Origin of the sequence: Pseudomonas sp. NFPP25 (assembly GCF_900116505.1) — a bacterium.
GTDB classification, from domain to species: Bacteria; Pseudomonadota; Gammaproteobacteria; order Pseudomonadales; family Pseudomonadaceae; genus Aquipseudomonas; species Aquipseudomonas protegens.
The window spans coordinates 307,120-364,790 of the sequence record NZ_FPBG01000005.1 but is presented as its reverse complement, the minus strand read 5'-3'; the positions used below and the strand labels follow the sequence as shown (position 1 = coordinate 364,790).

Sequence of the window (57,671 nt, the reverse complement as noted above, 5' to 3'; positions counted from 1 at the left end):
AAGCAGGCATTGTGCCCTGCATTGACGATGGGCCTCGCCTGGTCTTCTGACGCAGCCCGATAGCTCTGCGCCACACCTTGGCGGTCTGGCGCGACGCCGAGAATAGCGCATTTCGCTCGACGCATTAACGGGGTGGCAGCTGCTGCAGGCGCTCCAGTATGTCCAGCACCACCATTCGTGGCGGCCGCTCATCGGTTTCCACCACCAGATCGGCGATTTCCCGATAAAGCGGGTCGCGGATTTCCAGCAGGTCGCGCAGGGTCTTGGCCGGATCGGCGGTGCGCAGCAGGGGACGATTGCGGTCCCGGGCGGTGCGCCCCACCTGTTGCTCGACCGAGGCGTGCAGATAGACCACTCGTCCGCCAGCGTGCAGCGCCCGACGATTGGCCTCGCGCATCACTGCACCACCGCCAGTGGCCAGGACCACGCCGTCAGTGCCACAGAGCTCGGCGATCATCGCCTGTTCGCGATCACGAAAGCCCGGTTCGCCTTCCTTATCGAAGATCCACGGGATATTCGCGCCTGTACGCAGTTCAATTTCCTTATCGGAATCTTTGAATGGCAGGCGCAGCTCTTTGGCCAGTAAGCGACCAATGGTGCTTTTTCCAGCCCCCATCGGCCCAACAAGAATCAAATTTCGCACAGAATCAACGACTCACAGCAATCGCCTGGTTGTTCATGATACGCGGAGTGAGAAATACCAGCAGCTCGGATTTTTTCTCCGACACCACGTCACGCCGGAAAAGGCGGCCAAGATACGGCACATCGCCAAGAAATGGCACTTTATCTACAACCTTGCTCTGGGTATTCGAGAAAACCCCGCCGATGACGATGGTCGCCCCGTCGTTGACCAGGACCTTGGCATTGACCTCGTTCTTCTTGATCGGCGGTACATCCTGGACCTTGTTAAGGTAGTCCGGCTCATCCTTGGTGACCTTGACCTCCATGATGATGCGGTTGTCCGGGGTGATCTGCGGCGTCACTTCAAGCGACAGCGACGCCTCCTTGAAGGACACCGAGGTAGCGCCGCTGGAGCTGGCTTCCTGGTAGGGGATCTCGGTGCCCTTGAGGATCTTTGCGGTTTCCTTGTCGGAGGTGACCACCTTGGGCTGGGAAACGATCTCGCCGTTGCCGGTCTTCTCCATGGCGGTCAACTCCAGGTCCAGCAGCACGTTGTCGGTGATGTAGGCGATACCGATGCCCGAGGTATGGGCGCTAGCCCCCAGATCGACAAAGGGTGAGTTGCTGCCGCCGCTGCCCGGAGCGCCGATGCTGCTGGAACCGCTGGCAGCGTTCTGCACCCCGCTGGCGCTCCAGTTGCCCTGGTTCTGCACCGAGCCGCCCCAGCGCACGCCCAGGCTCTTGTCGTAGTCAACGTTGGCCTCGACGATGCGCGCTTCGATCATCACCTGGCGCACCGGAACATCCAGCTGGGCGACGATGCGCCGAAGTTCGTCGAGGCGCTCCTGGCTCTGGTAGGCAATGATGCTGTTGGTGCGTTCGTCCACGGTGATCGAGCCACGCTCATCGGCTTTTTCCTCGGCACGGGTCACCGACTGGAACAGCTTGGCGATGTCCGCTGCCTTGGCGTAGTTGACCTGCAGCAGCTCCCGACGCAACGGCGCCAGGTCCTCCAGCTGCTTCTGTGACTCCAGCTCCTGACGCTCCCGGGCGGCAATCTCATCCGCCGGAGCCACCAGCAGCACATTGCCGATCTTGCGTGAATCAAGGCCTTTGGTCCGTAGCACCAGATCCAGGGCCTGATCCCAGGGCACGTTCTGCAGGCGCAGGGTGATGCCGCCCTGCACCGTGTCGCTGGCCACCAGGTTGAGGCCCGTGAAATCGGCGATCAGTTGCAGCACCGAGCGCACCTCGATGTCCTGAAAGTTCAGCGAGAGCTTTTCCCCCTTGTAGGCAGGTCGGGCCGCAGCCGCCCTGCTGCTGGTCTCGGCCAGGGGGCGGACACTGACCGTCAGGCGGTTGTCGGTCTGGAAGGTGGAATAGTCGAAGGCACCCTTGGGCTCCAGGGTGACGGTGGTACGCCCGGCAGCCGTATCCGCAGTGATGTACTGCACCGGGGTGGCGAAATCCTTGACGTCCAGGCGAACCCGCAGCGTCTCGGGCAGTTGGGTACGGGCGAAATCGAGGACGATCCGGCCCTCGCGCCGCTGGACATCGACAGCGATGCGCGGGTCGGACAGGTCGATCAGCACATTGCCTTCGCCCTCCTCGCCGCGCTGAAAATCCACGCCGCGTATCGACCCGGCTACTGCCTGCGGCTTTGCAGGCGCCCGAGCTGCCGTCCCCGGAGCAGCGGGCTTGGGCTCGGCGGCGCCGACCAGCGGTGCCAGCAGCGCTATCCATAGCGCTACACCGAGGGCTGAAACAGTCCTGTTCATTTTCCAGATTCCACTTAAGAGTGTTTTTTCAGCGCCAGTGTTCGCGGCCGCTCCAGCCAGGCTCCCGCTCCATCGGGAACAATTTCCACCACCTCGATCTGCGATTCGCTGATGGTCACAACCCGGCCTTCGTTGCGCCCCAGGTAGTCGCCCACCTGCAAGCGGTGGATGCCACCTGCGCCGCGCAACAGGGCAAAGCTCCCGGAGGCGTTGGACAGGGTCCCGACCATTTGCAACTGCTCGATATCGAACCCCTCCAGGTATTGCCGGGCTCGCTGCGGGTCGGGCCGGACCGCACTGGCCCCTTGCCGACGGGCCGCCAGGTCAAGCCTTTGCGGCGGCTGGAACGGACTACGCAATGCGCTGGCGTCATAGGTGAACGAGGGGTAAGACCGGATTACCGGCATTGGTTCAATCGGCCCGGGCGCTTGCAGGCGCATCTGGTTCATGTAGGCGTCCAGGTCGGCAAAGTCGTCATCGGCGTCACCACACCCCCACAGCCCGGCACAAAGGCAGCCAAGCACCGCCCAGCGCAGGCGCCTCATGAGTGCGGCTCCGGAGCGTCGTACCTGTAGGTGCGCGCCTCGATGCTCATGCGCAACAGCGCCGGATTGCCCACCGCCACAGGCTGAATGCGAAAATCATGCAAGGTGACGATGCGCGGCAGGCCGGCGACGCCACTGACGAAGCTCGCCAGGTCGTGATAGGCCCCGGTGACAGTAATCTGGATCGGCAACTCGACGTAGAACTGCCTGGCCACCTCCGGTTGCAGCCTGATTTCCTCGAAGGCCAGGCCACTGCCCAGTCCCACGCGACTGATGTCCTCCAGCAGGCCGGGGACCTCGGTGTCGCTGGGCAACTGACGCAACAGCAGGTCGAAGCTGTTGCGTATGACGGCCAACTGCTCCTGGTAGCGCGGCAAATTGGCTCCCTGGCGCGCCTTGCCGGCAAACTCCTGCCGGAGACGAGTTTCCTCCTGGCGCTGGCGCTCCAGTTGCTCCAGGTGCGGGCTCAGGTAAAAGCCGTAGCCCACTAGCAGAACCAGCAGCAGAAGCAGGGCCGCCACCAGACTCCTGGCCGGCCCGGGCCACGAGCCCAGGTTGGCCAGCTCCAGCTCCCGCAGATCGATACGCCGCAACTCTGCCAGCCATTGTCGGGGGGTCATTGCCGAAGCTCCCCGGCTGGCCCGGGCGTCTGCCCGACATTCAGCCGGAACAGGTTGTTCAGCCCTTGCTGGGCGTCCACCGCGTTCTTCACCTCGGTCAGGCTGGGGGCAGCAAAACCCTCGGCAGCCTGCAGATTGCGCATCAGGTCGGACACCCTGTTGTTTGACTCGGCGGCACCGCTGATTCCAAGGTTCTGCCCCTGCAGATCCACCTCGGTGAAGTACACGCCATCAGGCAGGCTGCGGGCCAACTGCTGAAAAATCCGCACACTGTTGGAGCGGTTGCCCTGCAGCTCTTCGATGATGCCCATGCGTTCGAGCAACTGCTGTCGTTGCGCCTTGAGCCCCTGGATGCTGGCGATCTGCTCATCCAGGCGTGCCGTCGCCTGGCCCAGATACTGGTTGCGCAAATGCTGGCGCTCGATCACCCGGCTTATATAGGCGTCGGCCAACAGAATGACCCCGGCCCCGAGCACGACCATCATCGCCAGCATCTGCAGGAAACGCCGACGCCTCAGTTCGCGCGAGGCCTCGCGCCAGGGCAACAGGTTGATCCGCGCCATCAGTCGAACCCTCGCAGGGCCAGGCCACAGGCCAGGAGCAGGTTCGGCGCCTGTTCATTCAATACCTGGGGGTCGACTCGAGGCCCCATCGGCATGGCCCGGAAAGGATTGGCCAGCGACGTATCGATGCCTGTCTCGCCCTCCACCCGGCGCTCCAGGCCGGCCAGGCCGCTACCGTCTCCGGCCAGCAGCAGTTGCACCAGGGGCTGTTGCTGAGGCGAGGTGGCGAACTGCTGCAGGGAACGGCTGACCTGTTGCAGCACTTCCTGCTCGAAGGGTTGCAGCAACTCTTCGGCGCAGCCCTGTGGCAAACGGCCCTGGCTCTGCGCCAGCAATGCCTGCTCCAGTGTCAGCCCGTATCGACGCTGGAGCGCTTCCATCAGCAGCCCGCTACCGAAAAGCTGCTCACGGCTATAGATCACTCGCTGGCCGTGCAGGACGCTGAAACGGCTGAGGGCCGGGCCTATATCCAGCAACGCCACGGCGCCAGGAGTCGCCAGCGGCAGGTGCGCCGCCAGCAGCAACAGGCAGCGCTCCAGAGCCAGGGGCTGGGTATCCACCACCCGGGCTGTCAGGCCGGCCAGGCCCAATACCGTTTCCAGAGCTTCTACCCGCTCGTTGCGACAGGCTACCAGCAGCACCTGAACCCGCTGCGGATTACCGGGCACCGGCCCCTGCACTTCAAAATCCAGGGCCACGTCTTCCAGGGGATAGGGAATGTACTGGCCGGCTTCCAGCCGGACCTGCTGCTCCAGTTCGTCGGTGTGCAGGCCCGCCGGCATCTCGATCAGTTTGCTGATCACCGCCTCGCCGACCACCGCTACCGCCGCCCCCTTGAGCCGGCTGCCCGTCTTGAGCCAGGCGCGGGACAGGGCCGCGGCCAGGGCCTCGGGGTCGGCAATGTGCTGGTCAAGCACAGTATTGGGCGCCAGGGGCTCCCTGGCGTAGGCCTCGACCCGGTACCCCTGCCCCTGGCGCCCCAGGGCCAGAAGCGTGACCGATGTCGCATTGATATCGATCCCCATAAGGGAACTCGGCTTTTTGCTGAAGAGTCCAAGCACGACCAATTCCCTATGACTATCCGTGACTTACGGACTGCTTAAGCTGCATTGCGTTCAATGGTCACGTCTTGACAGACGGGCAAATGACGCTCTCGGCGGAAAATGCTTATAATGCCCAGCGTTTTTTTCCGCTTTTACCTGCTGCGTGGGCCGGCCCCTGATGTCCGTGAATGCCCTGACGCCTAATTCATTCCTTTCTCTGGAAATCCAAAAGCCTTGATTCGTCTGCTGAAGTTTTTCGGGTGGTCCATCGTCGCGGTGTTCTGCGGGCTCCTCCTCGCCCTCTCCGGTGCGTTTCTCTATCTTAGTCCCGGCTTGCCGTCGGTTGAGGCCCTGAGAAGCATCCAGTTGCAGATTCCCCTGCGGGTGTACAGCAGCGACGGCAAACTGATCGCTGAATTCGGTGAAATGCGCCGTACTCCCATACGTTTCGCCGACATTCCGCCCAACTTCATCAATGCGTTACTAAGTGCTGAAGACGACAACTTCGCTAACCATTACGGGGTTGACCCCAGCAGCCTGATGCGTGCCGCAACCCAGCTGGTCAAGAGCGGACACATCCAGTCCGGCGGCAGTACCATCACCATGCAAGTGGCGAAGAACTTCTTCCTGACCAGCGAGCGCAGCTTCTCGCGCAAGACCACCGAGATCCTCCTGGCTCTGCAGATCGAACGGCAGCTGACCAAGGACGAGATCCTCGAGCTGTACGTCAACAAGATCTACCTGGGCAACCGTGCCTACGGAATCGAGGCAGCGGCCCAGGTGTATTACGGCAAGTCCATCCGTGACGTGAGCCTGGCGCAGATGGCGATGATCGCCGGCCTGCCCAAGGCGCCTTCGCGCTTCAACCCCCTGGCCAACCCGGCACGCAGCAAGGAACGTCGCGACTGGATCCTGGGGCGCATGTACAAGCTCGGCAAGATCACCGAAGCGGCCTATACCGAGGCAATCAACGAACCGTTGAACGCCAGCTATCACGTACCGACTCCGGAAGTGAACGCCCCGTACATCGCCGAGATGGCCCGGGCCGAAATGGTCGGCCGCTATGGCAGCGATGCCTACACCGAAGGTTTCCGGGTCACCACCACGGTGCCCAGCGATCTGCAGGAAATGGCCAACACCGCGGTCCATGAAGGCCTGATGACCTACGACCAGCGCCACGGCTATCGCGGCCCGGAATCGCGCCTGCCAGGCAAGACCCAGGCGGCCTGGGCCAGCGAACTGACCAAGCAGCGGACCATCAGCGGCCTGGAACCGGCGATCGTCACCCTGGTAGAGAAGAATGGCCTCCAGGTGCTGACCCGCAACGGCGAAGAACATGTGGCCTGGGACAGCATGAAATGGGCCCGGCCGTTCCTCAATACCAACAGCATGGGCCCGGTCCCGCGCCAACCGGCGGACGTGGCCCAGGTCGGCGACCTGATCCGCGTGCAGCGCCAGGCGGACAACTCGTTGAAGTTCAGCCAGATCCCGGTCGCCCAGGGCGCCCTGGTGACGCTGGACCCGCAGAACGGTGCGATCCGCGCCCTGGTGGGCGGCTTCGCCTTCGAGCAGAGCAACTACAACCGTGCGATGCAGGCCAAGCGCCAGCCCGGCTCCAGCTTCAAGCCGTTCATCTATAGCGCCGCCCTGGATAACGGCTACACCCCGGCCAGCCTGGTGAACGACGCACCTATCGTGTTCGTCGACGAATACCTGGACAAGGTCTGGCGCCCGAAGAACGACACCAACACCTTCCTCGGCCCGATCCGCATGCGCGAGGCGCTGTACAAGTCGCGCAACCTGGTGTCGATCCGCCTGCTGCAGAGCATGGGCGTGGACCGCACCATCGACTACATCAGCAAGTTCGGCTTCAACAAGCAGGACCTGCCGCGCAACCTGTCCCTGGCCCTGGGTACCGCAACCCTGACGCCGATGGAAATCGCCACCGGCTGGAGCACCTTTGCCAACGGCGGCTACAAGATCACCCCGTACATCATCGACAAGATCGAAAGCCGCAACGGCGAGCTGCTGTTCAGCGCCAACCCGCCAAGCGCCCCCACCGGCAATACGGCCACCAGCGGCATCGCCGCCCCTGAGCACAACTTCACGATCAACAACGTGGCCGGTGAAACCTCAGCTCCGGCAGCGACGCAAGCCCCGGCGGTTGCCGAGCGGATCATCGATGGCCGTACCACCTACATCCTCAACAGCATGCTCCAGGACGTGATCAAGCTGGGTACCGGACGCCGCGCACTGGCCTTGGGCCGTACCGACCTGGCGGGCAAGACCGGTACCACCAACGAGTCCAAGGATGCCTGGTTCTCCGGCTACAACGCCGACTACGTGACCACCGTATGGACCGGTTTCGACCAGCCGGAAAGCCTGGGGCGCCGCGAATACGGCGGCACCGTGGCACTGCCGATCTGGATGAGCTTCATGGGCGCCGCCCTCAAGGACAAGCCGCCACACACCCAGCCAGAGCCGGAAGGCATTCTCAGCCTGCGGGTAGACCCGGTCAGCGGCCGCGCCGCCACACCCGGCACGCCCAATGCCTACTTCGAACTGTTCAAGAGCGAAGACACTCCGCCCTCGGTCAATGAACTGGGCAATGGCGCCGTACCAGGCAGCCCGCTGCCGGCGGACGAAGCGGCGCCGATCGATCTGTTCTAGCGCCAGGGGAGCCGTGAACGCGGCAACCTTCGCCGGCGTGCCCGCTCCTACAGCGGACAAGCGCCCACAAAAAAGCCCCGGCTCTCGCGAGCCGGGGCTTTTTGCATGACGCTACGAACGCTTAACCGTTGAACACATCATCCACGCTCTTGAGCGGGTAGTTCTTCGGGTACGGCAGGGTAGCCACGCCGGTCTCGATGGCGGCCTTGGCCACGGCATCGGAGATCACGGTGATCAGGCGGGCATCCATTGGCTTGGGAATGATGTACTCACGGCCGAATTCCAGCTTGATGCCACCGTAGGCGTCGCACACTTCCTGAGGAACCGGCAGCTTGGCCAGGTCACGCAGGGCGTTGGCCGCGGCGATCTTCATTTCTTCGTTGATGCGCTTGGCGCGTACGTCCAGGGCACCACGGAAGATGAACGGGAAGCCCAGGACGTTGTTCACCTGGTTCGGGTAGTCCGAACGGCCGGTAGCCATGATCACGTCGTCGCGGGTGGCGTGCGCCAGTTCCGGGGCGATTTCCGGATCAGGGTTGGAGCAGGCGAACACGATCGGGTTCGGCGCCATGGATTTCAGGCCTTCAGCACTCAGCAGGTTCGGGCCGGACAGACCGACGAACACGTCGGCGCCTTGCAGGGCGTCGGCCAGGGTGCGCTTGTCAGTGGCGTGGGCGAACACCGCCTTGTACTGGTTCAGGTCATCGCGGCCGGAGTGGATCACGCCGGTACGGTCGACCATGAAGATGTTTTCGATCTGTGCACCCATGCTCACCAGCAACTTCATGCAGGAGATGGCGGCAGCACCGGCGCCCAGGCAGACGATCTTGGCGTCGGCCAGGGTTTTGCCAGCGATTTCCAGGGCGTTGATCATGCCGGCGGCGGTAACGATCGCGGTGCCGTGCTGGTCATCGTGGAACACCGGAATGTCGCACTGCTCGATCAGAGCGCGCTCGATCTCAAAGCACTCGGGTGCCTTGATGTCTTCCAGGTTGATGCCACCGAAGGTGATGGAAATGCGCTTGACGGTGTCGATGAAAGCCTGCGGGCTTTCGGAGTCGACTTCGATGTCGAATACATCGATGCCGGCGAAACGCTTGAACAGCACGCCCTTGCCTTCCATCACTGGCTTGGAGGCCAGTGGGCCGAGGTTACCCAGGCCGAGAATCGCGGTGCCATCGGAAATGACGGCAACCAGGTTGCCTTTGCCGGTGTACTTGTAGGCCAGTTCCGGATCGCGAGCGATTTCGCGTACCGGCTCGGCTACGCCGGGGCTGTAGGCCAACGCCAGATCACGAGCGGTAGCAGTGGCCTTGGTGAGCTCGACACTCAGCTTTCCTGGACGAGGATTGGCATGGTATTCGAGAGCGGCAGTTTTCAAATCAGACATGTGGGCATTCCGCTTTTTGCTGTTGGACAGACGGACCGCCGAGGATACTCGTGTCGCATAGTCCCCACAAGACTGCCCAGTCACCCCTGTCAAGGCCCCTAGCGTACGACTTTGGGCCAAGAGCCGCGGGGTACAAGGCTTTCAACTGTTCACAATCTATTAAAAAAATGTCTACAATTTTTCTTTATCAGATAAGTCTGAGCATGGAAGGGTCAGTCACGGACAACATCCAGCGTGGATGTGCAGATTGCCGGCCAGGCTGACGCGAGCGATCGACAACCCAGCCGCGAGCCTCGATCCGGCGCCCCGAAAGGCCACTGAGCAGCCGGCGATCGAAGCGCCGCAGGACATTGGGTGCAATGCGCAATACAACCTGCCCCTGCAATGTGATCCAAAGACCACCGCGATTGCGCTGCACCTTGCTCACTCGCCCTTCGAACAGGGCAAAGCCCGCGCGATGGATCTGCTGCGCCTTGAGTACAGGTGAACGTCGCCAAAGCCCCAGCCCGGCTCGGCGCGCATGGTTCTCGGCAGCCTTCTGGCAGCTCGCCAGGGCGACGTTTGGCAGCACGGCAATCCGATAGGCCAAGCCTTCCGCGATCAACCGGGCTTCGAAGTTGATACCAGTGACGCCATAGACATGGGCCAGGACACGACCGTAACGATCCTGCCTTTCACGCCCCGGCAGCAGGCCGACCCGCCCACCACTCTGTGCCACCAGTTGTCGCAGGCGCTGCCGCGCCGCCTCGGCGAAGGGCTCGGCAGGGCGCCCCTTGCCCGCCAGCTCCGGGGCATTGAGGCCGATCATGCGCAACCTGCGGCCATCCTTGAGGTGCAGGGTGTCGCCGTCCACCACCCGGAGCACCGTTGCCGGCAACAGCCCCTTGGGCGCCGGGCAAAACGCCTCGGCCGCTGTCAGCCAAATCGCGCCCACAAAAAAGGCGCCCACTAGGGACGCCTTTTTCATCAGCGAGGAAAGTCGGTATCGGCTTTCCAGAACGATCAGCCTCAGGCCTTCTTCGTTGCGCCGAAAGCACCGAAGCGCGACTTGAACTTGTCGACACGACCGCCAACGTCCAGAGTCTTTTGCTTGCCGGTGTAGAACGGGTGGCACTCGTTGCACACGTCCAGGCTCAGAGGCTTGGCCAGGGTGGAGCGAGTTTCGATGACGTTACCGCAGCTGCAGGTAGCGGTAATGGCTTCGTATACTGGATGGATATCGGCTTTCATGGTGTATTCCTCAGGCTAGCGTGCCGCCACCCAACACTATTGTTGAATACCGCACGAATTAGGGCGCGAATTCTACCAGACCGCGTCAAACGCGCAAGCGATCCTGAGTGCAGCCCATCAGAAAAAGCCGGTGCAACCTTGACAGCCCAGGCTTTGCCACCTCCTGAACTTAAAAACCGGCTCCATGCCCGGGCAGACCCCGCAGGTACAGGGGCCACGCACGCTTATACAGGACACTCCACCGCTGCTCTGTTAGGCTCCGGGGCCTATTTACCCTCTGCTCAACGAGATTGTCCCGCGTGCCCGACGCCATCCTGCGCCTCGCCCTGCCCTCGCCCCTGCGCCGCCTGTTCGACTACCGTGCTCCGGCCGGGGTGCTGCGTGCCCAGTTGCACCCCGGCATGCGCCTGCGGGTGCCATTCGGCCGCCGGGAAATGATCGGCATCCTGGTGGAGGTGGCGGATCACAGCGAGGTCCCGGCGGAAAAACTCAAGCCGGCCCTGGCCCTGCTGGATCCCACGCCTCCGCTACCGCCGGCCCTGTTCAAGCTGTGCCTGTGGACCGCCCAGTACTACCAGCACAGCCTGGGAGACACCCTGAGCTGGGCATTGCCAGTGCTGTTGCGCCAGGGCGAGCTGGCCGAGGCCCGCCAGGAACGCTTCTGGTCGATCGCCCCCGGGGCCCGGCTCGACGACCCGCGCATCGCTCGCGCCCCACGCCAGCGCGAAGCCCTGGCAACCCTGGCCCAGCACCCACACGGCGTGCCCCATACCCTGCTGAGCAAGCTGATGCTGAGCAAGGACAGCCTCGACCTGCTGCTGGCCAAGGACCTGGTGCAGGTGGAGGTGCGCAAGCACGCGCCGGGCGTGCGCCACGAACACTGGCTGGCCCAGCCCGAACTGCCGCTCAACAGCGAGCAGCGCGCCGCCTATGAAGCCATCCGCGCCGGGTTCGACAGCTATCACGCGTTTCTCCTGGCCGGGGTCACCGGCAGCGGCAAGACCGAGGTCTACCTGCAACTGATCCGCGAAACCCTGGAAGCCGGCAAGCAGGCCCTGGTGCTGATTCCGGAGATCAACCTCGGCCCGCAGACCCTGGCGCGCTTCGAGCAACGCTTCAACGCCCGCATCGCCCTGCTGCACTCGGCGGTCAATGACCGCGAACGCCTGGACGCCTGGCTGGCTGCCCGGGACGGCGAGGCCGACATCATCATCGGCACCCGCTCGGCCCTGTTCACGCCGATGAAGAACCCTGGCCTGATCATCATCGACGAGGAGCACGACGGGTCCTATAAACAGCAGGAAGGCCTGCGTTACCACGCCCGCGACCTGGCTCTGGTACGTGCGCGCCAGGAAAACATTCCCATCGTCCTGGGCTCGGCCACGCCGTCCCTGGAAAGCCTGCACAACGCCTACACCGGCCGCTACGGCCTGCTGCGCCTGAACGAGCGGGCCGGCGGCGCCAAGCAGCCGCGTTTCCTGCGCCTGGACGTGAAGAGCCGCCCGCTGGACAGCGGCATTTCCGGCCCCATGCAGCAAGCCATCGGCCAGACCCTGGCCGCCGGCCAGCAGGTCCTGGTGTTCCTCAACCGCCGCGGCTTCGCCCCGACCCTGCTCTGCCACGACTGCGGCTGGATGTCCGAATGCCAGCGCTGCGATGCACGCATGACCGTGCACCAGCGTTCCGGCGAGCTGCGCTGCCACCACTGCGGCCATGTGGAGCGGGTTCCGCGCCATTGCCCGCAATGCGGCAAGGTCGACCTGCGCCCCGTGGGCGCCGGCACCGAGCGGGCGGAAGAGCGCCTGGGCATCCTGTTCCCCGATTACCCGGTGCTGCGGGTGGACCGCGACAGCACCTCGCGCAAGGATGCGATGAACCAGCTGTTCGCCACTATCCAGAAAGGCCAGCCGTGCATCCTCGTGGGCACCCAGATGCTGGCCAAGGGTCATCACTTTCCCCGGGTGACCCTGGTGTCGATCCTCGATGCCGATGGCGGCCTGTTCTCCGGCGACTTCCGCGCCAGCGAGCGCATGGCGCAACTGATCGTCCAGGTCGCCGGGCGGGCTGGCCGGGCCGAAGAGCCGGGCAAGGTGATCATCCAGACCCACCTCGCCGACCACCCGTTGCTGGTGCAGTTGACCGAGCAGGGCTACTTCGCCTTCGCCGAACAGGCCCTGAGCGAGCGCCGCGCCGCCGGCCTGCCACCTTTCGCCCACCTGGCGCTGCTGCGGGCCGAAGCCCACAAACCGGGCCAGGCCGAGGGGTTCCTCGATGAAGCCTGCAGCGAGGCCGAGCGCCTGCTGGCGGAACAGAACCTGGGGGGCATCGAACTATTGGGCCCGGTGCCGGCTCCGATGGAGCGGCGCGCCGGACGTTATCGCGCGCAATTGCTGCTGCAGGCCAATGCCCGAGCGCCCTTGCATCGTTTGCTCAGCAGTTGGCTGCTGGTGCTGGAACAGATGCCCAGCGGGCGGCAGGTCCGCTGGTCGCTGGATGTGGATCCCGTGGATCTGTATTGATCGAGGTCGTGCTTTCGCGGGCAAGCCCGCTCCTACAATGGGCAGCATCAAACCCGCAAGAGCCGGCTTGCCGGCGAAGGCAATCGAATGCCGCCATCGATCCCCAAGCAGTCCTCTATAGTTGGCAAGCCCGTTCCAGCAACGGATAATGCCCAGTTTTTCCACCTGCGCACCGAAGCGCCGCCGCACCAGCGGTCGAAAGAGAAGACCATGAAAGACACCATTCGCCAGCTCATCCAGCAAGCCATCACCCAACTCGTCACCGAAGGTGTGTTGCCAGAAGGCCTGACGCCGGCGATCCAGGTCGAAAACACCCGCGACAAGACCCACGGCGACTTCGCCAGCAACATCGCCATGATGCTGGCCAAGCCGGCCGGCATGAAGCCACGCGACCTGGCGGAGAAAATCATCGCCGCCCTGCCGGCCCATGAAGACCTGAGCAAGGCGGAAATCGCCGGCCCCGGCTTCATCAACTTCTTCCAGAACACCCAGGCCCTGGCCGCGCGCCTGGACGCTGCTCTTGGCGACGACCACCTGGGCGTACGCAAGGCCGGCCCGGCGCAGCGCACCGTGATCGACATGTCGGCGCCCAACCTGGCCAAGGAAATGCACGTTGGCCACCTGCGCTCCACCATCATTGGCGACGGCGTGGCCCGGGTCCTGGAGTTCCTCGGCGACACCGTGATCCGCCAGAACCACGTGGGCGACTGGGGCACCCAGTTCGGCATGCTGATGGCCTACCTGGAAGAAAACCCCATCACCAGTGACGAGCTGTCGGACCTGGAGAACTTCTACCGCGCCGCCAAGCAGCGCTTCGACGAGTCCGAAGCCTTCGCCGACCGCGCCCGCGGCCTGGTGGTCAAGCTGCAGGCCGGCGACCCGGACTGCCTGGAGCTGTGGACCAAGTTCAAGGACATCTCCCTGTCCCACTGCCAGAAGATCTACGAGCTGCTCAACGTCAAGCTGACCATGGCCGACGTGATGGGCGAGAGCGCCTACAACGACGACCTGATCAATGTGGTCAACGACCTCAAGGCCCAGGGCCTGCTGGTGGAGAGCAACGGCGCCCAGTGCGTGTTCCTCGACGAGTTCAAGAACGCCGAAGGCGAGCCGCTGCCGGTGATCATCGTCAAGGCTGACGGCGGCTACCTGTACGCCACCACCGACCTGGCGGCCGTGCGCTACCGCAGCGGCAAGCTCAAGGCCGATCGCGCCCTGTACTTCGTCGACCAGCGCCAGGCCCTGCACTTCCAGCAAGTGTTCGCCGTGGCCCGCAAGGCCGGTTTCGTGACCCATCCGATGGAAATGGAGCACATGGGCTTCGGCACCATGAACGGCGCCGACGGCCGTCCGTTCAAGACCCGCGACGGCGGCACCGTGAAGCTCATCGACCTGCTGACCGAAGCCGAAGAACGTGCCTACGCCCTGGTGAAGGAAAAGAACCCGCAACTGCCGGAAGCCGACCTGCGCAGCATCGCCAAGGTGGTGGGCATCGACTCGGTGAAGTACGCCGACCTGTCCAAGCACCGCACCAGCGACTACAGCTTCAACTTCGACCTGATGCTCAACTTCGAAGGCAACACCGCGCCGTACCTGCTGTACGCCTACACCCGCGCCGCCGGTGTGTTCCGCAAGCTGGGCAAGGACTTCAGCGAAGTCGGCGGGCAGATCGAACTGCACGCGGCCCAGGAACTGGATCTGGCGGCCAAGCTGGCGCAGTTCGGCGAGATTCTCAACAACGTCGCCGAGAAGGGCACGCCACACATCCTCTGCACCTACCTGTACGACGTGGCCGGGCTGTTCTCCAGCTTCTATGAAAACTGCCCGATCCTGGCAGCCGAGACGCCGACCCAGATGCACAGCCGCCTGCGCCTCACCGAGCTGACCCGGCGCACCCTCAAGCAAGGTCTGGAACTGCTGGGCCTCAAAGTCCTGGAGCAAATGTAAGTTGGCTGCCAAGAAAAAACCTGCACCCAAGCGTGGCGCCAGCCGTTACCAGGCCCCGGCCAAGAAGCCGATTCCGGGCTGGTTGTGGCTGGCCATCGGCCTGACCATCGGTGCCTTCATCGTGTTCCTGATGAAGCTCGAGCCCGGCAAGGGCGGCGACAGCGTCAAGCGCGAGAAGATCGAACAGCAGAAAGCCACCAAGATCGCCGAGGCCAACAAGACCCCGCCGAGCCCCCAGCAACCGGTGAAGCCGAAATACGACTTCTACACCCTGTTGCCGGAATCGGAGGTCATCGTGCCGCCGGAAGCGGTGCCGGAAAAAACCCTGCCGACGCCACAGGTGCCACCTGTGCCCACCACCCCGGTAACCCCGGCGGAAGCGGCCAAGATCGACACCGCCCGTGCCCAGGCAGCCCTGGCCGGGATCACCCCGCCACCAGCGCCACCCGTGGCCAAGGCGGCGCCGGTGACCAAGTTCTTCCTCCAGGCCGGTTCGTTCCGCAAGGAAGCCGATGCCGACAAGGTCCGGGCGCAGATCATCCTGCTGGGCCAGTCGGTCTCGGTGGAATCCGGCACGGTGAAGGATGAAACCTGGTACCGGGTATTGGTAGGCCCGTTCAGCAACCGCGAACAGCTGACCGTGGCGCAGAAGCAACTGGCCGGCGCCGGCTTCAGCAACCTGCTGTTACAACAGCGCCAGAGCCGCTAAGCCGACCGCTACGCGATTGATCGCGGGCAAGCCCACTCCTACATGGCCCCCCGTAGGAGCGGGCCTGCCCGCGAAGCGCTTGCAGCATGCAACAATGACCGCCGGTCCCTCGCTGCAGCCTCCGGTTGAAAAACGCCCGACCACCCCCATATGAGTTTCCATCAGGGCACTTTCGCCCCGCTGTGTGGAGACTCCCCCCTTGACCACCATCGTTTCAGTCCGCCGCCACGGCAAAGTCGTCATGGGCGGCGACGGCCAGGTTTCTCTCGGCAACACCGTGATGAAAGGCAACGCGAAAAAAGTCCGCCGCCTCTATCACGGCCAGGTCATCGCCGGCTTTGCCGGGGCCACCGCCGACGCCTTCACCCTGTTCGAGCGCTTTGAAGGCCAACTGGAGAAACACCAGGGCCATCTGGTCCGTGCCGCCGTAGAGCTGGCCAAGGAATGGCGCACCGATCGCTCCCTGAGCCGCCTGGAAGCCATGCTGGCCGTGGCCAACAAGGATGCGTCCTTGATCATCACCGGCAATGGCGACGTGGTTGAACCCGAGGACGGGCTGATCGCCATGGGCTCCGGTGGCGCCTACGCCCAGGCCGCTGCCAGCGCCCTGCTGAAAAAGACCGACCTGTCGGCCCGTGAAATCGTCGAGACCGCACTCGGCATCGCCGGCGACATCTGTGTATTCACCAACCACACTCAAACCATCGAGGAGCAGGATCTCGCGGAATAAGCCTGTTGCGGCGCTTGCGCCACGGCATTCATTCTTGCTTGAGGACCGCCAACTACTATGTCCATGACACCCCGCGAAATCGTCCACGAACTCAACCGCCATATCATCGGCCAGGACGATGCCAAGCGCGCCGTCGCTATCGCCCTGCGCAACCGCTGGCGCCGCATGCAACTGCCGGCCGAGCTGCGCGTTGAAGTGACCCCCAAGAACATCCTGATGATCGGCCCGACCGGTGTCGGCAAGACCGAGATCGCCCGCCGCCTGGCCAAGCTGGCCAATGCGCCCTTCATCAAGGTCGAGGCCACCAAGTTCACCGAAGTCGGCTATGTGGGCCGCGACGTTGAATCCATCATCCGCGACCTGGCCGACGCGGCGATCAAGATGTTCCGCGAACAGGAAATGATCCGGGTTCGCCATCGCGCCGAAGACGCCGCCGAAGAACGCATCCTCGATGCCCTGCTGCCCCAGGCACGCACCGGTTTCAACAGCGACGAAGCGGCTCCGGCCCAGGACTCCAACACCCGCCAGCTGTTCCGCAAGCGCCTGCGCGAAGGCCAGCTGGATGACAAGGAAATCGAGATCGAAGTGGCGGAAGCTGCAGGCGTCGACATTTCCGCGCCACCGGGCATGGAAGAAATGACCAACCAGCTGCAGAGCCTGTTCGCCAACATGGGCAAGGGCAAGCGCAAGAACCGCAAGCTCAAGGTCAAGGAAGCGCTGAAACTGGTACGCGACGAAGAAGCCAGCCGCCTGGTCAACGACGAAGAACTCAAGGCCAAGGCCCTGGAAGCCGTCGAGCAGCACGGCATCGTGTTCATCGACGAGATCGACAAGGTGGCCAAGCGCGGCAACGCCGGCGGTGTGGACGTCTCCCGCGAGGGCGTGCAGCGTGACCTGCTGCCGCTGATCGAAGGCTGCACCGTCAACACCAAGCTGGGCATGGTCAAGACCGACCACATCCTGTTCATTGCCTCCGGTGCCTTCCACCTGAGCAAGCCCAGCGACCTGGTACCGGAGCTGCAAGGCCGTCTGCCGATCCGCGTGGAACTCAAGGCGCTGTCGCCGCAAGACTTCGAGCGCATCCTCAGCGAGCCGCACGCTTCGCTGACCGAGCAATATCGCGAGCTGCTGAAGACCGAAGGTCTGAACATCGAGTTCCTGCCCGAAGGCATCAAGCGCCTGGCGGAAATCGCCTGGCAGGTCAACGAGAAGACCGAGAACATCGGTGCCCGTCGCCTGCACACCCTGCTCGAGCGCCTGCTGGAAGAGGTGTCGTTCAGTGCCGGTGACCTGGCCAGCGCCCACAGCGAAGAGCCGATCCGCATCGACGCCGCCTACGTCAACAGCCACCTGGGCGAATTGGCGCAGAACGAAGACCTTTCCCGTTATATCCTGTAAACCTTCGCCACCCATGCAGGGACTGGCTTGCCAGCGTTAGGGCCTCCCCCGATCGCCGGCAAGCCGGCTCCTGCCGGAAGGACTACAGGTCATGAGCAAACTTCCCACCGGTATCAACCTGCACAAAGCCTCGAAAACCCTGACCCTGACTTACGGGCCGGACGAGGTCTATCACCTGCCTGCAGAACTCCTGCGGGTGCATTCTCCCTCCGCCGAGGTCCAGGGCCACGGCAAACCCATCCTGCAATTCGGCAAGCTCGGCGTCGGCCTGACCAAGGTTGAACCGGCGGGCCAGTACGCACTGAAATTGACCTTCGACGACGGTCATGACAGCGGATTGTTCACCTGGGACTACCTCTACCAACTGGCGCTGCGCCAGGACGAGCTGTGGAACGACTACCTGGCGGAGCTCAAGGCTGCCGGAAAATCCCGCGATCCGAACGAGTCCATCGTCAAGCTGATGCTCTAGCTCAAGGCTCCGATGGTTTAGAGGGCATTTTCTAATTTCATCTGTTTGAATGCTTGGCTGTATGGCCAATGAATGGCCTGCTTGCGGAAAAAATTAAACTCGGGTAACCAATGGAGCTGGCAAGTTCCCTGCAGAGCTTTCGGAACAAAAAAGCAGCGGTGCGCAATCAACGGTCACCCGAGCAGTAGTACCTGGCATCGTGCTGTGTGACTGCACAGCAGGTCCGGTACTCGTCTCAGGACAATGGAGCGTCGTAGATGAGTAACAAGAATAACGATGACCTGAAACGCCAAGCCTCGGAAAACACCCTGGGGCTCAATCCGGTCATTGGCTTGCGTAGAAAGGACCTGCTTACTTCCGCTCGAATGGTGCTTGCCCAGGCCATCAAACAACCCATCCACAGCGTCAAGCACGTCGCCCATTTCGGCATCGAACTTAAGAACGTGATGTTCGGCAAATCCACCCTGCAGCCGGAGAGCGACGACCGTCGCTTCAACGACCCCGCGTGGAGCCAGAACCCGTTGTACAAACGCTACCTGCAAACCTACCTGGCGTGGCGCAAGGAACTCCACGACTGGATCGACGACAGCAGCCTGTCCGAGCAGGACATCAGCCGCGGCCACTTCGTGATCAACCTGATGACCGAAGCCATGGCCCCGACCAACAGCGCGGCCAACCCCGCAGCGGTCAAGCGCTTCTTCGAAACCGGCGGCAAGAGCCTGCTGGACGGCCTGTCCCATCTGGCCAAGGACCTGGTGCACAACGGCGGCATGCCCAGCCAGGTCAACATGGACGCCTTCGAAGTGGGCAAGAACCTGGGCACCAGTGAAGGCGCGGTGGTGTTTCGCAATGACGTGCTGGAGCTGATCCAGTACCGGCCGATCACCGAGCAGGTGCATGAGCGCCCGCTGCTGGTGGTGCCACCGCAGATCAACAAGTTCTATGTCTTCGACCTCAGCCCGGACAAGAGCCTGGCGCGCTTCTGCCTGCGCAACAACGTGCAGACCTTTATCGTCAGCTGGCGCAACCCCACCAAGGCCCAGCGCGAATGGGGCCTGTCCACCTACATCGAAGCCCTGAAAGAAGCGGTCGACGTAGTGACCGCGATCACCGGCAGCAAGGACGTGAACATGCTCGGTGCCTGCTCCGGCGGCATCACCTGCACCGCGCTGCTGGGCCACTACGCGGCGCTGGGGCAGAAGAAGGTCAACGCCCTGACCCTGCTGGTCAGCGTACTGGACACCACCCTGGACACCCAGGTAGCGCTGTTCGTCGACGAGCAGACCCTGGAAGCGGCCAAGCGCCACTCCTATCAGGCCGGAGTCCTGGAAGGCCGCGACATGGCCAAGGTGTTCGCCTGGATGCGCCCCAACGACCTGATCTGGAACTACTGGGTCAACAACTACCTGCTGGGCAACGAGCCGCCGGTGTTCGACATCCTGTTCTGGAACAACGACACCACCCGCCTGCCCGCCGCCTTCCACGGCGACCTGATCGAAATGTTCAAGAACAACCCGCTGGTGCGCGCCAATGCACTGGAAGTGTGCGGCACGCCGATCGACCTCAAGCAGGTGACCGCCGATATCTTCTCCCTGGCCGGCACCAACGACCACATCACCCCGTGGAAGTCCTGCTACAAGTCGGCGCAGCTGTTTGGCGGCAACGTCGAGTTCGTGCTCTCCAGCAGCGGCCATATCCAGAGCATCCTCAACCCGCCTGGCAACCCCAAGGCGCGCTACATGACCAGCACCGACATTCCGGCCTGCCCCGACCAGTGGCAGGAAAACTCGATCAAGCACACCGATTCCTGGTGGCTGCATTGGCAGGCCTGGCAGGCGGAACGCTCAGGTGACCTGAAGCCGGCGCCCACCAGCCTGGGTAACAAGAAGTTCGCAGCCGCCGAGGCGGCGCCCGGGACCTACGTCCACGAGCGCTGAGCCCCGGCCATCGACACGGCGGCGCCAGGAGGCTCCGCCAAGCCCTATTCTTGACAAGAGGCTCGGCCTCAGGAAATCCGCAGGACGCCCGGGATGGCGGCTGCGACGGTTTAATTCACAGGGCTACGGCATGCCACACTCATTCATATTCCGCACCGTCGACCTGGATGGCCAGACCATCCGCACCGCGGTACGCCCAGGCAAGCCGCACTTGACGCCGCTGCTGATCTTCAACGGCATCGGCGCCAACCTGGAGCTGGTGTTTCCCTTTGTCCAGGCCCTGGATCCGGACCTCGAGGTGATCGCCTTCGATGTCCCCGGTGTCGGCGGCTCCTCCACGCCGAGCCGGCCCTACCGCTTTCCCGGGCTGGCCAAGCTGACCGCGCGGATGCTCGACTACCTGGACTACGGCCAGGTCAATGCAGTGGGTGTGTCCTGGGGCGGCGCGCTGGCCCAGCAGTTTGCCTACGACTACCCCGAGCGCTGCAAGAAGCTGGTGCTGGCCGCCACCGCGGCCGGGGCGTTCATGGTCCCGGGCAAACCCAAGGTGCTGTGGATGATGGCCAGCCCACGGCGCTACGTGCAGCCCTCCCATGTGATGCGCATCGCGCCGCTGATCTATGGCGGCTCCTTCCGCCGCGACCCGAGCCTGGCAGCGGAACACGCAGCCAAGGTGCGCTCGGCCGGCAAGCTCGGCTATTACTGGCAGCTGTTCGCGGGCCTGGGCTGGACCAGCATTCACTGGCTGCACAAGATCCATCAGCCGACCCTGGTGCTGGCCGGCGATGACGACCCGCTGATTCCCCTGATCAACATGCGCATGCTGGCCTGGCGCATACCCAATGCCCAGTTGCACATCATCGATGATGGCCACCTGTTCCTGATCACCCGGGCCGAGGCCGTCGCCCCGATCATCATGAAGTTCCTCCAGGAAGAACGCCAAAGGGCGGTGATGCACCCGCATCCCGAACCTGTGCGCCCTACCAAGTAAAAGATACCTGTCGACAGGATCGTCGCGCGCAAGAAGGGCCAGGACCGACTATGTTGTCTGTCTTGGATTGGTCTGCTTGTTAGTGGTTTGACGAAGGAGTGTTGACTCATGCAAGACAAACCTGCGACGGGCTCATTGCCGTCACCCGCCGCGTATATCAATGCGCAGAGCGCGATCACCGGCCTGCGCGGCCGGGACCTGTTCTCCACCTTGCGCAGCCTGGCGGCCCACAGCCTGCGCAATCCGTTGCACAGTGCCCGGCATACCCTGGCCCTGGGCGGCCAGCTGGGGCGTGTGCTGCTGGGGGAAACCCTGCACAAGACCAACCCCAAGGACAACCGCTTCGCCGACCCGGCCTGGAGCCTCAACCCCTTCTACCGGCGCGGCCTGCAGGCCTACCTGAGCTGGCAGAAGCAGGTGCGCCACTGGATCGACGACAGTGGCATGAGCGAAGACGACCGGGCCCGGGCACACTTTGCCTTTTCCCTGCTCAATGATGCCGTTGCGCCTTCCAATACCCTGCTCAACCCCCTGGCCCTCAAGGAGATCTTCAACACCGGGGGCAACAGCGTGGTGCGGGGCATCGGCAACCTGCTGGATGACCTGCTGCACAACAACGGGTTGCCCAGCCAGGTGACCAAGCACGCCTTCGAAGTGGGCAAGAACCTGGCGGTCACCCCGGGCTCAGTGGTGTTTCGCAATGAATTGCTGGAGCTGATCCAGTACAGCCCCATGAGCGAAAAACAGTACGCCAAACCGCTGCTGATCGTGCCGCCACAAATCAACAAGTACTACATTTTCGACCTGAGCCCGACCAACAGCTTCGTCCAGTACGCGCTGAAAAACGGCCTGCAGGTGTTCATGGTCAGCTGGCGCAACCCGGATGTGCGGCACCGCGAGTGGGGCCTGTCGACCTACGTCGAGGCGGCCGAAGAAGCGCTGAACGTCACCCGGGCGATTACCGGCAGTCGCGAAGTCAACCTGGTGGGAGCCTGTGCCGGAGGGCTGACCATCGCCGCCCTGCAAGGCCACCTGCAGGCCAAGCGCCAGCTGCGCCGGGTATCCAGCGCGACCTACATGGTGAGCCTGCTGGACAGCCAGATGGACAGCCCGGCAACGCTGTTCGCCGACGAGAAGACCCTCGAAGCGGCCAAGCGTCGCTCCTATCAGCAAGGGGTACTGGACGGTCGCGACATGGCCAAGGTGTTCGCCTGGATGCGCCCCAACGACCTGATCTGGAACTACTGGGTCAACAACTACCTGCTGGGCAAGGAGCCGCCGGTCTTCGACATTCTCTACTGGAACAACGACAGCACCCGGTTGCCGGCCGCGCTGCACGGCGATCTGCTGGACTTCTTCAAGCACAACCCCCTGAGCCATGTCGGCGGGCTGGAAGTCTGCGGCACGCCGATCGATTTGCAGAAGGTCACGGTGGACAGCTTCAGCGTGGCCGGGATCAACGACCACATCACGCCCTGGGACGCGGTCTACCGCTCGACCCTGCTGCTGGGCGGCGAACGGCGCTTCGTGCTGTCCAACAGCGGCCACGTGCAGAGCATCCTCAACCCGCCGAGCAATCCCAAGGCCAACTACGTGGAGAACCGCAAGCTCAGCAGCGACCCGCGGGCCTGGTACTACGATGCCGAGCATGTGGACGGCAGCTGGTGGAGCCAGTGGCTGACCTGGGTCCAGGAGCGCTCGGGGGCGCAGCGGGAAACCCTCACCACCCTGGGCAACCAGAACTATCCGCCGATGGAGGCTGCGCCCGGCACCTACGTGCGCGTGCGCTGAAGACACTTTGCACCACGGTTCCACGCCGGAGCCGTGCCCCTTCAATGGACCGACAAGAAGTCAGGATGAAGACCCGCGACCGGATACTCGAATGTGCCCTGCAACTGTTCAATCAAAAGGGCGAGCCCAATGTCTCCACCATGGAGGTGGCCAATGAAATGGGGATCAGCCCCGGCAACCTCTACTACCACTTCCATGGCAAGGAGCCGCTGGTGCTCGGCCTGTTCGAGCGCTTTCAGAACGAACTGACGCCGTTGCTGGACCCACCGTCCGACGTCCAGCTGGCGGCGGAAGACTACTGGCTGTTCCTGCACCTGATCGTCGAGCGCCTGGCCCACTACCGCTTTCTGTTTCAGGACCTGTCCAACCTGGCCGGGCGCCTGCCAAAACTGGCCAAGGGCATTCGCAACCTGCTCAATGCCTTGAAACGCACCCTGGCCTCGTTGCTGGCCCGGCTCAAGGCTCAGGGGCAACTGGTCAGCGGCACCCAGGCCCTGGGGCAGCTGGTGGAACAGATCACCATGACCCTGCTGTTCTCTCTGGATTACCAGCGGATTCTCGATCGCGAAGGCGAAGTCCGACTGGTGGTCTACCAGATCATGATGCTGGTGGCGCCACACCTGCTGCCGCCGGCAAAGATGGCCACCGAACAGATGGCGCTGCGCTACCTGGATGAGCAGGGCTAGAACGCCTCAATAAAAAACGCCCGGCCTTCCCAGGCCGGGCGTTTTTTTATTCCTGATGCGATCAGGACTGGCTGCTTGGCGTCGCTGGAGCTGGCGCGGCAGTCGGGGTTGCAGCCGGGCTCGGGGCTGCGGCGGAGTTCGCCGAGCTGGCCGGGGCCGGGGCTGCAGGCTTGGCCGCGACAGCGGGCTTGGCTGCTGGTTTGGCCGCTGGCTTGGCAGCCACAGGCTTCTTGGCCACAGGCTTTTTCGCCACTGCAGGCTTGGCGGCCGGTTTGGCCGCTGCGGTTTTCGCCGCGGGCTTGGCTGCTAGCTTGGCTGCTGGCTTGGCAGCGGGCTTGGCCGCTACAGGCTTGGCAGCCGGTTTGGCGGCTGCGGTTTTCGCGGCCGGCTTGGCTGTGGGTTTAGCGGCGGCCTTGGCGACAGGCTTAGCGGCAGGCTTAGCGGCAGGCTTGGCCAGAGGCTTGGCTGCGGGTTTTGCAGCAGGCTTGGCAGCTGCAGTTTTGGCTGCAACCGGCGCAACCTTGGCACCTGTGAGTTTTTCAATCTGCTTGGTCAGGGTATCGACCTTGTCGTGCAGGGCCTTGACTTCGTTGCGGCTAGGCACGCCCAGACGCGAGATGGCGCTGTTCAAGCGCTTGTCGAAAGCGCCTTCCAGTTCATCCCACTTACCCAGGGCGCGATCCTTGACGTCGCTGATACGCGACTTGGCCGAAGTTGCGGAATCTTTGGCCGCATCAACTTTCTTGCCGACTACGCTCTTAGTCAGTTTCTCGGCTTTCTCACCATCTTTGACCAATGTCTCGAAAAGCTTGCTGCCGTCAGAGTCGATTTTCGAGTACACGCCTAAACCAGCAAGCCAAATTTTACGGGAGTACTCTTCGACTTTCCCGATCCACGAGCTGCCTTCTTTTTCAGTATTCTTTTTACCAGCCATCCCGTTCTCCTTAATGTTTACGCGCGACACGTTCGAGCAACGCCGTCAGCTCATCGAGCTTAGCAGAGAGTGTCTCAACGTCATGTTTAGACGGAATGCCGATACGATTCAAGGCACTGGCGACGCGCGTGTCAAAAGCCTTCTCGACCTTGTCCAGCTGCACTTCGACTTTGCCTTTAAGAGTGCTGACATCCCCTTTAACGCCATCTATCTGACTGTTGGCTGCTTCAAGTTGTTCAGTGACAACTTTTTTGCCTTTCTTTTCAACGGATTGACCAGCCTTGATCAACTCCTGGAAGTACTCGCTGCCTTCCTGACCGACTTTGGCGTAGGCCCCCAGGCCTGCCAGCCAGATCTTGCGGGCATAGGATTTGACTTCACTCAGAGCAGTCGATTGGGCATCAACTTTTTTCTTCAGAATTACTTTGGCCATGGTGCACCTCACGCGCAGAAGGTTTGAGGAACTGCCCTCGGAAAGAGGACCTGAGGCACAACCTAGAGAGAAAAATTAGAATCGGCACCCTAACGACTGTCATGAATTCATGTAGGAGCCGGTTCAGACCAGAGCCTTGTCCAGAGCCTTTTCGATTTCCGACTTGATGGTGCCGCTCATGGCCGACATCAACATCCCCAGTTCCACGTCGATGCGGATCGACTCTTCACCCACATGCACCGCGCCTTTGACGCCCGAGCGCTTGAGGTTCAGGGTATCGCCTGCCCACTGCGGCTCCAGGCCATATTGATCGGCGAGTTTCTGCGCCAGTTTGTCGGCCTTTTCACGGGCTGCCTGCTTGCCCAGGCCATGGGCACGTTCAACACTAATACGGGCCATTGAAGGTCTCCTGCTGTTTCGGGACTTGCCTGAAGCATCTTGACCCTGCGTGCGTCAAAACGTCCCGGCGGATCGCTATCTTACATTCAGCCTTGCCAAGACAAAGACCGCCACCGGCATTAGAATGTCCCGCATTCTCTTTTGGTGACAGCGATATGACTGATCAGCGCAAAGGCAGCGATGCCGAACCCACCACTCACTTCGGCTTCAAGAATGTTCCTGAAAGCCAGAAAGCGGAAAAAGTCGCTGAGGTGTTCCACTCGGTAGCGGCCAAGTACGACTTGATGAACGACGTGCTGTCCGGTGGCATGCACCGCCTGTGGAAACGCTTCACGATCGAGCTGTCCGGCGTGCGCGCCGGCAATCGCGTACTGGACATCGCCGGCGGCACGGGTGACTTGACCAAGCGTTTCTCCCACCTGGTGGGCCCGACCGGCCAAGTGGTACTGGCCGACATCAACGAATCCATGCTCAAGGTCGGTCGTGACCGCCTGCTGGACCTGGGTGTGGCCGGCAACGTCGAGTTCGTCCAGGCCGATGCGGAAAAACTGCCGTTCCCGGACAACCATTTCGACTGCGTGACCATTGCCTTCGGCCTGCGCAACGTGACCCACAAGGAAGACGCCCTGCGCTCCATGCTGCGGGTGCTCAAGCCCGGTGGGCGCCTGCTGGTGCTGGAGTTCTCCAAGCCCACCAACGCGCTGATGTCCAAGGTCTACGACGCCTACTCGTTCGCCTTCATGCCCCTGGCCGGCAAGCTGATCACCAACGACTCGGAAAGCTACCGCTACCTGGCCGAATCGATCCGCATGCACCCCAACCAGGAAACCCTGAAGTCGATGATGGTCGAGGCCGGTTTCGACCGCGTGACCTATCACAACATGACCGCAGGCATCGTCGCCCTGCACCGCGGCATCAAGCCCTGATGTTGCTCAGCGGCCTGCTCGCCAGCGTCGAGACCGGCATCAATCGGGTGCTGCGTCTGGACAGCACGGCACTGCCGCGCCTGCAGCACCTCAATGGCAAGGTGATCGCCGTGGAATGCCGCAACCCGGCACTGCAGCTGTTCATCCTGCCCAGCGATGAAGGCCTGATGCTCGCCAGCCAGTGGGCCGCGGACCCGGACTGCACCCTGCGCGCACCGGCCTCGAGCCTGCTGCGCCTGGCCCTGAGCAAGGACAAGACCGCGGTCCTGCACGGCCCCGAAGTGGAGCTGGAAGGCGATAGCGGCGTGCTGCTGGACCTGGCAGCAACCCTTCAGGACCTGGAGCTGGACTGGGAATACGAACTCTCGCGCTGGCTGGGCCCCGTGGCCACCCAGCTGTTCAGTGGCCATGTGCGCAGCCGCGCCCGCTGGTATCAGCAAGGATTTGCCAGCCTCAACCAGAACCTCGCCGAATTCCTCGCCGAAGAATCGCGGACCCTGGTGGGTCAGCGTGAAGCCGAAGCGCGCTTTCGCGAGCTGGATCAGGCCAAACTCGACCTGGAACGTCTCGAGGCGCGCTTGGAGCGCCTTTCCCGATCCCTTGACCCAAGCGATAACGCATGAAGCTGCTTGCCGTCCGCCGTCTGTTGCGCATCCAGCGCGTCGTGATCCGCTACCGCCTCGATGACCTGCTGTTCGACCTGCCCCTGCCCTGGTTTCTCCTGGCCCTGCGCTTCGCCCTGCCCTGGCGCTGGTTCCCGCGCAAGCCGCTGGACCTGAGCCGCGGTGCACGCCTGCGCCTGGCGTTGCAGGACCTGGGGCCGATCTTCATCAAGTTCGGGCAGATCCTCTCGACCCGCCGCGACCTGCTGCCGGAAGACATCGCCGACGAGCTGATGCTGCTGCAGGACCGGGTGCCGCCGTTCGACTCGCAAAAGTCCGTGGCCCTGATCGAAGCGCAGTTGGGCAAGAAGATCAGCGACGTGTTCAGCCGCTTCGACATCGAGCCCCTGGCGTCGGCGTCGGTGGCCCAGGTGCACGCCGCCAAGCTCAAGACCGGCGAAGAAGTGGTGGTCAAGGTGATCCGCCCCGGGCTCAAGCCGATCATCGCCCAGGACCTGGCGTGGCTGTTCATCCTCGCCCGTGCCGCGGAAAAGCTCTCCGCCGACGCCCGCCTGCTGCACCCGGTGGACGTGGTCAGCGACTACGAGAAAACCATCTACGACGAGCTCGACCTGCTGCGCGAGGCGGCCAACGCCAGCCAGCTCAAGCGCAACTTCGAAGGTTCGCCGCTGCTGTATGTCCCACAGGTCTACTGGGATTGGTGCCGGCCCAAAGTGCTGGTGATGGAGCGCATCTATGGCATCCAGGTCACTGACCTGGCGACCCTGGCCGACCAGCGCACCGACATGAAAATGCTCGCCGAGCGGGGCGTGGAGATCTTCTTCACCCAGGTGTTCCGCGACAGTTTCTTCCACGCCGACATGCACCCGGGCAACATCTTCGTCAGCACCGTGCAGCCCTGGAGCCCGCAGTACATTGCCATCGACTGCGGCATCGTCGGCAGCCTGACCCCGGAAGACCAGGACTACCTGGCCCGCAACCTGTTTGCCTTCTTCAAGCGCGACTACCGCCGCGTGGCCCAGTTGCACATTGATTCCGGCTGGGTCCCGGCGGAAACCAAGCTCAACGAATTCGAGGCGGCGATCCGCACCGTGTGCGAGCCGATCTTCGAAAAACCGCTGAAGGACATTTCCTTCGGCCAGGTGCTGATGCGCCTGTTCCAGACCGCTCGGCGCTTCAATATGGAAGTGCAGCCGCAGCTGGTGCTGCTGCAGAAGACCCTGCTCAACATTGAAGGCCTGGGCCGCCAGCTGTACCCGGACCTGGACCTGTGGAACACCGCGCAACCTTTCCTCGAACGCTGGATGCGCGAACGGGTCAGCCCGAAAGCCGTGCTCGGCAATATCCACAGCCAGATCGAACAGCTCCCCCACCTGGCCAACATGACCCGCGACCTGCTGGAACGCATGTCGCAGCCACACGCTGCCGACCCTCCGGCGCCCTGGCACAAGCGCAAGGACGACTGGTTCCTGCGCCTGCTGGGCACCGCCCATTTGGGTGGCGGCGCCGTTTTGGCCGCCGGCGGCCCGTTGCATGAGCTGGGCCACTGGCCTGCCGGCATCATGATTGCGGTGGGTCTGTATCTGATCGTTCGCCGATAGCCAGTGGCGCGACCTGCTGGCAAACTGTCGAAATCGCCGAGGCGTCACCAGCGGGTTGAGCCCGGTTGTCGGAGTCGAAAATGAAAGATTGGCTGGACCAGATCAAATGGGATGCGGACGGCCTGGTGCCGGCCATCGCCCAGGATCACAAGACCGGGCGCGTGCTGATGATGGCCTGGATGAACCGCGAGGCCCTGAGCCTGACTGCCGCCGAGAACCGCGCCATCTACTGGTCACGTTCCCGTGGCAAGCTATGGCGCAAGGGCGAAGAGTCCGGGCACGTACAGAAGCTGCATGAAATGCGCCTGGACTGCGACGCTGACGTGATCATCCTGATGGTCGAGCAGATCGGCGACATTGCCTGTCACACCGGCCGCCACAGCTGTTTCTACCGCGTCTACGAAGATGGCGAGTGGAAAACCGTCGAACCGGTCCTCAAGGACCCGCACGCGATTTATTCTGCAGGACACTGACATGAGCGATACCCTCACCCGTCTGGCCCAGGTGCTGGAAGAGCGTAAAGACGCCGCAGCCGACAGCTCCTACGTTGCCAGCCTGTACCACAAGGGCCTGAACAAGATTCTGGAAAAAGTCGGCGAAGAATCGGTGGAAACCATCATCGCCGCCAAGGACGCTGCCATCAGCGGCGACTGCAGCGATGTGATCTACGAAACCGCGGACCTGTGGTTCCACACCCTGGTCATGCTGGCGCAGCTGGGGCAGCATCCCCAGGCCGTGCTCGATGAGCTGGACCGCCGCTTCGGTTTGTCCGGACACGCCGAGAAAGCCTCGCGTCCGTCCGCCTGAACAACTTTCTAAGAGGAAACGCAGCATGGGCATTTTTGACTGGAAACACTGGATCGTCATCCTGGTGGTCGTGGTACTGGTATTCGGCACCAAGAAGCTCAAGAACCTGGGCACCGACGTCGGCGAATCGATCAAGGGCTTTCGCAAGGCCATGAATGACGACGAAAAGCCTGCCGAACCCGTGGTCCCGCCAGCGGCGCAGCCTGTGCCACCGGTTCAGCCGCAGCAGAGCGCGCCGTTGAACCAGCCGCACACCATCGATGTGCAGGCGCAGAAAGTCGAAGAGCCGACCCGCAAAGACTCGTGAGCACTGACTAATGTTTGGTATCAGCTTCTCTGAACTGCTGCTGGTGGGCCTGGTGGCCCTGCTGGTGCTCGGCCCCGAGCGCCTGCCCGGCGCTGCGCGCACCGCCGGCCTGTGGGTCGGGCGCCTCAAGCGCAGCTTCAACGCGATAAAACAGGAAGTTGAACGTGAAATCGGTGCCGACGAAATCCGCCGGCAACTGCACAACGAGCACATTCTGTCCCTGGAGCAGGAAGCGCGGAAAATCCTCGCCCCGACCCAGCAGCAACCGACTCCGGTAGAGCCTGTGGCCGAGCAGACGATTCACGCGCCAGGCGCCGCTACGGTCGCCGAAGCGCCGCCAGCCAGCGAAGTGCCCGCGCCTCTGCCATCGACACCAGCACCGGCACCGGCACCGGCACCGACCGCAGAGCCCGCAGCCCCAGTGGCAACACCCGCCACCACGGCCCCCCACGACTCCACCTTGCCGCCGCGAGCACCATGAGCGATATCCCAGAGAACGACCAACACATGCCGCTGGTGTCGCACCTCACCGAGCTGCGCACCCGCCTGCTGCGCTGCGTAGCGGCGATCTTCATCATCTTCGCCGGGCTGTTCGCCTTCACCCAGCAGATCTACACCATCGTCTCCACACCGCTGCGCCAGTACCTGCCGGTCGGCGCGACGATGATCGCCACCGACGTCGCCTCGCCGTTCCTCACGCCGCTGAAGCTGACCATGATGGTCTCGCTGTTCCTGGCGATCCCGGTGATCCTGCACCAGATCTGGGGCTTTATCGCACCCGGCCTGTACAAGCATGAAAAGCGCATTGCCGTGCCCTTGCTGGTGTCGAGCATCCTACTGTTCTACATCGGCATGGCGTTCGCCTACTTCCTGGTGTTCCCGCTGATCTTCAAGTTCTTCGCCGCCGCCACCCCGGCCGGCGTGGAGATGATGACCGATATCACCAGCTACCTCGATTTCGTCATGACCCTGTTCTTCGCCTTCGGCGTGGCCTTCGAGATCCCGGTGGCCGTGGTCCTGCTGGTGTGGATAGGCGTGGTCAACGTGGCGTACCTGCGCAAGATCCGCCCTTACGTGATCATCGGCTGCTTCGTGGTGGGCATGATCCTCACCCCGCCGGACATTTTCTCCCAGACCCTGCTGGCCGTGCCCATGTGGCTGCTGTTCGAGATCGGCGTGCTGTTCGGCGGGCTGATCAGCAAACGTGGCGAGCACCCGGACGATGAACCGGCCGACGACCACAACGACCAGCCGCCAGCGACCCAAGCGTGAACCTGCTGCTTCTGGAAGAGGCCGATTTCATTGCGGCCGACCGGGTCGTGCTGCGCGACCGACGCCTGACCCACATGCAGGACGTGCATCGGGTGGCGGTCGGCGACAGCCTGCGGGTCGGGCGCATTGGCGGCTTGATGGGCAGTGCCCAGGTACTGCGCCTGGAGCCTGCTGAAGCCGAACTGCAAGTGACCCTCGATCAGCCGCCACCGGCCAAGCTGCCGTTGACCCTGGTGCTGGCCCTGCCGCGCCCGAAAATGCTTCGCCGGGTGTTCCAGACCATAGCAACCATGGGCGTGCCGCGGCTGGTGCTGGTGAACAGCTACCGGGTAGAAAAGAGCTTCTGGCAGACCCCGTTCCTGGAACCCGAAACGATTCGCGAACACCTGGTGCTCGGCCTGGAACAGGCCCGTGACACCGTGCTGCCCGACGTCCTGATCGAAAAACGCTTCAAGCCCTTCGTCGAAGACCGCCTGCCGGCCCTCAGCGCTGGCACCCTGGGGCTGGTGGGCCACCCTGGCCCATATCCGCCCTGCCCTCGCGGGCTGGACCAGGCCGTCACCCTGGCCATTGGCCCGGAAGGCGGCTGGATTCCCTACGAGATCGATCTTCTGGGCAAGGCCGGCCTGCAACCGGTGCAACTGGGCGAACGCATCCTGCGGGTCGAAACCGCGGTCACCGCCCTGCTTTCGCGCCTGTTCTGAGCCCCCATGTGCGTGCTGGCCAAGTGGCCAGCCGGACCTCACGGTCGTAATGGCAACTAGCCAGTCAAACTACAGAATCCCCCACTCCCGCCGATAGCCTATGGTTAAGCGCACATTGCTAAAAGGGAGTTCGCAGAATGTACCGTTGGCTAGCCAGAAACCTGGGAAACGTAAGCGTCAGCCTCAAGCTGGGTATCGGCTTCGGCCTGGTACTGCTCCTGACCCTGCTGATCACCGCCACCGGCTGGACCGGCCTGAGCCGGGTGATCGACCGGGGCGACAAACTGGGCAATATTTCCGTTATCTACGCCCTGACCAAGGACCTGCGCATCGCCCGCCTCAACTACGAGATGAGCCGCGGTGAACACGGCCCGGCAGCGGTCAACGACTTCCTCAAGCAACTCGACGACGGCCTGCAGGACGCTCGCGCGCAACTGCAGCAACCGGAAAGCATCACCATGGTCGACCAGCAACTGGACGCCGTGGCCGAATACCAGAAGGCCTTCGCCGACATGACTCGCGCCACCGCCAACCGCGAAGCCGCGAGGTCCCAGCTTGGCGCCACCGCGGACAATGCCGTGGCCCGGGTCGCGGAGGTTGAGAACTCACTGCTGCAAGGCGACAGCGTGGCGCAGTTCAATAGCGTGATCGACCTGTCCAAGCTGATCCAGCAGGCACGCTTCCAGGTACGCGGCTACACCTACAGCGCCAAGCCCGAGGCCAAGCAGCCGGCGCTGGACGCCATCGACAACGCCCTGAACAACCTCACCAGCCTGCCTTCGCGCCTGCCCGAGCAGCACGTTGCCAACCTGCAACAGGCCAGCGACTCGCTGAAGGCCTACCGGATGGCCGTCAGCGCCTACAGCGACGCCGAAGAAGCCAGCGCGGCTGCGCTCAAGCGCATGGCCGCCCAGGGCGACCGGCTGATGGGCCTGAGCAAGCAGCTGACCGTGGCCCAGACCACCAAGCGTGACAGCGACGCCGCGCAGGCCAAGAGCACCCTGCTGATCGCCACCTTGCTGGCCATGCTGTTCGGCCTGATCGCCGCCTGGGCCATCACCCGGCAGATCACCCAGCCGCTGCAGCAGACCCTCAAGGCCGCCGAGCGCGTGGCTTCCGGGGACCTGAGCCAGAACCTCGCCGTAGAGCGCCGCGACGAACTGGGCCAACTGCAGAAAGCCATGCAGCGCATGACGGTGAGCCTGCGGGAACTGATCGGCGGCATCAGCGACGGCGTGACCCAGATCGCCAGCGCCGCCGAGCAACTGTCCGCGGTGACCGAACAGACCAGCGCCGGGGTCAACAGCCAGAAAGTCGAGACCGACCAGGTGGCCACGGCCATGAACGAAATGGCCGCCACCGTGCAGGAAGTGGCGCGCAACGCCGAAGAGGCCTCCGAGGCCGCTGTGGCGGCCGACCAGCAGGCCCGCGAGGGTGACCGGGTGGTGAACGAAGCCATCGCCCAGATCGAGCGCCTGGCCAGCGAGGTGGGCCATTCCACCGAGGCCATGGGCCATCTCAAGCAGGAAAGCGACAAGATCGGCAGCGTCCTGGATGTGATCAAGTCGGTGGCCCAGCAGACCAACCTGCTGGCCCTGAACGCCGCCATCGAGGCCGCCCGGGCCGGTGAAGCCGGGCGGGGTTTTGCCGTGGTGGCGGATGAAGTACGCAGCCTGGCGCAACGTACCCAGCAATCCACCGAAGAAATCGCTGAACTCATCGTTGGCCTGCAAAGCGGCACCCAGCAGGTGGCCAGCACCCTGGATACCAGCCGCAGCCTGACCGACAGCAGTGTCGAGCTGACACGCCGGGCTGGTGGTTCCCTGGAAAACATCACCCGTACCGTGTCGGCGATCCAGGCGATGAACCAGCAGATCGCCGCGGCAGCAGAGCAGCAGAGCGCGGTGGCGGAAGAGATCAACCGCAGCGTGTTGAATGTGCGGGATGTGTCTGAACAGACGTCATCGGCCAGCGAGGAAACCGCCGCGTCCAGCGCCGAGCTGGCGCGGCTGGGGATTCACCTGCAAAGCCTGGTGGGGCGTTTCCGGGTCTGAGCCGCTTCGCCGGCAAGCCGGCTCCTACCGGGAAATGCAGGAGCCGGCCTTACAGCACCTGGCGCAGGAAAGCCTGGGCCCGCGGGTCTTGCGGCGCGTCGAAGAACACCTGCGGCGCCGCGTCTTCCAGCAGTTTGCCGTGATCGAAGAACAGCACCCGATCCGCCACTTCCCGAGCAAAGCCCATCTCGTGGGTCACGCAGACCATGGTCATGCCTTCCAGGGCCAGGGTCTTCATCACATCCAGCACCTCGCCGACCATTTCCGGGTCCAGGGCCGAGGTCGGCTCGTCGAACAGCATCACCTTGGGTTCCATGGCCAGGGCCCGGGCGATGGCCACACGCTGCTGCTGGCCACCGGAAAGCCGCGAAGGAAACTCGTGGGCCTTCTGAGCGATCCCGACCTTTTCCAGCAACGCCAGGGCCTTGGCCTCGCGCTCCTGCTTGCCGCGCTTGCGTACCACCTTCTGCGCCAGGCAGAGGTTTTCCAGCACGGTCATGTGCGGGAACAGGTTGAAGTGCTGGAACACCATGCCGACTTCCCGGCGGTAGGCGTTCACATCGGTCCTCGGGTCGGCCAGTTGCAGGCCGTCGATGCTCACCGAGCCGGAATCGAACTCTTCAAGGCCATTGAGGCAACGCAGGAAGGTCGACTTGCCGGAGCCGGACGGGCCGATCACCACCAGCACCTCGCCCTTGGCCACCTGGGTGGTGACGTTATCCACCGCGCGCACCACCTGGCCGCGGGTGTCGAAGACTTTTACCAGATCGCGGACTTCAATCACTTTGCGCGAGCCTCCGTTCAAGCCGGCTGGCCATCTTCGACAGCGGCAGGTTGATCAACAAATACAGGCCTGCCACGCAGAACAGGATCTCGAATGGCGAGAACGACGTGGTGATGACTTCCCGGCCGCTCTTGAGCAGTTCGGTAATAGCGATCACCGACACCAGGGAGGTGTCCTTGACCAGGCTGATGAACTGCCCGGCCAGCGGCGGCAGCACCCGCTTGAAGGCCTGGGGCAGCACCACATGGCGCATCGACTGGCCCGCGCTGAGCCCCAGGGAGCGAGCGGCTTCGTTCTGCCCGCGGGCGATGGACTGCACCCCGGCGCGAACGATTTCCGCCACATAGGCCCCGGTAAACAGCGACAGCGCGGCGATCCCGGCGAACTCCCGGGACAGATTGAGCACCGTGCCAATAAAGAAATAGAAGATGAAGATCTGCACCAGCAGCGGCGTGCCCCGCACCAGTTCGACATAGATCGTCGACAGGTCGCGCAGGGTCGGGTTGCTGGACAACCGGCACAGGCCGGTACCCAGGCCGATCAGCAGCCCCAGCACGCCGGACACCACCGACAGCCACAAGGTGGTCCACAGGCCCCACAAAAGCGGGCCCGCGGCCCAGTGCCGGGTCACGCCGATGACATCGCCTTCGGCCACGTCATCGCCGCTAGCCACCTGCAAGCTGCTTTCATCGACGCTCAGATGCTGCTCGGCACCCGAGTCACCGCGCAGCGTGACTTGTGCCTTGCCGCCCTGGCGCACCACCTCGGCGACGGTGGAGATTTCCGCCGCCCGCTGGGACTCTTCGGCCTGATAGGCGAAGTACTGGGGGACACGGTTCCAGCGCCACTCGTAGGACATCAACGAGGTGGCGTAGTACAGCGCGCCAGCCAGACCGATCAGCACCAGCACGGTCAGCACGTGCCAGGGCCATTGGGCTTTCTTGTGTTTGTTCACTTTGCAGGTTCCAGCGGTTTGCAGCGGGGAGGTTCGGCAGAGCCCGGGTGGGCATCATCGCGAGCAAGCTCGCTCCTACAAAAACGCGGTACGCCCTGTAGGAGCGAGCTTGCTCGCGATCAACCGCAAATCAGTTGCCTGACACCTATTCCATGTCCTTGAGCCACTCGGTGCTCTTGAACCACTTGTCATGGATGCGATCGTAGGTGCCGTCTTCGTGGATCTGGTGCAGGAAGTTGTTGATGAAGTTGATGCTGTCGTAATCGCCCTTCTTCAAACCGAAGGCCAGGGGCTCGTAGGTGAACGGCTTGTCGAGGAATACCAGCTTGCCATTGCCCACTTTGTTGACGGCCACCACGTTGTACGGAGCGTCGTAGATGAAGGCGTCGGCCTTGCCGTTGACCACGTCCAGCACCGCTTCCTGCTCGTTGTCGTAGCCGTGGTACTTGGCCTTGGCGATCAGCTTCTTGGCGACCATCTCACCGGTGGTGCCCAGCTTGGAGGTGATGCGGTAGTCGGCGCTGTTCAGGTCCTTGTAGGACTTGATGGTGCCTTCCAAGTCCTTGCGGATCAGCAGGGTCTGGCCGACCACGATGAAGGGTTCGCTGAAGTTCAGGCGCAGGTTGCGTTCCTGGGTCAGGGTCATGCCGCTGCCGATCATGTCGAACTTGTCGGTCAGCAGGGCCGGGATGATGCCGTCGTAGCCAGTGGAAACCATCTCCAGCTTGACCCCCATGGACTTGGCCATGGCCTTGAGCAGGTCGACTTCGAAACCGATGATTTCGCCACGCTTGTTGGTCATCTCGAACGGCATGTAGGTCGGGTCCATGCCGACTTTCAGCGTGCCGCGCTTGACCGCGTCGTCGATAGCGCCGGCCTGGGCCGTGTTGACCGCCAGCAGGGCTGCGGCACCCGCCAGCAGCAGCGAAAGATACTTCTTCATCTCAAGTCCCCTGAAGCCATTTTATTGTGGTGTCTGCGCACGGCGGTCATCTGCTTGAGTGCTTCGAATGGCAGGCCGTTGTCGATTGCGCGCAGAAATTTGCGGGTGCGATGCTAACGCACTCGGCCATTTGCACAAGGATTTTTGTTGTTTCAGGGGGAGCGACCGGTAGCCGCTGCCACAGCCTCCGGCTAGGCATAGGCGGCCATTGGCGCCATAAAGCAAAACGCCCTTGAGCAAGAGCTCAAGGGCGTTGGCTTCAGGCCGGTTGCGGCGCCGCGTTCAGCGGCTGCAACGGCAGCAGCGGTGCATGGGGATCGGCATCCACCGACTGGCGCCAGGCGCTCAGCCATTCGCTGTGCCCCTCGCTCCAGACCTGCTCGTGCAGGCGCCCCAGGGCTACCGGGTCGCTCAACAGCGCCAGCCGCTCGCTGTTGTTCAGGGCCGCCGGGCCGACTTTCAGGGCATGCCGTACACGCTCCTGGCGCAGCCACTCGATGGGCTCGGCCTGGGTGTGGCGCGAGGTCGCCAGGGCACAGGCCAGGGCGTTCTGCTGCGGATCCACCACGGCCCGGACAAAGCCGTCGTTGAGCGCATGCCAGCGGTTTTCGTGGGTGTACTGGTCGGTTGCCAGCAGCGCCTGTGGCGGAGCGTATTCCTCGGGGATCAGGAACAGGCTTTCGTCACGGGACTTCAGGCCCAGGCCCACGCGGCTGGAGATCACCGACACCGGGATCGACAGCATCAACGAACCGACGATCGGTACCAGCCACCAGAGGAAGCTCGGGTTCAACCAGATCACCAGCAGCGCCCAGCAGAAGCCCAGCAGGGTCTGCGGACCGTGGCGCTTGACCGCTTCGCTCCACGGCGTGGAGTCGTCGTCACGCTGTGGCGAGTTCCAGGTCGCGGCCCAGCCCAGGAACGCGGCCAGTACGAAACGGGTGTGGAAAATCATCCGCACCGGCGCCAGCAACATGGAGAACAGCATCTCCAGGAGCATCGACAGGGTCACCTTGAACTTGCCACCGAACTCTTTCGCACCCTTGGCCCAGATCAGGATGATGCTCAAGAGCTTGGGCAGGAACAGCAGCACGATGGTGGTGGAGAACAGCGCGATGGCCTTGTCCGGGTGCCACTGCGGCCACAGCGGATACAGCTGCCGCGGCTCGAGGAAGTACTGCGGCTCCATCAGGGTGTTGACCGCCAGCAGGGCCGTGGACAGCACCAGGAAGAAGAACCACAGCGGCGCCGACAGGTAGGACATCACCCCGGTGAGGAACACCGCGCGGTGCACCGGGTGCATGCCCTTGACCAGGAACAGGCGGAAGTTCATCAGGTTGCCGTGGCACCAGCGCCGGTCACGCTTGAGTTCGTCCAGCAGGTTCGGCGGCAGCTCTTCGTAGCTGCCCGGCAGGTCGTAGGCAATCCACACGCCCCACCCGGCACGGCGCATCAGCGCGGCTTCGACGAAGTCGTGGGAGAGGATCGCACCGGCGAAGGCACCCTTGCCCGGCAACGGCGCCAGGGCACAGTGCTCGATGAACGGCTGCATGCGGATGATCGCGTTGTGCCCCCAGTAGTGGGATTCCCCCAACTGCCAGAAGTGCAGGCCGGCGGTGAACAGCGGGCCGTAGACCCGGGTGGCGAACTGCTGCATGCGCGCATATAGGGTGTCCATGCCCGAGGCCCGTGGCGCGGTCTGGATGATCCCCGCGTCCGGCGTGGCTTCCATCAGGCGTACCAGGCTGGTCAGGCATTCGCCGCTCATCACGCTGTCAGCGTCGAGCACGACCATGTACTTGTAGTCACCGCCCCAGCGACGGCAGAAGTCGTCGAGGTTGCCGCTCTTGCGTTTCACTCGGCGGCGACGGCGGCGATAGAAGATCTTGCCGAAGCCCTTGGCTTCGCGGCAGACATCCAGCCAGGCCTGCTGCTCGGCCACGCAGATATCGCTGTCGTTGCTGTCGCTGAGGACGAAGAAGTCGAAACGGTCCAGGTCACCGGTGGCCGCCACCGACTCGAAGGTCGCGCGCAGGCCGGCAAACACCCGGGGCACGTCTTCGTTGCAGATCGGCATCACCAGTGCGGTGCGCGCATCCTTGGGAATCGGCTCGTTGCCGGCGCTGGCCCCAGAGATGCGGTACTTGTCGTGGCCGGTCAGCAGTTCCAGGAAGCCCATCAGGGCGGTCCAGAAACCTGCCGAGACCCAGCAGAACAGGATCCCGAACAGAATCAGGATGCTGGTCTGCAGGGCATAGGGCAGCACTTGCTGGGCGGTCTGCATCAGCGGCTGGTGCATGACCTCTTCCAGGTCGACGAAGGACCAGCCCTGGTACGGCATGATGCCTTTCATGTACCAGCCGGCGACGATGGTCTGGCCGAGCATCAGCACCAGCAGGATGTAGCGGCGGATCGAACCGACGGTACGCCAGCGAGCGGCCGGCAGTACCCGTTCGTCCTTCTTCGGCGCTGGCGGGTTGGTACGCCCGGTCAGGCGCCGCCAGCCGCGCACCAGGATATTGGTGCGCCACGGCTCCGGGACCACCTTGGTGCGGCGGATCGGTGGCGTGGCCTTGAGGCAGACCCGGCCCTCGGCGTCCACCGCGAGCATTTCCGCTTCTTCCAGCTCAGCGGCGGTGCTCAGGGTCAGGCGCTGGCCCACCGAGGCCTGGGCGGCATCGGTGGGGCCATCGAAGGTGCTGGACGACAGGCGTTGGTGCAATTCGCTGAAGGACTGGCAGCCCGCGAGTTCCGCGCGCTGCTGGTCCGACATCGGCAAATGCGCCAGGTACTCGGCAAGAGACTCTGGCTGTAGTTGAGAGTTACTCATCGGCAGGCAACTGATAGCTCCAGGTCTCGGTCAGGACTTGCTCCGTTTTAACCGGTTCCGGTGTGGCTGGGGCCGCGTCCGCAGCAGCAGGCTGCTTGGCGTCTTTGTGGTCCTTGTCCTTGGCGTTCTTGGCGTCTTTAGCCTCTTTGCCCGGCTGGGCTTGCGCCTGCTTGGCGGCTGCCGCTGCGGCTTCCTTCTCTTTCTTCTCCTGCTGCTTGGCGGCGATCTTGTCGGCCTTGGCGATGGAGGAGTTGGAGTTCGGCGTCGAGGCCTTGGCCGGCTCGGGCTGCGCAATGTCGCGGACCAGAGCGGCACGCATCTCGGTGGACTTGCTCGCGTCCTTGATCTTCATCCGCAGGGTCAGGCGCCAGCCCTTGGTTTCCGGGTTGTAGCGAACGCTGTTTTCCACCAGCTCGGCGTTGTCACCCACGCTGACCTGGCTACGAACGTCGGCGTTTTCCGGCAATGCCGCCAGGGACGGGCCTTCGAAGTCCACCAGGTAGGCCACGCTGCCGTCGGGCTGACGGATCAGGTTGGACTGCTTGACGTCACCGGTGGAGCGCAGGGTCTGCTGCACCCAGGCGCTGTCAGGGGAATGCAGGGCGGCTTCGTCGATGGTCCAGTGCAGGCGATAGGCGAAATCCAGCGGCTGGCCTGGCTCAGGCTGCTTTTCCGGGTTCCAGAACGCCACGATGTTGTCGTTGGTTTCGTCCGCGGTCGGGATCTCTACCAGGTCGACGGTGCCCTTGCCCCAGTCGCCCTTGGGCTCGATCCAGGCGCTTGGGCGCTTGTCGTAGCGGTCGTCGAGGTCTTCATAGTGGCTGAAGTCGCGGCCACGCTGGAGCAGGCCGAAACCACGCGGGTTCTCCACCGAGAAGTTGCTCACGGCCAGATGTTTCGGGTTGTTCAGCGGGCGCCAGATCCACTCGCCATTGCCGGCGTGGATCGACAGGCCGCTGGAGTCATGCAGTTCGCGACGGTAGTTGAGGACCTTCGACGGCTGGTTGGCGCCGAACAGGTACATGCTGGTCAGCGGGGCCAGGCCCAGCTTGCCGACCTTGTCACGCAGGAACACCCGGGCCTTGACGTCGACAATGGTGTCGGCGCCCGGCCGCAGGGTCAGGCGATAGGCGCCGGTGGCCCGTGGCGAATCCAGCAGGGCGTAGATCACCAGGTGCTTGTCGGTAGCCTTGGGCTGCTGGATCCAGAACTCGCTGAAACGCGGGAATTCCTCGCCGGATGGCAGGGCGGTGTCGATTGCCAGGCCCCGGGCGGACAGGCCATAGGTATGGCCCTTGCCAACGACGCGGAAATAGCTCGCGCCGAGCATGGTCATGATCTCGTCTTGCTTGTCAGCCTTGTTGATCGGGTACAGCACGCGGAAACCGGCGTAGCCGAGCTTCTCGGTGGCCTTGGGGTCGAACTTCACGTCGCCGAAATCGAAACGGTTCGGGTCGTACTTGATCTCGGTAACGGTGTTGGCGCTGATCTCGTTGATCTTCACCGGCGTGTCGAAGTGCATGCCCTGGTGGTAGAACGACAGCTTGAACGGGGTCTTCTGGTCGGCCCATTCGGCTTTTTCGGTGAGGAAGCGGATTTTCTGGTAATCCGCGAACTTCATCTCACGGAACTCGTTCGGCAGGTTACTGCGCGGGGCCTCGTACTTCTGCCCGGCCAGGTCCTTGGCCTTGACCGATACATCATCCAGATTGAATGCCATGAGTTGACCGGCGCCGAGCAGGCAGACCAGCGCAGAGCCCGTCACCAGTGCGTTTCGTAACCGTTTGGCAAACAAGTTTGGTGCATTACAGGGACTAACAATCACGAGCAACCCTCGCCGAAAACAGATCAAAAAACCAACGGCCAGCTATCTATATGCCAGGTTGGCGAGCATTGTTCCGACTCCGATGGGGCTAAATGATTCCCCAAACGGCCGTGGACAAGTCTCTACTTAAGTCAAAATGGACCAACGAACGCTGATCCCCGTAGCGCGCGATTATCTAGTAGCCCGCGTTACAACGCATCAGGGGTAACAAAGTATTTATCGCGAAAAACAGCAGTTTCCGGCCCAAATCGGTGGAAAAAGCTGTTTCAGGCGTTTTCAGGTCTGTAACAGGAAGGTTACCGGGCCATCATTGACCAGGTGCACCTGCATGTCCGCGCCAAAACGCCCTGATGCCACTTTGCCATGCAACTGTTGCGCCTTCACTACCAGGTAGTCAAAAAGCTCTTCGCCAAGGGCCGGCGGCGCGGCTGTGGAAAAGCTCGGGCGCAGCCCGCTCTTGGTGTCTGCCGCCAGGGTGAATTGCGACACCAGCAGCAAGCCGCCCTGCACATCCGCCAGGGACAGGTTCATCTTGCCCTCGGCATCACTGAACACCCGATAGTTAAGCAGCTTATGCAGGAGTTTGTCGGCACTGGCCCGGGTGTCCTCGGGCTCCACCGCCACCAGTACCAGCAATCCCTGGTCCACCGCGCCGACTATGTCCCCGGCGACTTCCACCCGCGCGCCACGCACGCGCTGCAACAGGCCCTTCATGCTTCTTCGGGCGGCAGGTCGAGCAGACGGCGCGCCATCTGGTCGGTGGCGCGTACCAGAGCATCGGTGATGCCCGGCTCGGAGGCGGCGTGGCCAGCGTCGCGGATCACCTGCAGCTCGCTGTTGGGCCAGGCCTGATGCAGCTCCCAGGCGTTGTCCAGCGGGCAGATCACATCGTAGCGGCCATGGACGATGACCCCGGGCAGATGGGCGATCTTGCCCATGTCGCGGATCAGCTGGTCAGGTTCGAGGAAGGCGTTGTTGGTGAAGTAATGGCATTCGATCCGGGCAATCGACAGCGCCCGCTGCGGCTCGGAGAAACGGTCCACCACCAACGGGTTGGGGCGCAGGGTCGCGGTGCGCCCTTCCCAGCCCGACCAGGCCTTGGCCGCATGCATCTGGGCGATCTGGTCGGTGCCGGTCAGGCGCTTGTGGAAGGCGCTGACCAGGTCATGCCGCTCTTCCAGGGGAATCGGCGCCACATAGTCCTGCCAGTAGTCGGGGAACAGGCGGCTGGCGCCACACTGGTAGTACCACTGGATCTCCTGGGGCCGGGCAAGGAAGATGCCCCGCACGATCAGGCCGAGCACGCGCTCCGGGTGGGTCTGGGCATAGGCCAGGGCCAGGGTCGAACCCCAGGAGCCGCCAAACAGCACCCACTTGTCGATGCCCAGGTGCTGGCGAATGCGCTCAAGGTCCGCCACCAGGTCCCAGGTGGTGTTGTTTTCCAGGCTGGCGTGGGGGGTGGAACGCCCGCAACCGCGCTGGTCGAACGTGACGATGCGATACAGATTCGGGTCGAAGTAGCAGCGGCTGGCCCCATCGCAGCCCGCCCCCGGCCCGCCATGAATGAACACCACCGGCAAACCTTCCGGTGAACCACTTTCGTCGACATACAGCACGTGCGGCTCGTCGACGGCCAGATCGTGCCGGGCATAGGGTTTGATCTGCGGGTACAAAGTCTGCATTACGCGCTCCGTGGAGGTCGGGTTCATCCCTGGCGGGGACTACATTTATTCTGCCGTCCGGCATCATAAACCCGAATTACGCAATGAGCATGTCCTTGGAGAAAACAGGGTTGTTTGCAGGTTTTGCGCGGGGGTCGAAGGCGCTTCGCGAGCAAGCGCGCTCCTACACAAAGGCGTGTACCCGCTGTAGGAGCGCTTGCTGTCAGGCGTAACGTTCCTGCCCCCAGGCCAGCAGCCCCTGGAGCAATTCCTTGAGCACCACCTGGGTCGGTGCTGCCAGGTCCTCGCGATAGCGGAACGGTTCGAACTCTTCCATGTAGGCGCTCTGTGCCAGCTCCAGTTGCACGGCATGGATATGCTCGGCCGGGTTGCCGTAGTGGCGGGTGATATGCCCGCCCTTGAAGCGCCCGTTGAGCACATGGGTGTAGCCGCCGTGGCCGGCGCAGATCTCCTCCAGCCGGCTGGCCAGTTGCGGATCGCAGCTGGCGCCATTGAAAGTGCCGAGGTTGAAGTCCGGCAGCTTGCCTTCGAACAGGTGCGGGATCAGCGAGCGGATGGAGTGGGCATCGAACAGCAGGGCATAGCCGAATTCGGCCTTGAGCCGCGCCAGCTCTTCCTGGAGGGTGCGGTGGTAAGGCCCCCACACCTCGTGCAGGTACTGCTCGCGCTCCTCACTGGACGGCGCCTGACCTTCGACGAACAAGGGCTCGCCGTCGAACAGGGTGGCCGGGTACAGGCCCGTGGTGGCCCCCACGTACAGGGGCTTGTCATCGGACGGGCGGTTCAGGTCGATGACAAAACGCGAATATTCGGCCGCCAGGGTACTGGCCCCCAGCTCCTGGGCGAACTGGTACAGCCGTGGAATGTGCCAGTCGGTGTCCGGCAGGCTCTGCGCCTGGGGCACCAGCCCGGCCGCCACCGCCGGGGTCAGGCGCGTACCGGCGTGAGGCATGCTGATCAGCAGCGGCACCCGGCCTTGTTTGAAATTCAGAACCTTATCCACAACCCTTCTCCTACACAGTCACTTCAACGCCGTGTCGCACGACGCGCTTTTCCAGATCGCCGCCCAGCCAGTAGGCCAGGTCGGCAGGACGATCGATCTGCCAGGCGACGAAGTCCGCCACCTTGCCCACCTCCAGCGAACCATGGGTCTTTTCCATGCCCAGGGCCTGGGCCGCATGCAGGGTAACCCCGGCCAGGGCCTCCTCGGGGGTCATACGGAAACAGGTACAGGCCATGTTCAGCATCAGCCGCAGCGACAACGCCGGTGACGTACCGGGATTGAGGTCGCTGGCCACGGCGATCTTCACCCCGTGCTTGCGCAAGGCTTCCATTGGCGGCTGCTGGGTTTCCCGGAGGAAATAGAAGGCCCCCGGCAGCAACACCGCCACGGTCCCGGACGCCGCCATGGCTATTGCATCCTCCTCGGTCATGAACTCCAGGTGATCGGCGGACAGCGCATGGTAGCGGGCCGCCAGGCTCGAACCATGCAGCGACGACAGTTGCTCGGCGTGCAGCTTGACCGGCAGGCCGAGCTGTTGCGCGGCAATGAACACCCGCTCCACCTGCTCCGGGGAGAACGCCAGGTATTCACAGAAGGCATCCACCGCGTCCACCAGCCCCTCGGCCGCCAGGGCCGGGAGCATATCGCTGCAGATATGCTCGATGTAGGCATCGCTGCGCTCGGCGTATTCCGGCGGCAGGGCGTGGGCCGCCAGGCAGGTGCTGCGCACGCTGACCGGCAACTCTTCGCCCAGGCGACGGATCACCCGCAGGATCTTGCGCTCGCTGGCCAGGTCCAGGCCGTAGCCGGACTTGATCTCGACGCTGGTCACGCCATCGCGCAACAGGCTCAGCAGACGCTTGCGGGCGCTGCCGAACAGCTCCTCCTCGGTGGCGGCCCGAGTAGCCCGTACGGTACTGGCGATACCACCGCCGGCAGCGGCGATCTCGGCATAGCTCACCCCTTGCAGGCGCTGCTCGAACTCACCACTGCGGTTGCCGCCAAATACCGTGTGGGTGTGGCAATCGATAAAGCCCGGGGTTACCCAGGCTCCAGCCAGGTCATTGACCTGGGCGTAGTCGCCGGCCGGCGCCTCCGAGCGCCGGCCGATCCACTCGATGTGCGCCCCTGACGTCACCATGGCCGCATCCTCGATGATCGAGTAAACACCCGAGGCCATGCTGGCGACGTTGCAGTGTTGCCAAAGAGTTTTCATCCAACCTCCATTAATGGTCAGTAGGTAAAGGAGCGTCGCTCATGATCGCCTGGGCCTGCCCCGCCATGGGCTTGACCCACAGCATATAGGCCACGACCAGTAGAGCGATCCACACTACGCCGACGATCAGCGCTCCCTGGGTTTTCGGGAAATAGCCCAGCACGCCAAAGATGAACAGCATGAAGGCAATAGCCGCCGCCGGGGCCCAAGGCCAGAATGGCACCTTGAACTGCAACTGGGCCACCTGCTCGGCGGTCATCGAACGACGCATGGCCACGTGAGTCAGGAGAATCATCAGCCACACCCAGACCGTGGCGAACGTGGCCAGGGACGCGATCAGCAGGAAGATGTTTTCCGGGATCAGGTAGTTCAGCACCACCCCGATCAACAGAGTCACGGCCATCACCACCACAGTCATCCACGGCACCCCGTGCTTGGACACCTGGGCAAAGCCCTTGGGCGCCTGCCCTTGCCGGGCCAGGCCATACATCATCCGGCCGGCGCCGAAGATGTCGCTGTTGATGGCCGATACCGCCGCCGAAATCACCACGATATTGAGGATAGTGGCGGCCGAACTGATGCCCAGGCTGTCAAAGATCTGCACGAACGGGCTGCCCTGGGTACCGATCTGCGGCCAGGGGAAAATCGACATCAGCACGAACAGGGTCAGCACGTAGAACAGCAGGATACGCAGCGGCACGGCATTGATCGCCTTGGGAATGACCCGCTTCGGATCCTGGGCCTCGCCCGCAGTGACCCCGATGATCTCGATGCCGCCAAAGGCAAACATCACCACGGCAAACGAGGCGATCACCCCACTGATGCCATTGGGCATGAAGCCGCCGTGGGCCCAGAGGTTGGCGGCGCCAGTGGCCTGGTCCTGCGCGGCGCTGCTGATACCGAAGAGCATGATGCCCAGGCCCCCCAGGATCATCGCGACGATCGCCCCGACCTTGAGCAGCGACAGCCAGAACTCCATCTCGCCGAACACCTTGACGTTGCACAGGTTCAGGCCGCCGATGAACAGCACGATGCCCAGCACCCAGATCCAGCGCGCCACTTCGGGAAACCAGAAGCCCATGTAGATGCCAAAGGCAGTCACGTCCGCCAGGCACACGATCAACATCTCGAAGGCGTAGGTCCACCCCAGGATGAAGCCCGGCAACGGCCCCAGGTACTGGCTGGCGTAATGCCCGAACGAACCGGACACCGGGTTGTGCACGGCCATCTCCCCGAGGGCGCGCATCACCATGAAAACCGCCGCGCCACCGATCAGGTAGGCCAGCAACACGGCGGGCCCGGCCATCTGGATGGCCGAGGCCGAACCGTAGAACAATCCTGTACCGATGGCCGACCCCAAGGCCATGAAGCGTATATGGCGGGCTGTCAGCCCTCGGCGTAGTCCACTGTCTTGCGATTGCATGTCATCGTCCCTTTTATTGTTATCGGACAAGTCCGCCCCGCGCAGGGGTGCGGGGCGGAGGAAGCAGACGCTCCGCGCCTGTCTTGCAGGTAAAGCCAACCAGCACGGGCCGCAGCTCCACGCCGAGCGCGAAGCTGCCTGGCGGCCCGGCGTGCATTACAGGCTCGGCAACAACCGGGCTGGCAGCAGCCCGTTCAGGCAACGCGAAGCCAGCAACTCACTGGCGGCGTTGATGTCCGGTGCAAAGAAGCGGTCCTTCTCGTAGTACGCCACTTTCTCGCGCAAGGTGGCACGGGCCTTTTCCAGGGTCGGCGAGGTTTTCAGGCCTTCGCGCAGGTCCAGCCCCTGGCAGGCCGCCAGCCATTCCACAGCCAGGACACCACGGGTGTTCTCGGCCATTTCCCACAAGCGCTTGCCGGCGGCCGGGGCCATGGAGACGTGGTCTTCCTGGTTGGCAGAGGTAGGGATGCTGTCCACCGAGTGCGGGTGGGCCAGGGCCTTGTTCTCGCTGGCCAGGGCCGCGGCGGTGACCTGGGCGATCATGAAGCCGGAGTTGACCCCGCCATTGGCCACCAGGAACGGCGGCAGCTGGGACATGTGCTTGTCCATCATCAGCGAGATCCGCCGTTCGCTCAGGGAGGCGATCTCGGCGATGGCCAGGGCCATGTTGTCGGCGGCCATGGCCACCGGCTCGGCGTGGAAGTTGCCACCGGAAATCACGTCACCTTCGGCGGCGAACACCAGCGGGTTGTCCGACACGGCGTTGGCTTCCACCACCAGCACTTCGGCAGCCTGGCGCAACTGGGTCAGGCAGGCGCCCATCACTTGTGGCTGGCAACGCAGGGAATACGGGTCCTGGACCTTGTCGCAGTTCTTGTGCGACGCGGATACCTCGGTGCTGTCCCCCAGCAACGCGCGATAGGCTGCGGCGGTATCGATCTGCCCGCGCTGACCACGAGCGGCGTGAATCCGCGGGTCGAATGGCGAGCGCGAACCCATTACCGCTTCCACGGTCAGGCCGCCGCACACCAGGGCGCCGGCGAACAGGTCTTCGCCCTCGAACAGACCGCGCAAGGCGTATGCGGTGGAAACCTGGGTGCCGTTGAGCAGCGCCAGGCCTTCCTTGGCGGCCAGGGTCAACGGCTTGAGGCCGGCCACTTCCAGGGCCGCTGTCGCTTCCAGCCACTGCCCCTTGTAGCGCGCCTTGCCCTCGCCCAGCAGCACCAGGGACATGTGGGCCAAAGGCGCCAGGTCGCCGGAAGCACCCACCGAGCCCTTGAGCGGGATGTGCGGGTAGACCTCGGCGTTGATCAGGGCGATCAAGGCGTCGATCACCTGGCGGCGGATCCCGGAGAAGCCACGGCTCAGGCTGTTGACCTTGAGCACCATGATCAGGCGTACCAGGTCATCGCTGATAGGCTCGCCAACACCGGCGGCGTGGGACAGCACCAGCGAGCGCTGGAGGTTTTCCAGGTCGGCGCTGGCAATGCGGGTCGAGGCCAGCAGGCCAAAACCGGTGTTGATGCCATAGGCAGTACGATTCTCGGCGAGGATCTGCTCGACACAGGCGACGCTGGCGTCGATCTGCGCCGAGGCGCTGCCATCCAGGGTCAGGGTCAGCGGCTGCTGATAGATGGCCCGCAGTTGGGCCAGGGTCAGTTGGCCGGGAATCAGGTTTAGCGCAGTCACATTCATGCTCCTTTTGAGAGTTTTGTAATAACTAGCCAGTCGCTCCGGAAGCTTCCGTTGTCCGTCGCCACCCGCAGCTTGAGCAGGTGGCGCCTTGGCACGCTGGCGATGGGGAAATCCGTTTTATTGCACCTTGGAAAAGCGTTTGTTGAGCAATCGCGGGTCCTTGAGCAAGGCCGCCACGCTGGCGATATCCGGGGCCAGCCAGCGGTCCTGGTCGTAGGCCGGAACCCGCTCGCGCAGCAGGCACCAGGCAATGCCGGTGCCGGTGCCGAAGCGCTGCTCCTTGAGAAATTCGAATGCCTGGGCCGCCAGCAGGTACTCGATGGCGAGGATCTGGGTGCAGTTTTCCAGCACCTGCAGCAGCTTCAGGGCGGCGTTGGTGCCCAGGCTCAGGTGGTCTTCCTGCAGGCCCGAGGTGACGAAGTTGTCGAGCACCGCCGGCTGTGCCAGCTGGCGGTTCTGCGCGCACAGCGAGGCCGCCACGTACTGCACGATCATCATCCCGGAGTTGACCCCGGGCTCGGCCACCAGGAACGCCGGCAGGCCACTGACATGGGGGTTGATCAGGCGGTCCAGGCGGCGCTCGGCGATGGAGCCGATCTCGGCCATGGCAATCGCCAGCACGTCCGCCGCCAGGGCCACCGACTGGCCGTGGGGGTTGGCCTGGGACACCACCCGATAGTTGTCCGGGGTGCCCAGCAGCAACGGATTGTCGGTGGCGGCATTGAGCTCGGTTTCCACCTGCCTGGCCGCGTGGGCCAGTTGATCCCGGGCAGCACCGTGCACCTGGGGAATCGAGCGGATGCTCAGGGCGTCCTGGGTACGGATGCCCTTGCTGGAAGCGATCACCTCGCTGCGGTCGAGCAAGGCCCGCAGGTTGCTGCCCACCACCTGCATGCCGGGGTGCGCCTTGAGGGCGATGATCTCGGCATCAAAGGCGGCGATCTGGCCGCGCAGGGCCTCGAAGCTCATGGCGCCGATCACGTCGGCCCACTGCAACAGGCGGCTGGCATCGGCCAGGGCCAGGCAACCGAGGCCGGTCATGCACGGCGTGCCGTTGACCAGGCACAGACCATCCTTGGCCCCCAGTTGCACCGCTTGCAGCCCTTCCTCGGCCAGGGCCTGCTCGGCGCTGACGATGTGCCCGCGATAGCTGACCTGACCGACGCCGAGCAGCGCCACGCCGATATGGGCCATGTGGGTCAGGTAGCCCACCGAACCCTGCGACGGCACCTGCGGGGTGATCCCGCGATTGAGCAGCGCCAGCAGCGCCTGGACCACCTGCCGGTGGATCCCGGACTTGCCGTGGCTGTAGTTGATGATGGCCGCACAGATGATCGCCCGGGTCTGTTCGTCGGCCAGCACCGGGCCAACTCCGCAGGCATGGCTGAGCAGGGTATTGCGCGACAGCTGGCTGAGCTGCTCGCCGGCCAGCAACACATTGCACAAGGCCCCAAGGCCGGTGCTGATGCCATAGGCGCGCTCGCCGCTGTCCACCACCTTGCGCACGATGGCCTGGGCATTGTCGATCCGCGCCCAGGCCTGCTCCGAGAGTTCGAGCTCAGCACCGTGGCGGGCGACGGCGACAACATCCTGCCAACCCAGGGGGGCGTCGGCGATTACGATCTTTTCAGCCTGGAACATCGTTAACCTCGTGGTGAAATCCGGGGGCCTCTTCGCTGGCAAGCCAGCTCCTACGGGCCCGGGACTTGTGGGCTGTTGAACTACACCGTCGCGGCACGACGCTGGACGAAACGGTCGACGTACTCATCCGCCGGTGAATGCAGGATCTCCCTGGGCGTGCCCACCTGGATCAGGCGGCCGTCCTTGAGGATCGCGATGCGGTTGCCGATGCGCACGGCCTCGTCCAGGTCATGGGTGATGAAGACGATGGTCTTGTGCAGCGTCTTCTGCAGCTCCAGCAACTGGTCCTGCATTTCTGCGCGGATCAGCGGGTCGAGGGCGCTGAAGGCCTCGTCCATGAGAATGATGTCGGTGTCCGCCGCCAGGGCCCGGGCCAGGCCGACCCGCTGGCGCATGCCGCCGGACAGCTGGTGCGGGTACTTGTTCTCGTAGCCCTTGAGGCCCACGGTGTTGATCCAGTGCAAGGCACGCTCGGCACACAGTGCCTTGCTCTCGCCGCGCACCTTGAGGCCGTAGGCAACATTGTCCTGCACGTTGCGGTGGGGCAGCAGGCCGAAGCTCTGGAACACCATGCTGATCTTGTGCCGGCGAAACTGGCGCAGGGCCTCCATGTCGTATTGCAGGATGTCCTCGCCGTCCACCAGGATCGCGCCGCTGGTGGGGTCGATCAGGCGGTTGAAGTGGCGCACCAGGGTCGACTTGCCAGAGCCGGACAGGCCCATGATGACGAAGATCTCGCCGGTGCCGATGCTCAGGGACAGGTCGTTGACCCCGACCACACAGCCGGTCTCGGCCAGCACCTGGTCCTTGCCCTTGCCTTGGTGGATCATCGCCAGGGCATCGGCAGGGCGACTGCCGAAAATCTTGAAGACGTTCCTCACTTCGATCTTGCTGATGGCAGCGCTGCTCATTTGCTCACCTCATGGCGCGGACGACCGTAGGCCTGGGTAATGCGGTCGATCACCACCGCCAGAATCACGATCGCCAGCCCCGCTTCCAGGCCGCGCCCGACGTTGAGGGTCTGGATCCCCACCAGCACATCCTCGCCCAGGCCACGGGCACCGATCATCGAGGCGATCACCACCATCGACAGGGCCATCATCGTGGTCTGGTTGATCCCGGCCATGATGCTCGGCAGGGCCAGGGGCAGTTGCACACCGAACAGCTGCTGCCAGCGATTGGCGCCGAAGGCGTTGATCGCCTCCATCACCTCGCCGTCCACCTGGCGGATCCCCAGGTCGGTGAGGCGGATCAAGGGCGGCGCGGCGTAGATCACCGTAGCGAAGATCGCCGGCACCTTGCCCAGGCCGAACAGCATCAGCACCGGGATCAGGTACACGAAGCTGGGCATGGTCTGCATGATGTCCAAGAGCGGCATCAGCACTGAGCGCAGGCGGTTGCTGCGGGCCGAGAGGATCCCCAGGGGGATGCCGATCAGCACCGAGATCAGGGTCGCCACCAGCATCAGCGCCAGGGTCTGCATCAGCTTGTCCCACAGCCCCACCGCGCCCACCAGGAACAGCAGGCCGACGATCACCGCGGTGGTCAGCAGCTTGCGGGTGGCGTGCCAGGCGATACCGCCGACAATCGCCAGCATCAGCCACCAGGGCGCCATGCGCAGCAGGCCTTCGAGGTTGACGATGGCCCACAGCAGGGTGTCGGAAATGTGCCGGAACACATCGCCATAATGGGTCACCAGGGCGTCGACCCAGCCGTTGACCCAATCGGCGATGGAAAACGTGAAGCTTTCTGGAAACATAGGAAACTCTCGCTCAAAGGAGGTTGCTGTCCGGTTCCCGACGGCCCTTGGAGCCGCCGGAAAAGCCCGGGCTACAGGGCCGCGTCGATTTTCCCGGCGGCCTCTTCACTGACCCATGGGTGCCAGACTTCAGGATGTTCCTTGAGAAAGAGTTTCGCCAGTTTCGGCGACTCGATGCGCTCACGGCTCATGCGCGCCAGATTCTGGTTGAGCAGGTCGATCGGCAGGTTGACCTTTTCCAGTACCGCCACCAGCTCCGGGGCCTCGTCGTGGAAGACTCTGGACAAGCCGACCTTGATGCTCACGCTCTTGTCGACGCCAGGTTTCTCATCGAGCTTGACCAGGTCCACCTGGCCCATCAGCGGGGTCGGCGACCAGTAGTAGAAGAGGATCGGCTCGCCGCGCTTGTAGCTCGACAGTACCGCCGCATCCAGGGCCGGGCCGGTGCCCGGGCGGAAGTTGGTGTAGCTGCTTTCCAGGCCGTAGCTCTTGAGCATCTCGCTGTTGTCCAGCTCGCAGGTCCAGCCCGCCGGGCAGTTGTAGAAACGCCCCTTGCTCGGTTCTTCCGGGTCCTTGAACACGCTGGCGTACTTGCCCAGGTCGGCAATGTTCTTCAGGTCCGGGGCCTTGGCTTCGAGCTTGCGCTTGGCGTCGCCTTCGATCACGTAGCGCGGGACGTACCAGCCTTCGACAGCACCCACCACCGGCGCGCCGACGCCCACCACCTTGCCGGCCTTCTCGGCCTTGTTCCACACCTCGCTGCGGCCCACCCACTCTTCGGCGAAGATCTGGATGTCATTGCTGCCCAGGGCGTTTTCCATGGTGATGGAGTTGCCCGGCAGGCTGTCGGTCTTGCAGCCGTAGCCCTTCTCCAGGACCAGTTGCAGCACGTCGGTCAGCAACATGCCGCTTTCCCAGTTCAGGCCGGCGAACTTCACCGCCTTGCCCGACTCGCACCAGCCCGCGGCCTGGGCGCCGGAAGCGACCAGCAGGCCCATGGACAGCAACGTGGTCAGCAGGGTCTTATGCATTTTCATTGTGTGACGCTCCTAATCATGAGTTGGCTTACGGCAGTTAAGAGGCATCCAGCCCTGTCCACGTCCAATCAAGACTCATACCGCTGCAGCGCGGGTGGTCCCACTCGTTTTTTGTTCGGTGGGCGCGCCCTGCTCTACTGGCAGGATCAGGTGCTCGGGCACCGCGCCATGCCACTTCTTCGCACAGGCGTAGTACAACGCCGCGGGCACCACCAGGCCGATGATCCAGGAGATGTCGGTATCTCCGAGGCTCGCCACCAGGGGGCCGGTGTAGAAGTGGGTGGAAATGAACGGCATCTGAATCAGCACGCCGAACACATAGATACTGATGCCCATGACATTCCAGCGACCGTAGCGACCGTCCGGATTGGACAGCGCGGGGATGTCATAGCGCTCCTTGGTAATGCAGTAGAAATCCACCAGGTTGATCGCACTCCAGGGCGTGAAGAACGCCAGCAGGAACAGGATGAAGGCGGAGAAGTCCTTGAGGAACGAATCCTTGCCCAACAGTGCCAGGGTGGCGGCAAGCGAGACCATGATGAAGATGTAGAACAGGCGGACACCGCTGCCGATATGCCGGCTGCCGCGAAAGCCGCTGATGATCGTGGCGATCGACATGAAGCTGCCGTAGGCATTCAGCGTGGTCACCGTGACCTTGCCGAAGGCCACGGCGAAATACAGCAGGCCGGCGACGACACCGGTACCGCCGAGGCTGACGATGAACGACACCTCGTGGTGGGCGAACTGGGACCCGGCCAGGGCCGCCGCGAAGACCCCGAAGACCATCGCGGCCTGGGCCCCGATCACCGAACCCAGGCCTACGGCCCAGAAGGTTTTCGCCGCCGAGGTGCTGCGCGGCAGGTAGCGCGAGTAGTCCGCCACATAAGGGCCGAAGGCGATCTGCCAGGAGGCCGACAGCGATACCGCCAGCAGGAAGCTGGCCAGGGAAAAATGCTTGTTGCCGAGCAGGGCCGCGATGTCGTTGCCTGCCAGCAGCTTGTAGAACAGGTAGATGAAGGCCACCACGCCAAGCACGCTGGCGATCCGCCCGATGCCGTGGATGACCCGGTAGCCGAAAATGGTGAAGACCATGATCGAGCCGGCGAACAGCAGGATGCCGGCCCAGTCTTCGACGTGCAGCAGTTGCGCCACCGCCTGCCCCGCCAGCAGCGAACCGCTGGCGGAAAAGCCGACGTACATCAGGCACACCAGCACCAGGGGAATCACCGCACCGTACACGCCGAACTGCACGCGGCTGGAGATCATCTGCGGCAGCCCCAGTTGCGGGCCCTGGGCGGCATGCAGGGCCATGACCCCGCCCCCCAGCAACTGACCGACCAGCAAGCCGATCAGCGACCAGAACACATCACCGCCCAGGACCACTGCCAGGGCGCCGGTGACAATGGCGGTGATCTGCAGGTTGGCGCCCAACCACAGGGTGAATTGACTCAAGAGACGACCGTGTCTTTCCGCTTCCGGGATGTAGTCGATCGAACGCCTTTCGATCAACGGTTTGTTGCTTGCACGATCATTCGCTAAAGCCATGGACGTCGAACCTCTAGTGGGCACTGCAGACGATTTCCCCTGTAGGAGCGAGCGGGCTCGCGAGGCGGTGTGCCTGATGCACCGCGGTGCATGCTTGGCCAGCAAGCTGGCTCCTACAGAGAGCGGTGGTTACTTGCCGGTGATCATCGGCAGATTCAGGCCCTGTTCCTTGGCGCAATCGATGGCGATCTGGTAGCCGGCATCGGCGTGACGCATCACCCCGGTGGCCGGGTCGTTGTGCAGCACCCGGGCAATACGCTCGGCCGCTTCATCGGTGCCGTCGCAGACGATCACCATCCCCGAATGCTGGGAGAAGCCCATGCCGACGCCGCCGCCGTGGTGCAGGGAAACCCAGGTCGCGCCACTGGCGGTGTTCAACAGGGCATTGAGCAGCGGCCAGTCGGATACGGCATCGGAACCGTCCTGCATCGATTCGGTTTCACGGTTCGGGCTGGCCACGGAACCGGAGTCCAGGTGGTCGCGACCGATGACGATCGGTGCCGACAGCTCGCCGCTGCGGACCATTTCGTTGAAGGCCAGGCCGAGCTTGGCACGCAGGCCCAGGCCAACCCAGCAGATCCGTGCCGGCAAGCCCTGGAAGCTGATGCGCTCGCGCGCCATGTCCAGCCAGTTGTGCAGGTGGGCGTCGTCGGGGATCAGTTCCTTGACCTTGGCGTCGGTCTTGTAGATGTCCTGCGGATCGCCGGACAGCGCCGCCCAGCGGAACGGGCCGATGCCACGGCAGAACAGCGGACGGATATAGGCCGGGACGAAGCCGGGGAAGTCGAAAGCGTTTTCCACGCCCTCTTCCTGGGCCATCTGGCGGATGTTGTTGCCGTAGTCGAAGGTCGGAACCCCCATTTTCTGGAAGTCCAGCATGGCTTGGACGTGCACGGCCATGGACTGCTTGGCCGCCTTGATCACCGCCGCCGGCTCGGTCTGGGCGCGGTCACGGTACTGCTCCCAGGTCCAGCCCTTGGGCAGGTAGCCGTTCAGCGGGTCGTGGGCGCTGGTCTGGTCGGTGACCATGTCCGGGCGCACGCCGCGGCGTACCAGTTCCGGCAGGATCTCGGCAGCGTTGCCGCACAGGGCAATGGAGATGGCACGGCCTTCGGCGGTGTATTTCTTGATCCGCGCCAGGGCGTCGTCCAGGTCGGTGGCCTGCTCGTCGACGTAGCGGGTCTTGAGGCGGAAGTCGATGCTGGTCTGCTGGCACTCGATGTTCAGCGAGCAGGCCCCGGCCAGGGTCGCGGCCAGTGGCTGGGCGCCGCCCATGCCGCCCAGACCGGCAGTCAGTACCCAACGGCCCTTGAGGTTGGAATCGTAATGCTGGCGGCCGGCTTCGACGAAGGTTTCATAGGTGCCCTGGACGATGCCCTGGCTGCCGATGTAGATCCAGCTGCCGGCGGTCATCTGGCCGTACATGGCCAGGCCCTTGGCATCCAGTTCGTTGAAGTGTTCCCAGCTGGCCCAGTGCGGCACCAGGTTGGAGTTGGCGATCAGTACCCGCGGGGCATTGCTGTGGGTCTTGAACACGCCCACCGGCTTGCCGGACTGCACCAGCAGGGTTTCGTCGTCATTCAGATGGGTCAGGGCCTCGACGATCTTGTCGTAGCACTCCCAGTTGCGCGCCGCGCGGCCGATGCCGCCGTACACCACCAGTTCCTTGGGGTTCTCGGCAACTTCCGGGTCGAGGTTGTTCATCAGCATGCGCAGCGGCGCTTCGGTCAGCCAGCTCTTGGCGGTCAGCTTGTTGCCGCGTGCAGCACGGATTTCGACGTTACGGTATTTAGTTGGCTTGCTGTCGGTCACGGAAAAACTCCTCGGCGATGAGTCCAAGGTGCGAAGAGGATTCCATCGACTCTTACGCACACATATTTACTTGTACATACAAGCATATGCAATCAAGCGGCCAACTCCCTTGAGATCATTCTCATAAACCTGACGAACACATCGCAGGCCTTGTAGAACGGGGCTTTCAACCAAAGATAAATTTTCAGCGAAGGTTTTTTGCCACGCGCGCGGCTGTTACCAGGATGGGCTTTTGCGCCGAGCTGGGGCGTTCGGTAACAAATGAGTGCGCGCAAGAAACAGCAGGCGCGCCGGCGCAGGCACGCAGGACCCCGCACGAAGCCGAGGGCAACCAAGCACGAATAAAGAAAGGAGGTTTGCAGCATCCGCAGGCCGTATCCCGACCTGCGGCAAGACGCGATGAATCAGCGGGCGGTGAGTTCGATCACGCAGCACAGCCCGTCCAGGGCGACTTCCAGCAGCCCGCGATTGCCTTCCAGGCGCAGGCAGTCATAACGCCCCAGTGCTTGCACCGGTGCGCTACCGGTATCCACCCAGGCTTGCTCGGCAGCACTGAACAACAACAAGGTGTGCGCCTGGGTGAAAAACCGCTGCTGGCCATCGAGCCACTGCAAACGGGCGACGTAGCGCTGTGGGCAATAGATCAGGTTGAAGTCGCGGATCGCCCCCTCCAGCAATGTGCAATCGACCTGGCTGGCGCCGCTGAAGGCAAAGGCGTCCAGAGGCAACAGCGGCCGCACATCCTCGCCATCGATGGTCAGTTGCATGCCCGCGCCCTGGAGCACGGTGATGACCCGCTGGTAACCGGCAAAACTGGAAAACCCGCCGGACTCGGCGATATCGGCAATCGACAGGCGCCAGCCGAAACCGTCCAGGCCGTCACCGGTATCCCGGGCAATCTCTTCGGTGCTGCCTCCACCGTTTTTCCAGGGCATGCGTGGGTAGTCGGCGGCACGCAGATGGGTGAGCTGGATCATTTGTGAAAGCGCCCTTCCAGACGATGACGGGAACCGGGGTGGATCAGCCGCGCGGCGGTCACCGGCTGGCGCCCGGACCAGGTGCGACGGCGAATCAGCAGGCAAGGCTCGCCCCGCTCGATCTGCAGCAGCCGGCATTCTTCGGCTTCGGCGAGAATCGCCTCCACCACATGCTCGCCCTCGGTCAGGGGCGCGACCTGGGACAGATAGGCGTAGGGAGTCTGCAGGGTGAAGTCCTGCTTGAGGTACTCCGGCGCCACCAGGGCGTTGACGAAACGGTCCTCGATCTGCACCGGGATGTCGTTCTCGAAATGCACGATCAGCGAGTGGAAGACCTTCTGCCCTTCACGCATGTCCAGGGCCAGGGCACGCTCGGAACCGGCGGCCTCCTCGCCCAGGGTGATCACCTGGCAAGTGTGGCGATGACCGCGGGACGCGATCTCGTCGGCAATGTTGTGCACTTCGAACAGGGCGGACTGGCTCTTGGGTTCGGCGACGAACGTGCCCACGCCCTGCATCCGCACCAGCATGCCTTCGGCCGTCATCTCGCGCAGCGCGCGGTTGATGGTCATGCGGCTGAAACCCAGCTGATTGACCAGCTCGCTTTCCGAGGGAACACGGTAGTGCGGCGGCCAGTTTCCGCTCTCGATCTGCTGGGTGATCATCTGTTTGACGCGGGCGTACAAGGGCGCCGGACTATCGCCCAAGTGGGCAGCCAGCGGCGATTTGGCAGGCGGAGTCGGCACAGGAAATCCTTGTTGATCGATAAAGGTGGCTAGCTTGCCGGAGTTTACCGGGCAGGCAAACGTCTGTATATGTATATACAAATAACAAACGATAGGGTGCT

51 protein-coding genes and 1 pseudogene are annotated in these 57,671 nt (G+C 63.4%); 21 read left to right on the top strand and 31 right to left on the bottom strand.

Features of this window, described 5'->3' with window-relative positions; genetic code table 11:
* Positions 1 to 124: 124 nt before the first annotated feature.
* The 6 genes and pseudogenes from aroK to pilM all read right to left on the bottom strand — a co-directional run bounded on the left by aroK (position 125) and on the right by pilM (position 5,188).
* The gene (gene aroK / locus BM382_RS21640) at positions 125 to 643 is read right to left on the bottom strand and encodes a shikimate kinase AroK (RefSeq protein ID WP_011058824.1); all 519 of its coding nucleotides are present in this window, start codon (positions 641 to 643) and stop codon (positions 125 to 127) included.
* A 4-nt stretch (positions 644 to 647) separates the two neighbouring features.
* A pseudogene (locus BM382_RS21635) lies at positions 648 to 2,324 on the bottom strand (type IV pilus secretin PilQ family protein); the annotation flags it as partial.
* An 89-nt stretch (positions 2,325 to 2,413) separates the two neighbouring features.
* The gene (locus BM382_RS21630) at positions 2,414 to 2,944 is read right to left on the bottom strand and encodes a pilus assembly protein PilP (RefSeq protein WP_072443867.1); all 531 of its coding nucleotides are present in this window, start codon (positions 2,942 to 2,944) and stop codon (positions 2,414 to 2,416) included.
* Positions 2,941 to 3,564 (bottom strand): type IV pilus inner membrane component PilO, encoded by a 624-nt coding sequence (pilO, locus tag BM382_RS21625; protein ID WP_019095186.1) that lies wholly within the window; start codon positions 3,562 to 3,564, stop codon positions 2,941 to 2,943. The genes BM382_RS21630 and pilO overlap by 4 nt, the downstream gene beginning before the upstream one ends.
* Positions 3,561 to 4,127 carry a PilN domain-containing protein gene (locus BM382_RS21620; RefSeq protein ID WP_011058820.1) on the bottom strand — a complete coding sequence of 189 codons (567 nt, stop codon included), beginning with the start codon at positions 4,125 to 4,127 and terminating at the stop codon, positions 3,561 to 3,563. The genes pilO and BM382_RS21620 overlap by 4 nt, the downstream gene beginning before the upstream one ends.
* Entirely contained in the window at positions 4,127 to 5,188 is a 1,062-nt protein-coding gene (gene pilM / locus BM382_RS21615; protein ID WP_011058819.1) for a type IV pilus assembly protein PilM, read from the bottom strand. The genes BM382_RS21620 and pilM overlap by 1 nt, the downstream gene beginning before the upstream one ends.
* A gap of 216 nt (positions 5,189 to 5,404) precedes the next feature.
* Here pilM and BM382_RS21610 point away from each other — a divergent pair, with 216 nt between their 5' ends.
* Positions 5,405 to 7,840 (top strand): penicillin-binding protein 1A, encoded by a 2,436-nt coding sequence (locus BM382_RS21610; RefSeq protein ID WP_011058818.1) that lies wholly within the window; start codon positions 5,405 to 5,407, stop codon positions 7,838 to 7,840.
* A 121-nt stretch (positions 7,841 to 7,961) separates the two neighbouring features.
* Here BM382_RS21610 and BM382_RS21605 read toward each other — a convergent pair whose 3' ends face one another.
* The 3 genes from BM382_RS21605 to rpmE form a co-directional block, all read right to left on the bottom strand.
* Positions 7,962 to 9,230, bottom strand: coding sequence for a malic enzyme-like NAD(P)-binding protein (locus tag BM382_RS21605; protein WP_011058817.1), 1,269 nt, complete (start codon positions 9,228 to 9,230; stop codon positions 7,962 to 7,964).
* Between the two features lie 187 nt (positions 9,231 to 9,417).
* A complete protein-coding gene (locus tag BM382_RS21600; RefSeq protein WP_019095183.1) occupies positions 9,418 to 10,197 on the bottom strand; it encodes a thermonuclease family protein in 780 nt (259 codons plus the stop codon).
* 41 nt (positions 10,198 to 10,238) lie between these two features.
* Positions 10,239 to 10,460: a 50S ribosomal protein L31 gene (gene rpmE, locus BM382_RS21595; protein ID WP_011058815.1), complete on the bottom strand. Its 222-nt coding sequence runs from the start codon at positions 10,458 to 10,460 to the stop codon at positions 10,239 to 10,241.
* 299 nt (positions 10,461 to 10,759) lie between these two features.
* Between rpmE and BM382_RS21590 the strand changes: the two genes are divergently transcribed.
* The 10 genes from BM382_RS21590 to BM382_RS21545 all read left to right on the top strand — a co-directional run bounded on the left by BM382_RS21590 (position 10,760) and on the right by BM382_RS21545 (position 23,637).
* On the top strand, positions 10,760 to 12,979 hold the full coding sequence (locus BM382_RS21590; RefSeq protein ID WP_011058814.1) for a primosomal protein N': 2,220 nt from the start codon (positions 10,760 to 10,762) through the stop codon (positions 12,977 to 12,979).
* Between the two features lie 210 nt (positions 12,980 to 13,189).
* Complete coding sequence (argS, locus tag BM382_RS21585; protein ID WP_072443865.1) at positions 13,190 to 14,926, top strand: arginine--tRNA ligase; 1,737 nt, start codon at positions 13,190 to 13,192, stop codon at positions 14,924 to 14,926.
* Position 14,927: 1 nt separating this feature from the next.
* Complete coding sequence (locus tag BM382_RS21580) at positions 14,928 to 15,635, top strand: SPOR domain-containing protein (protein WP_011058812.1); 708 nt, start codon at positions 14,928 to 14,930, stop codon at positions 15,633 to 15,635.
* Positions 15,636 to 15,834: 199 nt separating this feature from the next.
* A complete protein-coding gene (gene hslV / locus BM382_RS21575) occupies positions 15,835 to 16,365 on the top strand; it encodes an ATP-dependent protease subunit HslV (protein WP_003186641.1) in 531 nt (176 codons plus the stop codon).
* A gap of 57 nt (positions 16,366 to 16,422) precedes the next feature.
* Entirely contained in the window at positions 16,423 to 17,763 is a 1,341-nt protein-coding gene (gene hslU / locus BM382_RS21570; protein ID WP_019095182.1) for an ATP-dependent protease ATPase subunit HslU, read from the top strand.
* A gap of 91 nt (positions 17,764 to 17,854) precedes the next feature.
* The gene (locus BM382_RS21565; protein ID WP_011058810.1) at positions 17,855 to 18,232 is read left to right on the top strand and encodes a gamma-butyrobetaine hydroxylase family protein; all 378 of its coding nucleotides are present in this window, start codon (positions 17,855 to 17,857) and stop codon (positions 18,230 to 18,232) included.
* A gap of 257 nt (positions 18,233 to 18,489) precedes the next feature.
* Entirely contained in the window at positions 18,490 to 20,169 is a 1,680-nt protein-coding gene (phaC, locus tag BM382_RS21560; protein WP_015633859.1) for a class II poly(R)-hydroxyalkanoic acid synthase, read from the top strand.
* 130 nt (positions 20,170 to 20,299) lie between these two features.
* Positions 20,300 to 21,160: a poly(3-hydroxyalkanoate) depolymerase gene (gene phaZ, locus BM382_RS21555; RefSeq protein WP_011058808.1), complete on the top strand. Its 861-nt coding sequence runs from the start codon at positions 20,300 to 20,302 to the stop codon at positions 21,158 to 21,160.
* 108 nt (positions 21,161 to 21,268) lie between these two features.
* Positions 21,269 to 22,951 carry a class II poly(R)-hydroxyalkanoic acid synthase gene (phaC, locus tag BM382_RS21550; protein WP_011058807.1) on the top strand — a complete coding sequence of 561 codons (1,683 nt, stop codon included), beginning with the start codon at positions 21,269 to 21,271 and terminating at the stop codon, positions 22,949 to 22,951.
* Between the two features lie 65 nt (positions 22,952 to 23,016).
* Positions 23,017 to 23,637, top strand: a complete 621-nt coding sequence (locus tag BM382_RS21545; RefSeq protein ID WP_011058806.1) for a TetR/AcrR family transcriptional regulator — start codon at positions 23,017 to 23,019, stop codon at positions 23,635 to 23,637.
* Positions 23,638 to 23,698: 61 nt separating this feature from the next.
* Here the strand turns inward: BM382_RS21545 and BM382_RS21540 are convergent, their stop codons facing one another.
* From BM382_RS21540 to BM382_RS21530, 3 genes are all read right to left on the bottom strand, one after another.
* Positions 23,699 to 24,571, bottom strand: coding sequence for a phasin family protein (locus BM382_RS21540; protein WP_072443863.1), 873 nt, complete (start codon positions 24,569 to 24,571; stop codon positions 23,699 to 23,701).
* Positions 24,572 to 24,581: 10 nt separating this feature from the next.
* The gene (locus tag BM382_RS21535; RefSeq protein WP_011058804.1) at positions 24,582 to 25,004 is read right to left on the bottom strand and encodes a phasin family protein; all 423 of its coding nucleotides are present in this window, start codon (positions 25,002 to 25,004) and stop codon (positions 24,582 to 24,584) included.
* A 123-nt stretch (positions 25,005 to 25,127) separates the two neighbouring features.
* Positions 25,128 to 25,403, bottom strand: a complete 276-nt coding sequence (locus BM382_RS21530) for a polyhydroxyalkanoic acid system family protein (protein WP_011058803.1) — start codon at positions 25,401 to 25,403, stop codon at positions 25,128 to 25,130.
* 155 nt (positions 25,404 to 25,558) lie between these two features.
* Between BM382_RS21530 and ubiE the strand changes: the two genes are divergently transcribed.
* The 10 genes from ubiE to BM382_RS21480 all read left to right on the top strand — a co-directional run bounded on the left by ubiE (position 25,559) and on the right by BM382_RS21480 (position 33,697).
* Positions 25,559 to 26,329, top strand: a complete 771-nt coding sequence (gene ubiE, locus BM382_RS21525; RefSeq protein WP_011058802.1) for a bifunctional demethylmenaquinone methyltransferase/2-methoxy-6-polyprenyl-1,4-benzoquinol methylase UbiE — start codon at positions 25,559 to 25,561, stop codon at positions 26,327 to 26,329.
* The gene (locus BM382_RS21520) at positions 26,329 to 26,952 is read left to right on the top strand and encodes a ubiquinone biosynthesis accessory factor UbiJ (RefSeq protein ID WP_015633857.1); all 624 of its coding nucleotides are present in this window, start codon (positions 26,329 to 26,331) and stop codon (positions 26,950 to 26,952) included. The genes ubiE and BM382_RS21520 overlap by 1 nt, the downstream gene beginning before the upstream one ends.
* Entirely contained in the window at positions 26,949 to 28,553 is a 1,605-nt protein-coding gene (ubiB, locus tag BM382_RS21515) for a ubiquinone biosynthesis regulatory protein kinase UbiB (RefSeq protein WP_011058800.1), read from the top strand. The genes BM382_RS21520 and ubiB overlap by 4 nt, the downstream gene beginning before the upstream one ends.
* Before the next feature lie 80 nt (positions 28,554 to 28,633).
* Positions 28,634 to 29,026 (top strand): phosphoribosyl-AMP cyclohydrolase, encoded by a 393-nt coding sequence (gene hisI, locus BM382_RS21510; RefSeq protein WP_011058799.1) that lies wholly within the window; start codon positions 28,634 to 28,636, stop codon positions 29,024 to 29,026.
* 1 nt (position 29,027) lies between these two features.
* Positions 29,028 to 29,360 (top strand): phosphoribosyl-ATP diphosphatase, encoded by a 333-nt coding sequence (locus BM382_RS21505; protein ID WP_011058798.1) that lies wholly within the window; start codon positions 29,028 to 29,030, stop codon positions 29,358 to 29,360.
* Between the two features lie 25 nt (positions 29,361 to 29,385).
* The gene (locus BM382_RS21500; protein WP_011058797.1) at positions 29,386 to 29,667 is read left to right on the top strand and encodes a twin-arginine translocase TatA/TatE family subunit; all 282 of its coding nucleotides are present in this window, start codon (positions 29,386 to 29,388) and stop codon (positions 29,665 to 29,667) included.
* Between the two features lie 10 nt (positions 29,668 to 29,677).
* Positions 29,678 to 30,148, top strand: a complete 471-nt coding sequence (tatB, locus tag BM382_RS21495) for a Sec-independent protein translocase protein TatB (protein WP_072443861.1) — start codon at positions 29,678 to 29,680, stop codon at positions 30,146 to 30,148.
* A complete protein-coding gene (gene tatC / locus BM382_RS21490) occupies positions 30,145 to 30,939 on the top strand; it encodes a twin-arginine translocase subunit TatC (protein WP_011058795.1) in 795 nt (264 codons plus the stop codon). Before tatB ends, tatC begins: the two co-directional genes overlap by 4 nt.
* Complete coding sequence (locus BM382_RS21485; RefSeq protein ID WP_011058794.1) at positions 30,936 to 31,643, top strand: 16S rRNA (uracil(1498)-N(3))-methyltransferase; 708 nt, start codon at positions 30,936 to 30,938, stop codon at positions 31,641 to 31,643. The genes tatC and BM382_RS21485 overlap by 4 nt, the downstream gene beginning before the upstream one ends.
* Before the next feature lie 137 nt (positions 31,644 to 31,780).
* Positions 31,781 to 33,697, top strand: coding sequence for a methyl-accepting chemotaxis protein (locus BM382_RS21480; RefSeq protein ID WP_072443859.1), 1,917 nt, complete (start codon positions 31,781 to 31,783; stop codon positions 33,695 to 33,697).
* A gap of 49 nt (positions 33,698 to 33,746) precedes the next feature.
* Here BM382_RS21480 and BM382_RS21475 read toward each other — a convergent pair whose 3' ends face one another.
* The 19 genes from BM382_RS21475 to hutC form a co-directional block, all read right to left on the bottom strand.
* Positions 33,747 to 34,481 carry an amino acid ABC transporter ATP-binding protein gene (locus BM382_RS21475; protein ID WP_011058792.1) on the bottom strand — a complete coding sequence of 245 codons (735 nt, stop codon included), beginning with the start codon at positions 34,479 to 34,481 and terminating at the stop codon, positions 33,747 to 33,749.
* Positions 34,474 to 35,436, bottom strand: coding sequence for an amino acid ABC transporter permease (locus BM382_RS21470; protein WP_011058791.1), 963 nt, complete (start codon positions 35,434 to 35,436; stop codon positions 34,474 to 34,476). Before BM382_RS21470 ends, BM382_RS21475 begins: the two co-directional genes overlap by 8 nt.
* A 145-nt stretch (positions 35,437 to 35,581) precedes the next feature.
* The gene (locus BM382_RS21465; RefSeq protein WP_019095754.1) at positions 35,582 to 36,379 is read right to left on the bottom strand and encodes a transporter substrate-binding domain-containing protein; all 798 of its coding nucleotides are present in this window, start codon (positions 36,377 to 36,379) and stop codon (positions 35,582 to 35,584) included.
* A 259-nt stretch (positions 36,380 to 36,638) separates the two neighbouring features.
* A complete protein-coding gene (gene mdoH, locus BM382_RS21460; protein ID WP_011058789.1) occupies positions 36,639 to 39,209 on the bottom strand; it encodes a glucans biosynthesis glucosyltransferase MdoH in 2,571 nt (856 codons plus the stop codon).
* Positions 39,202 to 41,034, bottom strand: coding sequence for a glucan biosynthesis protein G (locus tag BM382_RS21455; RefSeq protein ID WP_011058788.1), 1,833 nt, complete (start codon positions 41,032 to 41,034; stop codon positions 39,202 to 39,204). Before BM382_RS21455 ends, mdoH begins: the two co-directional genes overlap by 8 nt.
* A 276-nt stretch (positions 41,035 to 41,310) precedes the next feature.
* Positions 41,311 to 41,748 (bottom strand): D-aminoacyl-tRNA deacylase, encoded by a 438-nt coding sequence (gene dtd / locus BM382_RS21450; protein WP_011058787.1) that lies wholly within the window; start codon positions 41,746 to 41,748, stop codon positions 41,311 to 41,313.
* Entirely contained in the window at positions 41,745 to 42,716 is a 972-nt protein-coding gene (gene pip / locus BM382_RS21445) for a prolyl aminopeptidase (RefSeq protein ID WP_011058786.1), read from the bottom strand. Before pip ends, dtd begins: the two co-directional genes overlap by 4 nt.
* A gap of 202 nt (positions 42,717 to 42,918) precedes the next feature.
* Positions 42,919 to 43,719: an N-formylglutamate deformylase gene (gene hutG / locus BM382_RS21440; RefSeq protein ID WP_011058785.1), complete on the bottom strand. Its 801-nt coding sequence runs from the start codon at positions 43,717 to 43,719 to the stop codon at positions 42,919 to 42,921.
* A 10-nt stretch (positions 43,720 to 43,729) separates the two neighbouring features.
* Positions 43,730 to 44,935: an imidazolonepropionase gene (gene hutI / locus BM382_RS21435; RefSeq protein WP_011058784.1), complete on the bottom strand. Its 1,206-nt coding sequence runs from the start codon at positions 44,933 to 44,935 to the stop codon at positions 43,730 to 43,732.
* A gap of 10 nt (positions 44,936 to 44,945) precedes the next feature.
* Positions 44,946 to 46,358 carry an amino acid permease gene (locus tag BM382_RS21430; RefSeq protein WP_011058783.1) on the bottom strand — a complete coding sequence of 471 codons (1,413 nt, stop codon included), beginning with the start codon at positions 46,356 to 46,358 and terminating at the stop codon, positions 44,946 to 44,948.
* A 156-nt stretch (positions 46,359 to 46,514) separates the two neighbouring features.
* The gene (gene hutH, locus BM382_RS21425; RefSeq protein WP_092137477.1) at positions 46,515 to 48,053 is read right to left on the bottom strand and encodes a histidine ammonia-lyase; all 1,539 of its coding nucleotides are present in this window, start codon (positions 48,051 to 48,053) and stop codon (positions 46,515 to 46,517) included.
* A 117-nt stretch (positions 48,054 to 48,170) separates the two neighbouring features.
* Positions 48,171 to 49,694 carry an HAL/PAL/TAL family ammonia-lyase gene (gene hutH / locus BM382_RS21420; RefSeq protein WP_011058781.1) on the bottom strand — a complete coding sequence of 508 codons (1,524 nt, stop codon included), beginning with the start codon at positions 49,692 to 49,694 and terminating at the stop codon, positions 48,171 to 48,173.
* An 80-nt stretch (positions 49,695 to 49,774) separates the two neighbouring features.
* Entirely contained in the window at positions 49,775 to 50,605 is an 831-nt protein-coding gene (locus BM382_RS21415) for a quaternary amine ABC transporter ATP-binding protein (RefSeq protein WP_072443857.1), read from the bottom strand.
* Positions 50,602 to 51,453 (bottom strand): ABC transporter permease, encoded by an 852-nt coding sequence (locus tag BM382_RS21410; protein WP_011058779.1) that lies wholly within the window; start codon positions 51,451 to 51,453, stop codon positions 50,602 to 50,604. The genes BM382_RS21415 and BM382_RS21410 overlap by 4 nt, the downstream gene beginning before the upstream one ends.
* 71 nt (positions 51,454 to 51,524) lie before the next feature.
* Positions 51,525 to 52,490 carry an ABC transporter substrate-binding protein gene (locus tag BM382_RS21405; protein WP_015633846.1) on the bottom strand — a complete coding sequence of 322 codons (966 nt, stop codon included), beginning with the start codon at positions 52,488 to 52,490 and terminating at the stop codon, positions 51,525 to 51,527.
* A gap of 75 nt (positions 52,491 to 52,565) precedes the next feature.
* Positions 52,566 to 54,035: a purine-cytosine permease family protein gene (locus BM382_RS21400; RefSeq protein WP_072443855.1), complete on the bottom strand. Its 1,470-nt coding sequence runs from the start codon at positions 54,033 to 54,035 to the stop codon at positions 52,566 to 52,568.
* A 129-nt stretch (positions 54,036 to 54,164) separates the two neighbouring features.
* Positions 54,165 to 55,847: a urocanate hydratase gene (gene hutU, locus BM382_RS21395; protein WP_011058776.1), complete on the bottom strand. Its 1,683-nt coding sequence runs from the start codon at positions 55,845 to 55,847 to the stop codon at positions 54,165 to 54,167.
* A gap of 404 nt (positions 55,848 to 56,251) precedes the next feature.
* Positions 56,252 to 56,824: a HutD/Ves family protein gene (locus BM382_RS21390; protein ID WP_011058775.1), complete on the bottom strand. Its 573-nt coding sequence runs from the start codon at positions 56,822 to 56,824 to the stop codon at positions 56,252 to 56,254.
* Positions 56,821 to 57,570, bottom strand: coding sequence for a histidine utilization repressor (gene hutC, locus BM382_RS21385; RefSeq protein WP_011058774.1), 750 nt, complete (start codon positions 57,568 to 57,570; stop codon positions 56,821 to 56,823). The genes BM382_RS21390 and hutC overlap by 4 nt, the downstream gene beginning before the upstream one ends.
* Between the last annotated feature and the right edge of the window lie 101 nt (positions 57,571 to 57,671).

What these genes read in the sequence shown, in the direction of transcription:
- tatC (WP_011058795.1), top strand. Translation starts at nt 30,145, where the DNA reads ATGAGCGATATCCCAGAGAACGACCAACACATGCCGCTGGTGTCGCAC.
- phaC (WP_015633859.1), top strand. Translation starts at nt 18,490, where the DNA reads ATGAGTAACAAGAATAACGATGACCTGAAACGCCAAGCCTCGGAAAAC.
- BM382_RS21630 (WP_072443867.1), bottom strand. Translation starts at nt 2,944, where the DNA reads ATGAGGCGCCTGCGCTGGGCGGTGCTTGGCTGCCTTTGTGCCGGGCTG.
- hutI (WP_011058784.1), bottom strand. Translation starts at nt 44,935, where the DNA reads ATGAAAACTCTTTGGCAACACTGCAACGTCGCCAGCATGGCCTCGGGT.
- phaZ (WP_011058808.1), top strand. Translation starts at nt 20,300, where the DNA reads ATGCCACACTCATTCATATTCCGCACCGTCGACCTGGATGGCCAGACC.
- BM382_RS21400 (WP_072443855.1), bottom strand. Translation starts at nt 54,035, where the DNA reads ATGGCTTTAGCGAATGATCGTGCAAGCAACAAACCGTTGATCGAAAGG.
- BM382_RS21545 (WP_011058806.1), top strand. Translation starts at nt 23,017, where the DNA reads ATGAAGACCCGCGACCGGATACTCGAATGTGCCCTGCAACTGTTCAAT.
- BM382_RS21540 (WP_072443863.1), bottom strand. Translation starts at nt 24,571, where the DNA reads ATGGCTGGTAAAAAGAATACTGAAAAAGAAGGCAGCTCGTGGATCGGG.
- ubiB (WP_011058800.1), top strand. Translation starts at nt 26,949, where the DNA reads ATGAAGCTGCTTGCCGTCCGCCGTCTGTTGCGCATCCAGCGCGTCGTG.
- BM382_RS21605 (WP_011058817.1), bottom strand. Translation starts at nt 9,230, where the DNA reads ATGTCTGATTTGAAAACTGCCGCTCTCGAATACCATGCCAATCCTCGT.
- argS (WP_072443865.1), top strand. Translation starts at nt 13,190, where the DNA reads ATGAAAGACACCATTCGCCAGCTCATCCAGCAAGCCATCACCCAACTC.
- BM382_RS21415 (WP_072443857.1), bottom strand. Translation starts at nt 50,605, where the DNA reads ATGAGCAGCGCTGCCATCAGCAAGATCGAAGTGAGGAACGTCTTCAAG.
- BM382_RS21430 (WP_011058783.1), bottom strand. Translation starts at nt 46,358, where the DNA reads ATGCAATCGCAAGACAGTGGACTACGCCGAGGGCTGACAGCCCGCCAT.
- hutH (WP_092137477.1), bottom strand. Translation starts at nt 48,053, where the DNA reads ATGAATGTGACTGCGCTAAACCTGATTCCCGGCCAACTGACCCTGGCC.
- hutH (WP_011058781.1), bottom strand. Translation starts at nt 49,694, where the DNA reads ATGTTCCAGGCTGAAAAGATCGTAATCGCCGACGCCCCCCTGGGTTGG.
- BM382_RS21465 (WP_019095754.1), bottom strand. Translation starts at nt 36,379, where the DNA reads ATGAAGAAGTATCTTTCGCTGCTGCTGGCGGGTGCCGCAGCCCTGCTG.
- BM382_RS21505 (WP_011058798.1), top strand. Translation starts at nt 29,028, where the DNA reads ATGAGCGATACCCTCACCCGTCTGGCCCAGGTGCTGGAAGAGCGTAAA.
- BM382_RS21600 (WP_019095183.1), bottom strand. Translation starts at nt 10,197, where the DNA reads ATGAAAAAGGCGTCCCTAGTGGGCGCCTTTTTTGTGGGCGCGATTTGG.
- BM382_RS21480 (WP_072443859.1), top strand. Translation starts at nt 31,781, where the DNA reads ATGTACCGTTGGCTAGCCAGAAACCTGGGAAACGTAAGCGTCAGCCTC.
- ubiE (WP_011058802.1), top strand. Translation starts at nt 25,559, where the DNA reads ATGACTGATCAGCGCAAAGGCAGCGATGCCGAACCCACCACTCACTTC.
- pip (WP_011058786.1), bottom strand. Translation starts at nt 42,716, where the DNA reads ATGCAGACTTTGTACCCGCAGATCAAACCCTATGCCCGGCACGATCTG.
- BM382_RS21620 (WP_011058820.1), bottom strand. Translation starts at nt 4,127, where the DNA reads ATGGCGCGGATCAACCTGTTGCCCTGGCGCGAGGCCTCGCGCGAACTG.
- BM382_RS21405 (WP_015633846.1), bottom strand. Translation starts at nt 52,490, where the DNA reads ATGAAAATGCATAAGACCCTGCTGACCACGTTGCTGTCCATGGGCCTG.
- BM382_RS21530 (WP_011058803.1), bottom strand. Translation starts at nt 25,403, where the DNA reads ATGGCCCGTATTAGTGTTGAACGTGCCCATGGCCTGGGCAAGCAGGCA.
- mdoH (WP_011058789.1), bottom strand. Translation starts at nt 39,209, where the DNA reads ATGAGTAACTCTCAACTACAGCCAGAGTCTCTTGCCGAGTACCTGGCG.
- hslU (WP_019095182.1), top strand. Translation starts at nt 16,423, where the DNA reads ATGTCCATGACACCCCGCGAAATCGTCCACGAACTCAACCGCCATATC.
- BM382_RS21535 (WP_011058804.1), bottom strand. Translation starts at nt 25,004, where the DNA reads ATGGCCAAAGTAATTCTGAAGAAAAAAGTTGATGCCCAATCGACTGCT.
- dtd (WP_011058787.1), bottom strand. Translation starts at nt 41,748, where the DNA reads ATGAAGGGCCTGTTGCAGCGCGTGCGTGGCGCGCGGGTGGAAGTCGCC.
- rpmE (WP_011058815.1), bottom strand. Translation starts at nt 10,460, where the DNA reads ATGAAAGCCGATATCCATCCAGTATACGAAGCCATTACCGCTACCTGC.
- pilO (WP_019095186.1), bottom strand. Translation starts at nt 3,564, where the DNA reads ATGACCCCCCGACAATGGCTGGCAGAGTTGCGGCGTATCGATCTGCGG.
- BM382_RS21410 (WP_011058779.1), bottom strand. Translation starts at nt 51,453, where the DNA reads ATGTTTCCAGAAAGCTTCACGTTTTCCATCGCCGATTGGGTCAACGGC.
- BM382_RS21390 (WP_011058775.1), bottom strand. Translation starts at nt 56,824, where the DNA reads ATGATCCAGCTCACCCATCTGCGTGCCGCCGACTACCCACGCATGCCC.
- BM382_RS21520 (WP_015633857.1), top strand. Translation starts at nt 26,329, where the DNA reads ATGTTGCTCAGCGGCCTGCTCGCCAGCGTCGAGACCGGCATCAATCGG.
- hisI (WP_011058799.1), top strand. Translation starts at nt 28,634, where the DNA reads ATGAAAGATTGGCTGGACCAGATCAAATGGGATGCGGACGGCCTGGTG.
- BM382_RS21565 (WP_011058810.1), top strand. Translation starts at nt 17,855, where the DNA reads ATGAGCAAACTTCCCACCGGTATCAACCTGCACAAAGCCTCGAAAACC.
- phaC (WP_011058807.1), top strand. Translation starts at nt 21,269, where the DNA reads ATGCAAGACAAACCTGCGACGGGCTCATTGCCGTCACCCGCCGCGTAT.
- tatB (WP_072443861.1), top strand. Translation starts at nt 29,678, where the DNA reads ATGTTTGGTATCAGCTTCTCTGAACTGCTGCTGGTGGGCCTGGTGGCC.
- BM382_RS21500 (WP_011058797.1), top strand. Translation starts at nt 29,386, where the DNA reads ATGGGCATTTTTGACTGGAAACACTGGATCGTCATCCTGGTGGTCGTG.